The organism is Bradyrhizobium commune, from assembly GCF_015624505.1.
Lineage (GTDB): Bacteria > Pseudomonadota > Alphaproteobacteria > Rhizobiales > Xanthobacteraceae > Bradyrhizobium > Bradyrhizobium commune.
In genome coordinates, this window is the sequence record NZ_CP061379.1 from 5,398,058 (window position 1) to 5,455,569 (window position 57,512).

Annotated in this window: 51 protein-coding genes and 2 pseudogenes (2 of these 53 running past the window's edge); 23 read left to right on the plus strand and 30 right to left on the minus strand. The window is 64.6% G+C overall.

All coding sequences use genetic code 11. The features are described from left to right. On the minus strand, positions 1–284 hold the 5' portion of the coding sequence (locus IC761_RS25390; protein WP_195799422.1) for a CaiB/BaiF CoA transferase family protein. It extends 889 nt beyond the left edge of the window; only the first 284 of its 1,173 coding nucleotides appear in the window; its start codon is at positions 282–284; its stop codon lies off the left edge, out of view. 224 nt (positions 285–508) lie between these two features. On the opposite strand from IC761_RS25390, the gene glgA reads away from it, so the two are divergent. Then, entirely contained in the window at positions 509–1,897 is a 1,389-nt protein-coding gene (gene glgA / locus IC761_RS25395) for a glycogen synthase GlgA (protein ID WP_246791313.1), read from the plus strand. A 196-nt stretch (positions 1,898–2,093) separates the two neighbouring features. Here the strand turns inward: glgA and IC761_RS25400 are convergent, their stop codons facing one another. Next, positions 2,094–3,044 carry an oxygenase MpaB family protein gene (locus tag IC761_RS25400; RefSeq protein WP_195799424.1) on the minus strand — a complete coding sequence of 317 codons (951 nt, stop codon included), beginning with the start codon at positions 3,042–3,044 and terminating at the stop codon, positions 2,094–2,096. Positions 3,045–3,193: 149 nt separating this feature from the next. Between IC761_RS25400 and IC761_RS25405 the strand changes: the two genes are divergently transcribed. Next, positions 3,194–4,117 (plus strand): LysR family transcriptional regulator, encoded by a 924-nt coding sequence (locus tag IC761_RS25405; RefSeq protein ID WP_195799425.1) that lies wholly within the window; start codon positions 3,194–3,196, stop codon positions 4,115–4,117. Positions 4,118–4,120: 3 nt separating this feature from the next. On the opposite strand, the gene IC761_RS25410 is transcribed toward IC761_RS25405, so the two are convergent. Continuing rightward, positions 4,121–5,263 (minus strand): patatin-like phospholipase family protein, encoded by a 1,143-nt coding sequence (locus IC761_RS25410; protein ID WP_195799426.1) that lies wholly within the window; start codon positions 5,261–5,263, stop codon positions 4,121–4,123. 70 nt (positions 5,264–5,333) lie between these two features. After that, positions 5,334–6,158, minus strand: coding sequence for a 3-hydroxybutyrate dehydrogenase (locus IC761_RS25415; RefSeq protein WP_195799427.1), 825 nt, complete (start codon positions 6,156–6,158; stop codon positions 5,334–5,336). A gap of 188 nt (positions 6,159–6,346) precedes the next feature. On the opposite strand from IC761_RS25415, the gene IC761_RS25420 reads away from it, so the two are divergent. Further along, positions 6,347–7,234, plus strand: coding sequence for a LysR family transcriptional regulator (locus tag IC761_RS25420; RefSeq protein WP_195799428.1), 888 nt, complete (start codon positions 6,347–6,349; stop codon positions 7,232–7,234). A gap of 16 nt (positions 7,235–7,250) precedes the next feature. On the opposite strand, the gene IC761_RS25425 is transcribed toward IC761_RS25420, so the two are convergent. Beyond that, complete coding sequence (locus IC761_RS25425) at positions 7,251–7,967, minus strand: peroxiredoxin-like family protein (protein ID WP_195799429.1); 717 nt, start codon at positions 7,965–7,967, stop codon at positions 7,251–7,253. A 256-nt stretch (positions 7,968–8,223) separates the two neighbouring features. Here IC761_RS25425 and IC761_RS25430 point away from each other — a divergent pair, with 256 nt between their 5' ends. Both IC761_RS25430 and IC761_RS25435 read left to right on the plus strand, forming a co-directional pair. Continuing rightward, entirely contained in the window at positions 8,224–8,706 is a 483-nt protein-coding gene (locus IC761_RS25430; protein ID WP_195799430.1) for a cupin domain-containing protein, read from the plus strand. Between the two features lie 104 nt (positions 8,707–8,810). After that, positions 8,811–10,013 carry an MFS transporter gene (locus IC761_RS25435; RefSeq protein WP_195799431.1) on the plus strand — a complete coding sequence of 401 codons (1,203 nt, stop codon included), beginning with the start codon at positions 8,811–8,813 and terminating at the stop codon, positions 10,011–10,013. Here the strand turns inward: IC761_RS25435 and ccoS are convergent. The 10 genes from ccoS to IC761_RS25485 form a co-directional block, all read right to left on the minus strand. Then, positions 10,010–10,180, minus strand: coding sequence for a cbb3-type cytochrome oxidase assembly protein CcoS (gene ccoS / locus IC761_RS25440; RefSeq protein ID WP_195799432.1), 171 nt, complete (start codon positions 10,178–10,180; stop codon positions 10,010–10,012). The genes IC761_RS25435 and ccoS overlap by 4 nt on opposite strands. Continuing rightward, positions 10,180–12,369, minus strand: a complete 2,190-nt coding sequence (locus IC761_RS25445) for a cation-translocating P-type ATPase (protein ID WP_195799433.1) — start codon at positions 12,367–12,369, stop codon at positions 10,180–10,182. The genes ccoS and IC761_RS25445 overlap by 1 nt, the downstream gene beginning before the upstream one ends. 11 nt (positions 12,370–12,380) lie before the next feature. Then, positions 12,381–12,866 carry a FixH family protein gene (locus IC761_RS25450; protein WP_195799434.1) on the minus strand — a complete coding sequence of 162 codons (486 nt, stop codon included), beginning with the start codon at positions 12,864–12,866 and terminating at the stop codon, positions 12,381–12,383. A gap of 15 nt (positions 12,867–12,881) precedes the next feature. After that, positions 12,882–14,348 carry a cytochrome c oxidase accessory protein CcoG gene (ccoG, locus tag IC761_RS25455; RefSeq protein ID WP_195799435.1) on the minus strand — a complete coding sequence of 489 codons (1,467 nt, stop codon included), beginning with the start codon at positions 14,346–14,348 and terminating at the stop codon, positions 12,882–12,884. Between the two features lie 113 nt (positions 14,349–14,461). After that, complete coding sequence (gene ccoP / locus IC761_RS25460) at positions 14,462–15,337, minus strand: cytochrome-c oxidase, cbb3-type subunit III (RefSeq protein WP_195799436.1); 876 nt, start codon at positions 15,335–15,337, stop codon at positions 14,462–14,464. A gap of 6 nt (positions 15,338–15,343) precedes the next feature. Continuing rightward, positions 15,344–15,508 (minus strand): cbb3-type cytochrome c oxidase subunit 3, encoded by a 165-nt coding sequence (locus IC761_RS25465; protein ID WP_195799437.1) that lies wholly within the window; start codon positions 15,506–15,508, stop codon positions 15,344–15,346. A 13-nt stretch (positions 15,509–15,521) separates the two neighbouring features. Beyond that, on the minus strand, positions 15,522–16,256 hold the full coding sequence (ccoO, locus tag IC761_RS25470; RefSeq protein ID WP_195799438.1) for a cytochrome-c oxidase, cbb3-type subunit II: 735 nt from the start codon (positions 16,254–16,256) through the stop codon (positions 15,522–15,524). Between the two features lie 10 nt (positions 16,257–16,266). Then, positions 16,267–17,916: a cytochrome-c oxidase, cbb3-type subunit I gene (ccoN, locus tag IC761_RS25475; protein ID WP_195799439.1), complete on the minus strand. Its 1,650-nt coding sequence runs from the start codon at positions 17,914–17,916 to the stop codon at positions 16,267–16,269. A gap of 179 nt (positions 17,917–18,095) precedes the next feature. Then, positions 18,096–18,521, minus strand: a complete 426-nt coding sequence (locus IC761_RS25480; protein WP_195799440.1) for a CBS domain-containing protein — start codon at positions 18,519–18,521, stop codon at positions 18,096–18,098. 34 nt (positions 18,522–18,555) lie between these two features. Beyond that, positions 18,556–19,389, minus strand: a complete 834-nt coding sequence (locus IC761_RS25485; RefSeq protein WP_195799441.1) for a universal stress protein — start codon at positions 19,387–19,389, stop codon at positions 18,556–18,558. Between the two features lie 206 nt (positions 19,390–19,595). Here IC761_RS25485 and fixL point away from each other — a divergent pair, with 206 nt between their 5' ends. From fixL to IC761_RS25505, 4 genes are all read left to right on the plus strand, one after another. Then, positions 19,596–21,113 (plus strand): sensor protein FixL, encoded by a 1,518-nt coding sequence (gene fixL, locus IC761_RS25490; RefSeq protein WP_195799442.1) that lies wholly within the window; start codon positions 19,596–19,598, stop codon positions 21,111–21,113. Between the two features lie 3 nt (positions 21,114–21,116). After that, complete coding sequence (gene fixJ, locus IC761_RS25495; RefSeq protein WP_195799443.1) at positions 21,117–21,734, plus strand: response regulator FixJ; 618 nt, start codon at positions 21,117–21,119, stop codon at positions 21,732–21,734. 58 nt (positions 21,735–21,792) lie between these two features. Next, entirely contained in the window at positions 21,793–22,215 is a 423-nt protein-coding gene (locus IC761_RS25500) for a response regulator transcription factor (protein ID WP_195799444.1), read from the plus strand. Between the two features lie 103 nt (positions 22,216–22,318). Continuing rightward, positions 22,319–23,017, plus strand: coding sequence for a helix-turn-helix domain-containing protein (locus IC761_RS25505; RefSeq protein WP_195799445.1), 699 nt, complete (start codon positions 22,319–22,321; stop codon positions 23,015–23,017). Here IC761_RS25505 and IC761_RS25510 read toward each other — a convergent pair whose 3' ends face one another. Genes IC761_RS25510 through IC761_RS25525 form a run of 4 tightly spaced genes read right to left on the minus strand, consistent with a single transcriptional unit; the run spans position 23,018 to position 28,909 of the window. Then, on the minus strand, positions 23,018–24,313 hold the full coding sequence (locus IC761_RS25510; protein WP_195799446.1) for an MFS transporter: 1,296 nt from the start codon (positions 24,311–24,313) through the stop codon (positions 23,018–23,020). It abuts the gene before it with no gap. Between the two features lie 23 nt (positions 24,314–24,336). Beyond that, entirely contained in the window at positions 24,337–24,858 is a 522-nt protein-coding gene (locus IC761_RS25515) for a PRC-barrel domain-containing protein (protein WP_195799447.1), read from the minus strand. Between the two features lie 23 nt (positions 24,859–24,881). Beyond that, positions 24,882–27,086: an amylo-alpha-1,6-glucosidase gene (locus IC761_RS25520; protein WP_195799448.1), complete on the minus strand. Its 2,205-nt coding sequence runs from the start codon at positions 27,084–27,086 to the stop codon at positions 24,882–24,884. Positions 27,087–27,145: 59 nt separating this feature from the next. Beyond that, positions 27,146–28,909 carry an ABC transporter ATP-binding protein gene (locus tag IC761_RS25525; protein ID WP_195799449.1) on the minus strand — a complete coding sequence of 588 codons (1,764 nt, stop codon included), beginning with the start codon at positions 28,907–28,909 and terminating at the stop codon, positions 27,146–27,148. A 279-nt stretch (positions 28,910–29,188) separates the two neighbouring features. On the opposite strand from IC761_RS25525, the gene IC761_RS25530 reads away from it, so the two are divergent. Next, positions 29,189–30,259 carry a glycosyltransferase family 4 protein gene (locus IC761_RS25530; RefSeq protein WP_195799450.1) on the plus strand — a complete coding sequence of 357 codons (1,071 nt, stop codon included), beginning with the start codon at positions 29,189–29,191 and terminating at the stop codon, positions 30,257–30,259. Between the two features lie 189 nt (positions 30,260–30,448). Here the strand turns inward: IC761_RS25530 and IC761_RS25535 are convergent, their stop codons facing one another. From IC761_RS25535 to IC761_RS25550, 5 genes and pseudogenes are all read right to left on the minus strand, one after another. Next, positions 30,449–32,380, minus strand: a complete 1,932-nt coding sequence (locus IC761_RS25535; RefSeq protein ID WP_195799451.1) for an alkyl/aryl-sulfatase — start codon at positions 32,378–32,380, stop codon at positions 30,449–30,451. A 252-nt stretch (positions 32,381–32,632) separates the two neighbouring features. Next, a complete protein-coding gene (locus IC761_RS36180) occupies positions 32,633–33,877 on the minus strand; it encodes a TRAP transporter large permease (protein WP_368367114.1) in 1,245 nt (414 codons plus the stop codon). Positions 33,878–34,207: 330 nt separating this feature from the next. Next, positions 34,208–34,501: pseudogene (locus IC761_RS36185) on the minus strand (TRAP transporter small permease); the annotation flags it as partial. Positions 34,502–34,763: 262 nt separating this feature from the next. Further along, a complete protein-coding gene (locus tag IC761_RS25545; protein ID WP_195799453.1) occupies positions 34,764–35,765 on the minus strand; it encodes a DctP family TRAP transporter solute-binding subunit in 1,002 nt (333 codons plus the stop codon). Between the two features lie 198 nt (positions 35,766–35,963). Continuing rightward, entirely contained in the window at positions 35,964–36,734 is a 771-nt protein-coding gene (locus tag IC761_RS25550; protein WP_195799454.1) for a methyltransferase domain-containing protein, read from the minus strand. A gap of 141 nt (positions 36,735–36,875) precedes the next feature. Here IC761_RS25550 and IC761_RS25555 point away from each other — a divergent pair, with 141 nt between their 5' ends. Further along, positions 36,876–37,619, plus strand: a complete 744-nt coding sequence (locus IC761_RS25555) for an SDR family NAD(P)-dependent oxidoreductase (protein WP_195804768.1) — start codon at positions 36,876–36,878, stop codon at positions 37,617–37,619. A gap of 285 nt (positions 37,620–37,904) precedes the next feature. On the opposite strand, the gene IC761_RS36105 is transcribed toward IC761_RS25555, so the two are convergent. The 3 genes and pseudogenes from IC761_RS36105 to IC761_RS25570 all read right to left on the minus strand — a co-directional run bounded on the left by IC761_RS36105 (position 37,905) and on the right by IC761_RS25570 (position 40,331). Next, positions 37,905–38,261, minus strand: a complete 357-nt coding sequence (locus IC761_RS36105) for an ABC transporter substrate binding protein (RefSeq protein WP_195799455.1) — start codon at positions 38,259–38,261, stop codon at positions 37,905–37,907. A gap of 100 nt (positions 38,262–38,361) precedes the next feature. Then, positions 38,362–38,889: pseudogene (locus tag IC761_RS36190) on the minus strand (ABC transporter substrate binding protein); the annotation flags it as partial. 380 nt (positions 38,890–39,269) lie between these two features. Beyond that, complete coding sequence (locus IC761_RS25570; protein WP_195799456.1) at positions 39,270–40,331, minus strand: isocitrate/isopropylmalate dehydrogenase family protein; 1,062 nt, start codon at positions 40,329–40,331, stop codon at positions 39,270–39,272. Positions 40,332–40,501: 170 nt separating this feature from the next. On the opposite strand from IC761_RS25570, the gene IC761_RS25575 reads away from it, so the two are divergent. After that, a complete protein-coding gene (locus tag IC761_RS25575; protein WP_195799457.1) occupies positions 40,502–41,878 on the plus strand; it encodes an MFS transporter in 1,377 nt (458 codons plus the stop codon). 5 nt (positions 41,879–41,883) lie between these two features. Here IC761_RS25575 and IC761_RS25580 read toward each other — a convergent pair whose 3' ends face one another. After that, positions 41,884–43,503, minus strand: coding sequence for a B12-binding domain-containing radical SAM protein (locus IC761_RS25580; protein ID WP_195799458.1), 1,620 nt, complete (start codon positions 43,501–43,503; stop codon positions 41,884–41,886). A 306-nt stretch (positions 43,504–43,809) separates the two neighbouring features. Here IC761_RS25580 and IC761_RS25585 point away from each other — a divergent pair, with 306 nt between their 5' ends. The 10 genes from IC761_RS25585 to IC761_RS25630 all read left to right on the plus strand — a co-directional run bounded on the left by IC761_RS25585 (position 43,810) and on the right by IC761_RS25630 (position 52,980). Continuing rightward, positions 43,810–44,259: a (2Fe-2S)-binding protein gene (locus IC761_RS25585; RefSeq protein ID WP_195799459.1), complete on the plus strand. Its 450-nt coding sequence runs from the start codon at positions 43,810–43,812 to the stop codon at positions 44,257–44,259. Between the two features lie 12 nt (positions 44,260–44,271). Then, positions 44,272–46,455, plus strand: a complete 2,184-nt coding sequence (locus tag IC761_RS25590) for a xanthine dehydrogenase family protein molybdopterin-binding subunit (protein WP_195799460.1) — start codon at positions 44,272–44,274, stop codon at positions 46,453–46,455. Between the two features lie 45 nt (positions 46,456–46,500). Next, positions 46,501–47,784 carry an NAD(P)/FAD-dependent oxidoreductase gene (locus IC761_RS25595; RefSeq protein ID WP_195799461.1) on the plus strand — a complete coding sequence of 428 codons (1,284 nt, stop codon included), beginning with the start codon at positions 46,501–46,503 and terminating at the stop codon, positions 47,782–47,784. Then, positions 47,777–48,229: a sulfur oxidation c-type cytochrome SoxX gene (soxX, locus tag IC761_RS25600; RefSeq protein ID WP_195799462.1), complete on the plus strand. Its 453-nt coding sequence runs from the start codon at positions 47,777–47,779 to the stop codon at positions 48,227–48,229. The genes IC761_RS25595 and soxX overlap by 8 nt, the downstream gene beginning before the upstream one ends. A gap of 8 nt (positions 48,230–48,237) precedes the next feature. After that, positions 48,238–48,705 (plus strand): SoxY-related AACIE arm protein, encoded by a 468-nt coding sequence (locus IC761_RS25605; protein WP_195799463.1) that lies wholly within the window; start codon positions 48,238–48,240, stop codon positions 48,703–48,705. Further along, positions 48,705–49,022: a thiosulfate oxidation carrier complex protein SoxZ gene (soxZ, locus tag IC761_RS25610; protein WP_195799464.1), complete on the plus strand. Its 318-nt coding sequence runs from the start codon at positions 48,705–48,707 to the stop codon at positions 49,020–49,022. The genes IC761_RS25605 and soxZ overlap by 1 nt, the downstream gene beginning before the upstream one ends. Then, complete coding sequence (gene soxA / locus IC761_RS25615) at positions 49,019–49,798, plus strand: sulfur oxidation c-type cytochrome SoxA (protein WP_195799465.1); 780 nt, start codon at positions 49,019–49,021, stop codon at positions 49,796–49,798. Before soxZ ends, soxA begins: the two co-directional genes overlap by 4 nt. An 85-nt stretch (positions 49,799–49,883) precedes the next feature. Then, entirely contained in the window at positions 49,884–51,209 is a 1,326-nt protein-coding gene (locus IC761_RS25620; RefSeq protein WP_195799466.1) for an ABC transporter substrate-binding protein, read from the plus strand. Beyond that, entirely contained in the window at positions 51,206–52,144 is a 939-nt protein-coding gene (locus tag IC761_RS25625) for a carbohydrate ABC transporter permease (protein ID WP_195799467.1), read from the plus strand. The genes IC761_RS25620 and IC761_RS25625 overlap by 4 nt, the downstream gene beginning before the upstream one ends. Then, positions 52,141–52,980, plus strand: a complete 840-nt coding sequence (locus tag IC761_RS25630; RefSeq protein ID WP_438265053.1) for a carbohydrate ABC transporter permease — start codon at positions 52,141–52,143, stop codon at positions 52,978–52,980. Before IC761_RS25625 ends, IC761_RS25630 begins: the two co-directional genes overlap by 4 nt. Positions 52,981–53,033: 53 nt before the next feature. Here IC761_RS25630 and IC761_RS25635 read toward each other — a convergent pair whose 3' ends face one another. Both IC761_RS25635 and IC761_RS25640 read right to left on the minus strand, forming a co-directional pair. Next, positions 53,034–54,686 (minus strand): regulator, encoded by a 1,653-nt coding sequence (locus IC761_RS25635; protein ID WP_195799468.1) that lies wholly within the window; start codon positions 54,684–54,686, stop codon positions 53,034–53,036. Positions 54,687–54,696: 10 nt separating this feature from the next. Then, a complete protein-coding gene (locus IC761_RS25640) occupies positions 54,697–55,395 on the minus strand; it encodes a cysteine hydrolase family protein (RefSeq protein WP_195799469.1) in 699 nt (232 codons plus the stop codon). Between the two features lie 409 nt (positions 55,396–55,804). On the opposite strand from IC761_RS25640, the gene IC761_RS25645 reads away from it, so the two are divergent. After that, positions 55,805–57,512 carry the beginning of a beta strand repeat-containing protein gene (locus IC761_RS25645; protein WP_195799470.1) on the plus strand. 1,754 nt of this gene lie beyond the right edge of the window, so 1,708 of the gene's 3,462 nt are visible here — the first part of the coding sequence; it begins with the start codon at positions 55,805–55,807; the stop codon falls past the right edge of the window.

Consider the following 57,512-nt stretch of genomic DNA (forward strand, 5'->3'; position numbering starts at 1 on the left):
ACCAGCCGGCGCACCGCCTCCTTGCCGTCCTCGGATTTCAGGTCGAGCACGACGCTCTTCTTGCCGACATTGAGCTGGCCGAACACGGTGCTGCATCCCTTGCGCAGCGGTGGCCGGGTCCGCATCGTCTCGCCGCCGTCGGTCTCGATCTTGATGACCTCGGCGCCCATGTCGGCGAGCATCCGCGCGCAATGGGGACCGGCGATGGTCGTCGAAAAATCCAGGACCCTGAGGCCCGCGAAGGCCTTTGTCGTCGTCCCCTCATGCTTATCTGATAGCTGCATGCGTGTCCTTCCGAGTCCTTGAGTCACTTAGGAACAATCAATGTTCTCTGTTGTTGGTGCGTCGACCCTAGATGGCGGCGGCCGAGTAGGAAAGTCTTTACCGAACCGACGCATCTGTTGAGTGGCTTGAGAAATCTCGGGGCAACTGGACCCTTTCTTGCATAGCAGCAATCGGGATCGGCAGAGGGCGACTGTTCTTGAGGGTCTTATTTGTTACGACAGAGATGGACGACTTCGTCCGCGTCGGCGGACTTGGCGCCGTTTCCGCTGCCCTCCCCCGAGCCCTTCGCCCCTTCGCAGATATCCGGATCATGCTGCCCGGCTATCGCGACATCATCGAGCAACTCACGCATATTCAGATCGTTGGACGCTGCCCGGCATTCGCGGAGATGCCGGCCTGCTCGCTCGGCCGGGCCGCAACCAAGGATGGCCTGCCGGTCTATGTGCTGCTGTGCTCACAACTCTACGACCGTCCCGGCAATCCTTACGGCGATGAGTCAGGGCGCGACTGGCCCGACAACGACATCCGCTTCGCGCGCTTTGCTTCGGCAGCCGCTGAGCTTGCGATGGGCAAGCTGGACAAGAATTGGGCAGCAGACCTGATCCATGCCAATGACTGGCAGGCCTCGCTCGTGCCGGCGTACCTCGCCTGGCGCGGCAGCAAGCTGCCGTCGATCCTGACCATCCACAATCTCGCCTATCAGGGTCTCTTCCCGAAGGACTCGCTGCGGCGGATCGGCGCACCCGAGAGCGCCTTCCACATCGACGGCGTCGAGTTCTACGACCAGGTCTCCTTCCTCAAGGCAGGTATCGTCTACGCCTCGCACCTCACCACCGTCAGCGGCACCTATGCCCGCGAGATCACCACGACCGAGTTCGGCTGCGGCCTCGAGGGACTCTTGCGTCTGCGCTCGGATGCGTCCGAGCTCACCGGCATCCTGAATGGCATCGACGAGAGCTGGGACCCGCGCTCCTGCGCCCAGCTCGCCCAGCAATTCGGCGCCGGCGACTGGGTCGGCAAGAAGGCCAATGCGGACTATGTGCGCAAGCAGTTTGGCCTCGCGGTCTCGCGCGGGCCGATGTTCGGCATCGTCGCCCGCCTCGTGCACCAGAAGGGCATCGACCTCGTTCTTGCGGCGGCCGACGAGATCATCGATGCCGGCGGGCAGATCGTGGTCACCGGCTCCGGCGAGCCGGCGCTCGAGCTCGCCCTGATCGACGCGCATCGCCGCCGCCCCGACGCGATCGGGGTCGCGATCGGCTTTAACGACGCCCAGGCGCGGCGCATCTTCGCCGGCAGCGATTTCACATTGATGCCGTCGCGCTTCGAGCCGTGCGGCCTCAGCCAGATGTACGCCCAGCGTTTCGGCTCGCTGCCGATCGGCCACCAGACCGGCGGGCTTGCCGAAACCATCAGCGACGGCGAGACCGGCTTCCTGTTCTCAAAGCCCTCGCACGAATCCTTCCTCGGCGGCGTCCGCCGGGCCTTCGAGGCGTTCATGGCGCAGGACCAGCTCGACACCATGCGCCGCAGCGCGATGGGGCGGTCGTTCTCCTGGAGCATCTCGGCCGGAAGCTACAGTGCGCTGTACAGGAAGCTGGCGTCGGTGTGAGGCCAAGCCGCCTCTATGCGCCCCGTCATTGCGAGCGCACGTCTCTCACCACCGTCATTGCGAGGAGCTCGCGACAAAATTGCGAAGCGATTTTGCGCTGATGCGACGAAGCAATCCAGAATCCCTCCGCGGCAAGATTCTGGATTGCTTCGCTACGCTCGCAATGACGATGCGGACAAAGCGAGCCCCCTCACCGTCACCCCTTTCCGCGCTGATCCATTTGTGGCCGTCCGATCCAGAGCCGGTTGAGACCGCGCGTCATCCAGTCGGGCTGCAGCTCACCGCGCAGCCGCGCCTGCGCTTCCTGATAGGGACTGGCATAGCGCAGACGGTTGGGCAGTTTCGGATAGACGCGCCTGATCCATCTCAGCGCGTTGTCGGCTGCGCTCATGTCGCGCGTGTCAAGTTCAAGTCCGAAGCCGGCCCGTAATTGCTCCGGCAACAGGCTTGCTGTGAGCGCGCGATACCATCGCGGCGGCCGCAGCCAGGGGCGCGCGCCTGCGAAGATCTGCGTCGCGATCTCGCGCGCCGCGGGGCTTACGGTCAGCGTGTCCGATTGTGCCATCGCGGCAGTGTAGGCCGCAAAATCCGTCCAGTCCGCCGCCAGGTCATCGCCCGTCAACCCGAACAAGGCGCCGAACAGCCGGCTCTCGGTCCAGTAACGCTGGCGTTCGTCCGCCGCGAGCTGCGGCAGCACCAGATCATGCGCCACCAGGGCGGACTCGACCAGCGTGGCGTGAACCCAGCGCAGCGACGGGATGTCGTTGGCGCAGTAGCGCGAGCCTGCCGCGAACGGGCCGACGGTGTCGGGCATCGCACCGACGATCATGGTGTGACGCCGGTGCAGCTGCCGGGATGCGAGCAGCGCCCGGTCGAGCGAGCCGAACACCATGGCAAAGACGATGTCGAAGGTGCGGCGAAAGCGGCCGATCGGATCGGCGAAGGTCGTGGAGTGCTCGGCGATGGCGGCCGCGACCCAGGGATGCGCGAGCTGAAGCAACAGCGCGCGGCCGGCGCCGAGAAAGATGATGGCCTCCCGGTCGATCCGCCAGGTCAGCGAGTCCGGACCGAACACACCTGCAACCGGCCCTGCGGCCCCGGCCCGGACAAGATCGAGGGCAGACTCCAGATCGCTCTCTGACACCAATTTGCTACGCCTTTCGATCGCAACGGAGGGCCGACGATCCGCAAGGCCTGTGGCAATTCGATGAAGCGCGCGTAACAACGGCCGCTTCCCCGACGAATATCTTCGCAAGTCGTCAGGGCCGTTCCGGCCCACTGCGGTGAGCGGATTTCATGGAGCTGCATCAGGTTCGGTATTTCCTCGCCGTCTGCGAGGAGCGCAATTTTACGCGCGCGGCGAATAAGTGCCATGTCACGCAGCCCTCTCTCACCCGCGCCATCAAGCTGCTGGAAGCCGAGTTCGGCGGACTTCTGTTCCACCGGCTCCGGCCGAGCGCCGCTCTGACCGAGCTCGGCAAGGTCGTGCAGCCCTATCTTCAATCGATCTGGGACCAGGCAGCGGCCGCACGGACCGAGGCGAGGGCCTTCGTCGCCGCAAGGCCAAGGCAGCTGAAGCTCGCAATCATGTGCACGATCGCGCCAAAGCTGCTGATTCGCCTGTTCGAACGCTTCAGGGCAGCGCATCCCGACATCCGGCTCGAGCTGATCGACGGCACAGCCGTCTCGGTCGAGGAGCGCCTCATCATGTCCGAAACCGAAGCCGCGATCTATTGCCGCCCAGACCGCCCGCCGGATCCGCGCCTGCACCGCCTGCCGCTGTTTCGCGAGCAGATGATGATCGTGCTGCCGCAGAGCCACCGGCTCGCGGATCGCCGTGCCATTCGCGTCGACGATCTCCAGGGCGAACCCTACGTCGAACGCTCGGCCTGCGAGTTCAACGGCGTGGTCGACGACGTCTTCATCGCGCGCGGCGTCGATTGCGACACCGTCTATCGCAGCGATCGCGACGACTGGGTGCTCGCCATGATCGCGAGCGGATTCGGATTCGGCTTCTTTCCGCGCTACTCGATCGAGCACTCAGGCGTCGTCGCCGTGCCGATGGTCGATCCGGAGTTCTTCCGCGACGTCAGCCTGATGACGGTGAAGGGCCGCCCGCACTCGCCGGCGGTCGGCGCGTTCCTGCACGAAGCGATGCGCTCGGTCTGGCCGGACGGCACGCCGGCCGCGGTGCAGACCTACAGGCACTCGCGCGACTAACTCCTACTCTGCCGCGATCGGCATCTCGTCCATATGCTCGTGCAGCACCACGCCTGACAGCGGATCGAATTCGCCAACCCACGGCTTTCGCGCCAGCACCGACTTGGTGTGCAAATAGCCGGCGTCCCAGCGCCGCTTGATTCCGCGCGGGCTGAAATCGATGTCCTTGGTGTGGGTCTCGCGATCGAGCTGTGGCGCCAGCAGCCGCACCACATGCATGCGGGTCGAGCAGCCGTAGGCGATCAACTCCCTCACAGCAGGATCGCTGCGCTCGCTCTCCGACAATCGCGCCGCAAGCTGGTTGATGACATGGCGCAGGCGATGGGCCTGCTGCTGCCGCGCAATCTGGCTCGCGATGCGGCTGGAATATTGCACGTCCTTGTGACGGTTGAAGACCTCCGCCATCGTCATCGGCTCGGCACCGATGGGATTCCACAGATGCACGGAGAAGATCAGCGAATCCCTGCGCGGGTTGTCGTCGAACACGGCTTCGGTCGGCGTGTTCGACAGGATGCCGCCGTCCCAATAGAGATCGCCGTCGATACGCACCGCCGGAAAGGCCGGCGGCAGCGCGCCCGAAGCCATCACATGCTTCGCCGTCAGCGCGCCGTCGCGGCTGTCGAAATAGCGCATCTGACTGGTGCCGACATGCGCCGCGCCGACGGTGAGGCGCGGCGCGCAGCGATTGGCCAGATCGAAATCGACGAGCTCGAGCAGCGTCTTCTCCAGCGGCGCGGTCGAATAGAAGCCGGCGTTGTCGGCACCAAGCGGATAGGAATCGCCCGCATGCGCCAACGGATTTGGCCGGAAGAAGCCGGCAACGCCATGCGTGACGGTCGACCAATAGGCCAGCTTCTCGTTGAAGCCGGGAAACGCGGTCGGCACATTCCAGGCCGGCTTCTGCTCCATCCGCTTCCAGAATTCCCGCAGCCGCGCGACCCGATGCTCCGGCGCATTGCCGGCGATCAGGCTGGCGTTGATGGCGCCGATCGAGGTGCCGATGACCCAGTCCGGCTCGATGCCCGCCTCGTGCAGCGCCTGGTAGACGCCGGCCTGGTACGAGCCAAGCGCACCGCCGCCCTGGAGCACCAGCACGACCTGGCCCGGCAGGTTGCTGCTCTGTGTGTTGTTCTGGGTGCCGCTCATGGTTCGCTCCTGATCAGCCTGCACTGCCTGGATATTCGCTGCCGGCAGCGACTTGTTACGCCGGCTCATGTTAATGCGCGGTCCAGCCGCCGTCGACCGGCAGCGCGACGCCGGTGATCGACGCGGCCGCGTCGGTCGACAGGAACACCGCCAGCGCGCCGAGCTCCTCGACCGTGACAAAGCGCTTGTTCGGCTGCTGGGCAAGCAGCACGTCGCGGATCACCTGGTCGCGCGAGATACCGTGGGCCCTGGCTTGCCCGTCGATCTGCGCCTCGACCAGCGGGGTATGGACATAGCCGGGGCAGATCGCGTTGCATGTGATCCCGTCCTCGGCCGTCTCCAGCGCCGTCACCTTCGTGAGGCCGACGATGCCATGCTTGGCCGTGACATAGGCCGCCTTGAACGGCGAGCCGACCAGGCCGTGCGTGGAAGAAATGTTGATGATCCGGCCAAAGCCGTTCCGGCGCATCGCCGGCAGCGCGAGCCGCGTGGTGTGGAAGGCGGACGACAGATTGATCGCGAGGATCTGGTCCCATCTCTCGACCGGAAACTGGTCAAGCGGCGCGACATGCTGGATGCCGGCATTGTTGACGAGGATGTCGAGCCGGCCGGATTGCGCCACCGTCGCCGCGATCATCTCTGCGATCGACTTCGGCCGCGTCATGTCCGCCGGCGAGTAGCTCGCCTTGACGCCGAACTCGGCCTCGACGGCCTCTCGCGTCCTGCCGATCTCAGCGGCGACGCCGAGCCCGTTGAACACGATATCGGCACCAGAAGCGGCCAGCGCTCGCGCAATGCCGAGACCGATGCCGCTGGTCGAACCGGTGACCAGCGCCACTTTCCCGGCCAGGACACGTGACGAAACGGAGGTTTGCGTCTTGACGGGGATGTTCATGATCCAATCCTTCTCTCGCGATGGCCGGCCCGACGCCGCACCGTGTCTGCGGCGAAATGTGCGGGATCATCCGGTCTCGCGGAAATGCCGGTTGGCTTCCGAATCCATACGCCGGCGCTATCGCCTGCGGGATGTCATTCCCGGCCCCGATCGGCTAGATTTCGGTCGATCCTGCCGGGAGCCGATCCATGGAAATGCACCAGGTCCGCTATTTCCTCGCGGTGGCGCAGCTGTTGAATTTCACCCGCGCCGCCGAGGAGTGCAACGTGACGCAGCCCTCGCTGACGCGCGCGATCAAGCAGCTCGAGGCCGAGCTCGGCGGCGATCTGTTTCGCCGCGAGCGGCCGGCTGCGCAGCTGACCGAGCTCGGCCAGCGCATGCATCCACTCTTGAAGCAGTGCTACGACGCCGCTGTCGGCGCACGCTCGCTCGCCTCCTCGTTCAGGAGCGGCGAGATCGGCGCGCTGCGCATCGCGCTGACGCATTCGATCGATCTGGCGCTGCTGATTCCCCATCTCAACGAGATCCGGCGGCAGTTCAACCGGCTCGAATTCCGCTTCCTGCGCGGGACGAGCCGCGAGGTTGGCGAGTTCCTGAAGAAGGGCGAGGCCGAGCTCGGCATCGCCGCCGAGATCGATGAGGCCTGGGATCGGCTCGACACCTGGCCGCTGTTCACCGAGGCGTTCGATCTGGTCGTCAGCCGAGAGCATCGCCTGGCCGGCCACGGCACGATCGAGCCGGACGACCTGCGCGCGGAGCAATTGCTCGGCCGCAATTATTGCGAACATGCCAAGCGCATCTCCGCGAGCCTGCGCGAGCACGGCATCGACGTCGACCACGGCCACGAGATCTCGAGCGAGCGCGACCTGATCGAGCTGGTCGAGGCCGATATCGGCATCGCCATGATGCCGCGCACTTCGCCGGTGCCGGACAGCCTGAAGCGCGCCGCGGTCACAGGCCTCGACGCACGCCGCACCGTCAGCCTTTACGGCGTCGCCGGCCGGCAGCGCACGGCGGTGGCCAACGCCGTGATGCGGATGCTGCGCGGGGCGGACTGGCGGGAGATTGCGGGGTAGTTATCCCGCTCGGGATTCACTGGTCCCCACTCGCGCCTTCCAGCGCCGCGAGCAGATCGTCGATCTCCATGCGCTTGCGAAAGTCCGGATCGACGAAGCGCGCCTTCACGATCCCGTCGCGGCCGACCACGAAGACGGCGGGGATCGGCAGCATCCAGCCATCATTGCCGTGAAATTTTGCCATATCCTGATAGGACAGCAGCTGCTGGATCTCGTTGCCGAGCCAGATCGCAAGATTGAGCGACAGCGCATAGCCGTTGTCGAGGTCGGTCAGGATCGGAAAACGCGCGTCGGCGTCGTCCTTGAGGTGTTCGGTAAATTGCTGGGTCTCCGGCATGATCGCAACGATTTGCGCGCCCGTCTCCCTGATGCGCGCGCCGGCCTGGGCCACCGCCCGCATGTTGAGACGGCAATAGGGGCACCAGTGTCCGCGGAAGAACATCACCGCCACCGGGCCCTGCTCCAGCAGCGCGGACAGCGCGACCAGACGCCCGGCCTCGTCGGGCAACACGAACGGCGGCATCGCATCGCCCGGACGCGGCGCAGTCTCGCCGCCGCCGTTGCCGTTCAATCGCGTCACCAGCCGATCGACTGCCTCGCCATAGGCTGGGAACACCTCGCGACTGGCATCGGCGTAGGCGCGGAGCTGCTCGTTCAGCGTCCCTTCCATGTCGCGGCAGCGCTGGAAGGCGAGCCTGAGACGTTCGGCATCTTCTGGCGAAAGGTCTGTCATCTCCGGCTCCGGCAAGAGTTCGCATTATTTTGACGTTCCGTCCCTCATGCAAGGGGTGAGAACGATCCAACGCCCGATCCCGAGGCTGCGGAAATGCCGATGCCCAATCGGTTCGATAGCTCTCGCCTATCGCGCGGCCATAGCATGGCGCTATCGCACCGAAAGCGAAACGGCATTTCAGAACAGGCGCGGTCTCGCAGATGCTCCTGCCATAGCCCGCAACCGGCGAGGTTGCGGCCAACCCAGGAGACGTCCCATGCTCAAGCACTCACCATTGTCGCGCCTGATCTGGCCGGGCCTTGCCATCGCCGGCGCGCTGGCGCTGTCGGCGCAGCCGGTGCTCGCGGGCGAATGCCCGGCCGACAAGATCAAGCCGAATGCGCATCAGATGGTCGACTACAAGCCGGTCGGCGTCACCGACACAACGCTCGGCGCCATCGATCTCGGCAAGCAGCCGGCGCATATCGAAGGCCGCGAGCTGCGCTTCCGCAAGCTCACCATCGAGCCCGGCGGCATCGTGCCCTGGCACAGCCATGACGACCGCCCGGCCCTGATCTTCGTGCAGCAGGGCGAGATCGTCGAATACGCCTCCAACTGCGTCGATCCGATCGTGCACAAGGCAGGCGACATCCGCCCCGAGGTGTTCGGCACCTCGCACTGGTGGAAGAACCTCGGCAAGGAGACGGTCATCCTCTACGTCGGCGACGTTCGCAAGGATCCGAACGACCACAACATGTAACGCGTGCGCTCGATCCCAGCGCACGCGTTGCCGGGTGTGGCGCCCGGAGCCCCCATGCTGCCCGGCGTGCCGGGCGCCACATTCGTCACCGCAGAGGCGATGCCATGACCGATCTTTCCGCGCCGATCAAATCCGCGATGATGCCGATGGATGCGCATTCCCCCGGTCTCGCGTTTCGTTCGCTCGTCATCGGCCTGACCGCGTTCCTGACCGTCGTCGACCTCTTCGCGACGCAGGCGATCCTGCCCTCGCTGACGCGCCATTATGGCGTCACGCCTGCGGCGATGGGCTTTGCCGTCAATGCCTCCACCTTCGGCATGGCGACAGCCAGCCTCGTCGTCGGCTTCTTCAGCCCGCACATCAACCGGCGCACCGGCATCCTGATCAGCCTGTTGGCGCTGGCGATCCCCACCAGCCTGCTGGCATCGGCGCCAAACCTCACCGTCTTCACCGCCTTGCGGGTCGCGCAGGGCCTGTGCATGGCGTCCGCCTTCGCGCTGACGCTCGCTTATCTCGGCGAGCAATGCAGCGCCATGGATTCCGGCGGCGCCTTTGCCGCCTATATCACTGGCAATGTCGCGAGCAACCTCATTGGCCGGCTGATCTCGGCAGCGGTTGCCGACAGCCTCGGCCTCGCCTGGAATTTTTACATCTTCGCAGCCCTCAATCTCGTGGGCGCGGTGCTGGTCTATTTCACCATCCAGCGCGTGCAACCGATGCATGCGATGATGCCGGCGGGATCGCCGCTGGAAGCCACGATTGCGCATTGGCGCAATCCGCGGCTGCGCGCCGCTTTCGGCATCGGCTTCTGCATCCTGTTCGCCTTTATCGGCACTTTTACGTTCGTCAATTTCGTGCTGGTCCGGCCGCCGCTGTCGCTCGGCATGATGGACCTCGGCTTCGTTTATTTCGTGTTCCTGCCGTCGGTCGTCACGACATTGCTGGCAGGCAAGGTGGCCTCGCGCCTCGGGACGCGGCCGACGCTCTGGGGTTCGCTCGCCGTCGCCGGGCTCGGCTTGCCGCTGATGCTGGCGCCGCATCTTGGCGAAGTCCTCGCCGGCATGGTGCTGGTCGGTGTCGGCACCTTCTTCGCACAGGCCGCCGCCACCGGCTTCATCGGACAGGCGGCCACCGACAATCGCGGCATCGCCAGCGGCACCTATCTCGCCTGCTATTTCTGCGGCGGGCTGATCGGCACAGCCGTGCTCGGCCGCCTGTTCGATGCTTACGGCTGGCACGCCTGTGTCGCCGGGGTCGGCGCAGCCCTTGCCGCGGCGGCGCTGCTGACGTTCAGTCTGAAGCGCTAGCGCTTCGGTTGCGCTTCCTGCGGCGGCGAATCCTCATCGGCAATGGCCCGCCAGGCCGCGCCGTCGAGATCGTCATACTGGCCGCTGCGGAGCGACCAGAGGAAGGCGACGAGGCCGGCAAGCCCGAGCATCAGCGCCAGCGGAACCAGGATGAGCAGGATCTCCATCACGCAATCTCCCGCGTGCGGCTGCGCGCGCGCAGCGAATTCAGCATGACCAGGATCGACGATCCGCTCATGGCGGCCGCCGCAATCAGGGGCGTCGCGACGCCGCTGATCGCGACCGGCACCGCGAGCACATTGTAGCCGATCGCGAGCCAGAGGTTTTGCCGCATCAGGTGCAGCGCCTTGCGCGCGGAATCGATGGCGGCAACGACCGGGGCCAGAGGCCGACCGAGAAAGACGAGATCGGCGGTGGCCTGGCTGAGATGCGCGGCCGAGATCGGCGATATCGAGACATGGGCGGCCGCCAGCGACGGTGCGTCGTTCATGCCGTCGCCGACCATCAGCACCTTGGCGCCGCGCCGCTTCAATTCCTCGATGCGCGCGATCTTGTCGGCCGGCGTCACGCCGGCGCGCCATTCCGGGATGCCCAGCGCATGGGCCACGGCGATGACCGCCGGCTCGCGGTCGCCGGAGAGAATTTCGATGCCGATGTTGCGCGCCTTCAGCGCCGCGATCACGGCCTGCGCATCCGGACGCAGACCCTGGCGCACCGAGAGAATGACTTTTTCGTCGCCCCTGCTGAAGGCCACAACGGAGGCTTCGGGATCGAGACCTGTGCTGCCGACCAGTGCCTCGGCGCCGCAGAAGGACCGCCGGCCGAGACGGATCTCGACGCCGTCCACCGCCGCGCGCACGCCCTGCCCGGCTTCCTCGACCGCGCCGACGATCGGCGAGTTTGCGCTTGCGGCCTGCGCGACCGCTGCGGCGACCCGGTGATGGCTCGACAGGGCGAGGCGGCCAGCGAGCTCAAAGATATCAGCGGGAATATCGGCCGCATTCGTCACTTCGAGGTCAGGCAGCGTCAGCGTGCCGGTCTTGTCGAAAATAATGTGGTCGATTTCCGCCAACCGCTCGATCGCATCGCCCGAATTGAGCAGCACGCCCGCCCTGAACATCGCGCCCGAGGCCACCGTCTGTACAGTGGGGATCGCAAGCCCAAGCGCACAGGGACAGGTGATGATCAGCACGGCGACGCCGGTCACGATGGCATCGTGCCAGCTTGCGCCGAGCAGGACCCAGCCGATAGCGGTGATCAGCGCCGTCGCATGCACCAGCGGCGCGTAGAGCCGCGAGGCACGGTCGGCGAGCCGCATGTAGCGCGAGCGGGCCTGGAGCGCATTGTCGAGAAGCCGCGTGATCTCGGCGAGCAGCGTCGCCTCCGACGCGGCCGAGACGCGCACCCGCAGCGTGCCGGAGATGTTCATCGAGCCCGCATAGACTGGCGTGCCCTGCGCCGCCGTGACATAGAGCGTCTCGCCGGTGATCAGGCTCTGGTCGATCTCGGATCGCCCCTCGATCACGGTGCCGTCGACCGCGCAGCACTCGCCGGGCCGCAGCAGCACGATGTCGCCGGGACGGATCGCAGCCACCGGCACCTGCGAGATCTCGTCGGGCCCGACGAACTTCGCCGCCGTGTCCGCCTTCAGCGCCGCGAGATTGCCGGCAACCGCGCGCGTCCGCCGCCGCATGTTCTGGTCGAGGAAGCGGCCGACCAAGAGGAAGGTCAGCAGCATGATCGCCGCGTCGAAATAGGCGTGCTCGGCGTGCTTGATGGTCTCGACCACGGACATGCCGAGCGCAAGACATACGCCGATCGAGATCGGCACGTCCATGTTGGTGGTCTTGTTCGACAACGCGCGCCAGGCCGAGCGGAAGAACGGCCGGCCGGCATAGGCCGCCGCCGGCAGCGCGATCAGCGCCGACAGCCAGTGAAAGAAGTCGCGCTGCTCCGGCAGCATGTCCGAGACGTTGCCCGACCACACCGGGATCGACAGCATCATCACGTTCATGGTGGCAAAGGCCGCGACGCCGAGGCAGCGCAGCAGGAAGCGCGATTCCGCGACCTCGGTCGCCTCCGCACTTTCGGTCTCGTATGGATAGGCCTTGTAGCCGAGCTCTTCTAGCCGATCGATGAAGTTGCTGGGATCGAGCGTGCCCTGCTTCCATTCCAGTGCAACGCGCCGGTCGGTGAGGTTCACGCGCGCCAGCGTGACATCAGGAATGGCGGAGAGCCCGCGCTCGATCTTGGCCATGCAGCCGGCGCAGTGAACGCCCTCGACCGCGAGATCGATGTGCTGGAGGCCATCGCCTGCGGCCCGGACGTAGTGCGAGAAATCGCGCGTGAACTGCATGATATATTCTCTCAGTTCAGGATCACGCGGTTGCGCGAGAGAAACACGCGTTCGCCCTTCGCATCGCCCTCGATCACCAGATCCCACTGGCCCGGCGCGACGGACGCCGCGCTGCCGCGATAGATGCCGATGCCGGCCTCCGCGAGCTCGACCGCAAGGTCGGCGCGCTTATCGGTCGGCCGCTCCAGCCGGCCGCCAAATTTCAACCCGGTCACGGGCCGGCCCGCCGCGTCACGCGCCTCGACCTGGAGCACGGCATCGCCATCCGCGCGCCGCTCGATATGAGCGCTGACCTGCCATCTGCGTGCGGCCTGGTCCTGCGCCGCCGAGATCTCGCGGTCATAGGCGAGGCCTGCGGCATAGGGGCTGTCGACGTCGGTGCCCGGCAGCGTCGCGATCGCAAGCTTCATCATGGTGACATTGACGCCAATGACGACGCCGAAGAAGGCGACCAGCATCAGGAACACTTTCGTTCCGGTCAGCGGCTTGGTGGCCATGGCGGTCTCCTGGTGTTACGGCGCGACGAAATTGTCGGTGGCACTGGCGACTTCGCCGAGGCCGATATCGGTGACGTGGAAGCGTACCGGGATCGACTTCTCCGGATTGCCGTCCGCGGGCGCCGTGACGAGCAGCCGCAGCTCGCTGGTCGAATCGCGCGGGATCACGATCATCGGCCGGTCCGGCGTCACGGAATCGATGCCGACGACATGGACCGTCGCGTTGACCGGCCCATTCGCATCGATCGCGATGACGCGGTCGTAGCCGCTCTTGTTGAGAAGCCGGACGGTATAGGCGTTGCGGATCGAGCCGTCGCTGAGCCTGACCGCAACCGGGTTGCGGTCGTGCAGCACGTTGACGTCGAGCAGGCTGCGGGTCGCGAGCGTATAGAGCATGATGCCGCCGACGGCCGCGATGATCGCGCTGTAGACGATGGTGCGCGGACGGACGATGCGATAGATCGGCGCCCGTCCCTCCTGGCGGCGCTGGATGTTGATGTCGTTGTCGTAGCCGATCAGCCGCTTCGGCCGGCCGATCCTGGTCATGACGTTGTCGCAGGCATCGATGCAGAGCCCGCACTGGATGCATTCGAGCTGCGGTCCGTTGCGGATGTCGATGCCGGTCGGGCAGACCGCGACGCATTGATAGCAATCGATGCAGTCGCCGACCTGCTCGCCGTGAGCGCGCAGCTCGGCGGCCTTCTTCACCGAGGTGCGCTTCTCGCCGCGGTCGTAGCGGTAGGTGACGTTGAGCGCCCATTCGTCGGTGAGCGCGGCCTGGATCCGCGGCCAGGGGCACATATAGGTGCAGACCTGCTCGCGCAGGTAGCCGGCGAGCACGAAGGTGGTCGCAGTGAGGATGCCGATCCAGATATAGGCGACCATCGGCGCCTGGAAGGTCAGGAGCTGCTTCACCAGCGTCGGCGCGTCGCTGAAATAGAGCACCCAGGCGCCGCCGGCCCACCAGGCGATCAGAAGCCAGATGAAATTCTTGAGCACGATCTCGGAGACGCGCCTGAGCGTCAGCGCGCCGGCCGACTTGTCCTTCATCATGCGATCGCGGCGGTCGCCTTCGACAAAGCGCTCGACGGCGTAGAACAGATCGGTCCACACCGTCTGCGGGCAGAGATAGCCGCACCAGATGCGTCCGCCGACCGAGTTCATCAGGAACAGGACGACGGCAGCGACGATCAACAGGCCGGTGAAGTAATAGACCTCCTGCGGCCACAGCTCGATGAAGAAGAAATAGAAGCGGCTGTTGGGGAGATCGATCAGCACCGCCTGGCTGGGCGCGCCAAGGCCACGGTTCCAGCGCACGAAGGGCAGGAAATAGTAGACGCCAAGGCAAAAGGCCATCAGGCCCCATTTGATCCGGCGGAAGGTGCCGTGGACGCTCTGGGGATAGACCTTCTTGCGGGCGGCATAGAGCGGCCCGTAATCGTCGTCCGATGTGAGCTCGTTCGGGTTCACGGCCTTGTTCATCGCTCAAAGACGTCTCGAAAGGTGCGATCAAACCTAGACCCGGCGCCGCAGCGTCGATTGATCCAGCTCAAGCGGGGGCGCCTTTATGCGCCCCCACCGGTCGTCCGGATCGGCTATTTTCCGCCGCCCAGCGAGTGGACGTAGACCGCCATGGCCTTGATGGTGGCGGGATCGAGCCGCCCTTCCCAGGCCGGCATGACGCCGGCGCGGCCCTGGCTGATGGTCTCGATCAGGGTTGCCTCGTCGGAGCCATAGAGCCAGATCTTGTCGGTCAGGTTCGGGGCGCCGAGTTCCGGGTTGCCCTTGCCGCCGTCGCCATGGCAGGCGACGCAATTGTCCGCGAAGATCTTCTCGCCCTTGGCGGCGTCAAAACCCTTGCCGGTCGACAGCCCCGACAGCGACCGCACGTAGTTCGCGACCGTGACGATCTCGTCGGGCTTCAGCACACCGTCCTTGCCGAAGGCCAGCATCTGGCCCTCATGCGCCTTGGCGTGTCCGGAGCGCGCGCCGAACTGGATGGTCTGCATGATCTGGTCGAGCGTGCCGCCCCACAGCCAGTCGTCGTCGTTCAGGTTCGGGAAGCCCTTGGCGCCGGCGGCGCCGCTGCCGTGACACGGCGCGCAATTATCGCCGAACACGGTCCTGCCCCTGGCACGTGCGAACGCCAGCAACGCCGGGTCCTTCTCGATGTCGGCGAGCGAGGTCGCACCCAGCGCCACCATCTTCTCGCCGCGGGCCGTTTCGAGATTGGCGAGCTCCACCGCGAGGTTGGCGCGCGAGGAGTAGCCAAGCACGCCGCGGGTATTACTGGAGATCAACGGCCAGGCCGGATAGACGATCCAGTAGCCGATCGCCCAGACGATGGTGAGGTAGAAGGTGATAACCCACCAGCGCGGCAGCGGCGTGTTGAGCTCCTTGATGCCGTCCCACTCATGTCCGGTCGTGGACCTGCCGGAGACGGGGTCGAATTCGCCTTGATGATCGGTCATGATCTCTTACTCCTCCCGCAACGGCAGTTGTGCCGCTTCGTCGAACGCGGCCTTGTTGCGGGGCCAGAATGCATAGGCGATGATCGCGAGAAAGATCGCGACGAACACCGGCGTCCAGATCGTGGTGACGAGACTGGAGGCGAGATTGTCGAGTGTCAGGATGGCTTTCATCGGTGATGCCTTCTCAGCGAAGATTGGCTTTCTCGTTGTAGAGCTTGAAGTCGACCAGCGTGCCGAGCATCTGCAAGTAGGCGATCAGCGCGTCCATCTCGGTCGGCGTCCCGGTCTTGCCGTCGAAATTGCGCACGACGGCCTTGGCGTAGCGCTTGGCGAAAGCGTCGGCGCCGGCATTGTCCGGATCGGCCTGGGCCTTCAGATCGGCGCCGGCATTGGCGATCTGGTCGTCGGTGTAGGGCACGCCGACGGCGCGCAGCGTGCGCATGTGGTCGGCGATCGTGTCCGGATCGACCTCGGTCTGGCTGAGGAACGGATAGCCCGGCATCACCGATTGCGGCACGATTGCGCGCGGGTTGGTCAGATGCGTCACGTGCCAGTCGTCGGAATATTTGGCGCCGACGCGGGCCAGGTCCGGACCGGTGCGCTTCGAGCCCCATTGGAACGGGTGGTCGAACATGCTCTCGGCGGCGAGCGAGAAGTGGCCGTAGCGTTCGACCTCGTCGCGCAGGGGACGGATCATCTGCGAATGGCAGAGATAGCAGCCTTCGCGGACATAGACGTTGCGGCCGGCAAGCTCCAGTGGCGTGTACGGCCTGACGCCGTCGACCACTTCGATCGTGCTCTTGAGGTAGAACAGCGGGGTGATCTCGACGAGACCGCCGATCGCGATCACCAGCAGAATACCGACGACCAGGATGATCGAGTTCTTTTCGAAGACTTGATGGCGTGTCCAGAACGACATGGAAAGCTCCTCATTCCGCCGGCTGAAGCGCGACGGGCATCTGGACTTCCTGCTCGCCGGTGCGAACGGTCATCCAGAGATTGTAGGCCATGATCAGCGAGCCGATCAGGAACAGCCCGCCGCCGGCGGCGCGGATGATGTAGAAGGGATGCATCGCCTCGACGGTCTCGATGAAGGAATATTCGAGGAAGCCGAGCGAAGTGTAGGCGCGCCACATCAGGCCCTGGAGGATGCCGGACACCCACATCGCGGAGATGTAGAGAACGATGCCGAGCGTCGCGATCCAGAAGTGCCAGTTGACGAGCTTGAGGCTGTAGAGGCCTTTGCGATTCCAGGCCCACGGCACCAGGCAGTAGAGCGCGCCGAAGGAGACGAAGCCGACCCAGCCGAGCGCGCCGGAATGCACGTGGCCGATGGTCCAGTCCGTGTAATGGCTGAGCGAGTTGACCACCTTGATCGACATCATCGGCCCCTCGAAGGTCGACATGCCGTAGAAGGCAACCGAGACGACCAGCATGCGCAGCACGGGGTCGGTGCGCAGCTTGTCCCAGGCGCCCGACAGCGTCATCAAGCCGTTGATCATGCCGCCCCAGGACGGCATCCACAGCATGATCGAGAAGGTCATGCCGAGCGTCTGCGTCCAGTCCGGCAGCGCCGTGTAGTGCAGGTGATGCGGGCCGGCCCAGATGTAGAGGAAGATCAGCGCCCAGAAATGGATGATCGAGAGCCGGTAGGAATAGATCGGCCGCTCGGCGCGCTTGGGAATGAAATAGTACATGATGGCGAGGAAGCCGGCGGTCAGGAAGAAGCCGACCGCGTTATGGCCGTACCACCATTGGAACATCGCATCCTGGATGCCGCCCCAGGCGACATAGGACTTGGAGCCGAACACGGACACCGGAAGCGCGGGATTGTTGCCGAGATGCAGCACCGCGATCGTCACGATGAAGGCGAGATAGAACCAGTTCGCGACGAAGATGTGCGGCTCCTTGCGCTTGATCACGGTGGCAAGGAACACGAGCAGATAGGTGACCCAGACGATGGTGAGCCAGAGATCGGCATACCATTCCGGTTCGGCATATTCCTTCGACTGGGTGACGCCGAGCAGATAGCCGGTGCCGGCGACCAGGATGAAATAATTGTAGCCGAGCACGACGAACCAGGGCGCGAGATCGCCGGCGAGGCGCACGCGGCACGACTTCTGCACCACATAGAAGGACGACGCGATCAGCACGTTGCCGCCGAATGCAAAGATCACCGCGGAGGTGTGCAGTGGGCGCAGGCGGCCAAAGCTGGTCCAGGGCAAATCGAAGTTCAGCGCGGGCCACGCCAGCTGGGAGGCGATGATGAGCCCGACGAGGAAGCCCGCGATGCCCCAGAACATCGCCATGACCGAGGAGAACTTGATCGGACCCATGTTGTAGTTGGGACGGCCGTTGATCTCCGCCGGCGGCAGCGCCGCCGGACGTTCGAAGTAGCGATTGACGATGAAGAAAACCGCAGCAAGGCTCGCCGCTGCGCTGAGCGCAGCGTGGAAGGCGAAGGGTGCATCGAGCGCCTTGGCCGAGGCGATCACGCAGAGGAAGGCGGCGACCGCGAACGCAAGCGCCAGTCCGCTTTCACCTGATGTCATGGATTTGGAGATGGAGGGCTGGCTCATCGCGGATTCTCTCTCGAAAGAAACACGGAGCCAGAAACCACATTCACGCTCGCGGGGAATTGATTGAAATCAAGCAAGATGGATTTCTGTCAATCTGCGGCTACGGCCGATCGGCGAGCGATATCAATCGCTTGGGCACGACCCGGCGCCGGTTGAAGTCTCCCCTTGCGGGAGAGAAATCAGTCGCCCGCCGTCGCCTTCAGCGCCGCGATGACATCCTCGCGCGCGATGATGCCGACCAGATTCTCGACGCCGTCGAGCACGATGATGCTTCGGATGCGATGCTCGACCATGATCTGGAGCACGCGCGTCAGCCGCGTGTCGGGGCTGACATAGATGAACTCCGGCGTCATGACGTCGCCGACCTTGCGGCTCATCAGGTCGCGATAGCGCGGCAGCATCTGGCTCGGCGTGAACGCAAAGCATTTCAGGATGTCGAACTTGGTGACGATGCCGACGATCTGCCCGTCATCCTCGACCGGATAGGAGTTGAAGTCGTCCTGCTCGAACATCTCGCTGAGCGCGAGCAGGTCGAGGTCGCGCTTCGCCGTCCTGACGTCGCGCGTCATATAGCCGTCGACGGTCTGCTCAAGGAATTTGTACACGGCGCGTCCTCCTCGACTAGCCTCGAGCCGGCGGTCAGTGCGCCAGCAGCACGCAGCGGGCGGATTGTGTGACCAGGTACTGCGTGACGCCACCAAGGATCAGCTCGCGGAAGCGCGAGTGACCGTAGGCACCCGCGACGATCAGGCCGGCCCCGACGTCGCCTGCGACCCTCTCCAATTGCACGGCGGCGGTTTCGTCTCCCGCGGCGTCCGGGACGCGCGCGGTCGCAGTGACGCCGTGGCGGGCGAGCCAGGCGGCGACATCGCTCACGCGCGCCATCGCGGCCGGACGGTCGTCGCCCGCTTCCGGAATCTCGACGATGGCGACATCCTTTGCCTTGCGAAGCAGCGGCAGCGCGGTGGCAACTGCCCGTCGCGCCTCGGGCGTATGCTTCCAGGCCACGAGCACGCTGCGCAGGTCGAGCCATCTGACCTTGTCGGGCACGGCCAGCAGCGGCCGGCCCGCCTGCATCACCAGATCCTTGGGGCTTACAAGCGAAAACGCGTCGGAGAAGGCCGGGCTCTCTCCGCCGCTGACGACGATGTCGGCGCAGCGCGCCTGCGCGAGGACGAATCGTGCGGGAAAATCCGTGGCGCTGCGCCATTCCGCGCGCCCGCCGCGGGTCCTGGTCGCGGCACGGAATTCCGCCTCCAGATCGGCAAGGCACCTCTTGACGGACGCCTCCTCCTGATCGATCAGACGCTGGGCCGCGGCACCATCGGTGAAATAAAGCGGCGAGGCGAACTTCGCCGCGGCGACCCCGACGAGTGCAGCTTCGAATCGTTCGGCGAGCTCGCCTGCGACCTGAAGACGCGCATCGTTGGGCTGATCGAGCGCAAGGCTGACCATCACGGTCGCATATGTCATCAGGCTTCTCCGCTGCAATGAATTGCCGCGGAATCTAGCTCCACCGATGCGAAGCGGGATGAGCTAGATCAAATTGCCCGGCGCCAGGCTGCGGGAAATCCGCCAATGGAATCAGACATCCGAACTTGCCTCCGGGCCGCCCTTGGGCGAAATTGCCGGCACGTTCGGAAGCACCGCGCCCGCCGCAATCGAGAAGGACCAGCAGCTTGTCGCCGACCCGTGTGACGCATCCGCAAGACGACGGTCGCGGCGAGCATTTCCGGGTCCGGATCGAGGGGTTCGGCGTCGGCACCTGGGACCTCGACCTCAAGACGCGGGAGCTGGACTGGTCGGACACCGCAGGCACCCTGCTCGGGGTCGCGCGCGGCGAGCCCGCGAGCTACGATCTGTTCCTGTCGCGTCTCGAGCCCAAGGACCGCGAGCGGGTCGAGACCGCGATCAAGCGCGTCTCCGAACGCGGTGGCGGCTTCGACGTGTCGTTCAGGATCGCGGGCGCCTCGGACAAGGGGCGATGGATCCGCGCCCGTGCCGGCGTCATCCGCGACGAGGCCGGCGCCGCTCGTCATCTCAGCGGCATCTTTCTCGACATCGACGAGGAGAAGCAGGTCGAGGAAGCCCTGCGAACGCGCGAAACTCACCTGCGCTCGATCCTCCACACCATTCCGGATGCCATGATCGTCATCGACGGCCATGGCACAATCCAGCTGTTCAGCACCGCGGCCGAGCGCCTGTTCGGCTGGTCCGAGCACGAAGCGATCGGCCAGAACGTCGCGATCCTGATGCCGGAGCCGGACCGCTCGCGTCATGACAATTACATCGCCCGCTATCGCACCACCAACGACCCGCACATCATCGGCATCGGCCGCATCGTCACCGGCAGGCGCCGCGACGGCACCACCTTCCCGATGCATCTGTCGATCGGCGAGATGCAGTCCGGCGGCGAGCCCTATTTCACCGGCTTCGTCCGCGATCTCACCGAGCATCAGCAGACCCAGGCACGGCTCCAGGAATTGCAATCCGAGCTCGTCCACGTCTCGCGGCTGACCGCGATGGGCGAGATGGCCTCCGCGCTCGCCCACGAGATCAACCAGCCGCTGGCGGCGATCAGCAACTACATGAAGGGATCGCGGCGATTGCTCGCCGGCAGCACCGATCCGAACACGCCGAAGATCGAGAGCGCGCTGGATCGCGCGGCCGAGCAGGCGCTGCGCGCCGGCCAGATCATCCGGCGCCTGCGCGACTTCGTCGCCCGCGGCGAATCCGAGAAGCGCGTCGAGAGCCTGTCAAAACTGATCGAGGAAGCCGGCGCGCTCGGGCTGGCCGGTGCGCGCGAGCAGAACGTGCAGCTCCGCTTCAGTCTCGATCCCGGCGCCGACCTCGTCCTCGCCGACCGGGTGCAGATCCAGCAGGTGCTGGTCAACCTGTTTCGTAACGCGCTGGAAGCGATGGCGCAGACACCGCGGCGCGAGCTCGTCGTCGTCAACGAGCGCATCGGTGACGACATGATCGAGGTCGAAGTCTCCGACACCGGCTCCGGCTTCCAGGACGACGTGATTCCAAACCTGTTCCAGACCTTCTTCACCACCAAAGACACCGGCATGGGCGTGGGACTGTCCATCAGCCGCTCGATCATCGAGGCTCACGGCGGGCGCATGTGGGCCGAGAGCAACGCATCGGGCGGGGCGACATTCCGCTTCACCTTACCGGCAGCCGACGAGAACTGATCAATGACGACCAAGGGACATGTCTACGTCATCGACGACGACGCGGCGATGCGGGACTCGCTGAACTTCCTGCTGGATTCTTCGGGCTTCGGCGTCACGCTGTTCGACAGCGCGCAGGTCTTCCTCCACGCCCTGCCCGGCCTCGCCTTCGGCTGCGTCGTCTCCGACGTGCGCATGCCCGGTATCGACGGGATCGAGCTTCTGAAGCGCATGAAGGCGCAGCACTCACCGTTTCCGATCCTGATCATGACCGGCCATGGCGACGTCCCGCTCGCGGTCGAAGCGATGAAGCTAGGGGCCGTCGACTTCCTCGAAAAGCCGTTCGAGGACGACCGCCTCACCACCATGATCGAATCCGCCATCCGCCAGGCCGAGCCCGCGGCCAGAAGCGAGGCCGTCGCCCAGGACATCGCCGCGCGTGTCGCTTCGCTAAGCCCGCGCGAGCGCCAGGTCATGGAAGGGCTGATCGCGGGGCTCTCGAACAAGCTAATCGCCCGCGACTACGACATCAGCCCCCGCACCATCGAGGTCTACCGGGCCAATGTCATGACCAAGATGCAGGCCGCAAGCCTGTCGGAACTGGTGCGGCTTGCGATGCGGGCTGGCATGCTCAAGGATTGAGGCAAGTCGATTTGAGGCAAGTCAAGTTGCGCCACGCGGGCTGTGTTAGCCAAGTCGGATGATCGAGATCGGCTCGCGCCAAGAGCGGCTGCCAATGGCACCATCCGCACAGCCCATCGTCTATGTGGTCGACGACGATGCCGCCGTGCTCGGATCCCTGCGCTTCCTGCTGGAAACCGACGGCTTTGCCGTGCGGACGTTCCGGAACGCGACCGCGCTGCTCAATGCCGCCAACCCGCCCGGCGCGGATTGTTACGTGATCGACTACAAGATGCCCGATATCAACGGCATCGAACTCGCCGGCCGCCTGCGCCAGTCCGACAGCGACACCCCTGTGATCCTGATCACCGGTTACCCAGACGGGAACATCTCAGCCCGGGCGGCCGCAGCGGGCGTGAAAGACGTGATTTTAAAGCCGCTTCTGGACGAAAGCCTGGCGAAGTGCATCCGCCACGCCATCCGAAACCGTCGCGGCAACTGACCTACGGGATTCTACGTAAGGCAACCCCCTTAAGATATCACGCGAAATTTTCGAAGCGCCGGATACCGCGTAGGAATGCGTCATCACAACGGAGATGACGCAGATGCTGACCCAGACGCTCAACACCCAGGCGATCAACACGCAAGTTCGTGGCAAGATTGCCCCTACCCATCCCGTCTCCGACCAGTTTTGCGCGATCGCCGGCCATGTCGGCCTCGCCGCCACCGAGTTCGCCTACCGCAAGGACGAGGAGATCTACGGCGAGGACGAGGCGGCCGAATATGTCTACCAGGTCGTCTCCGGCGCGGTGCGCAGCTACAAGCTGCTCTCCGACGGCCGCCGCCAGATCGGCGCCTTCCACCTTCCCGGCGACGTGTTCGGCCTTGAATCCGGTACCACCCATCGCCTTGCGGCCGAAGCCATCATCGACACCAATGTGCGGCTGGTGAAGCGCGCCAGCCTCGATAAGGCCGCCGGCACCGATGTGCAGGTCGCTCGCAAGCTCTGGGCCATGACGGCGAACGAGCTGCGTCACGCCGAGGACCACATGCTGCTCTTGGGCCGCAAGACCGCGATGGAGCGCGTTGCGACCTTCCTGCTCGAAATGGACCGCCGCCTCGCGGTTGCCGGCATGATGGCGCTGCCGATGTGCCGCCGCGACATCGGCGACTATCTCGGCCTGACGCTCGAGACCGTGTCGCGCGCGCTGTCGCAGCTTCACGCCCAGGGCATTCTGGGATTTTCCGGCGCCCGCCAGATCGTGCTGCGCAACCGCCAGCGCCTGCACAATCTTGACGCCTGATCAGGCCCTGCGCCGGGTCTCCGGCATCACGAACAGAATGAGCAGAAGGCCTGTTGCGGCGACGCTGGCAAGGCCGACGAAGGCAGTGGCGTTGCCGAACTTGTCGCTGACATAGCCGCCGAGCGCGGTGCTCAAGGAGGCGCCGATGCCGGTCGCGGTGCCGACGATGCCCTGCGCCAGATTGAAGTGGCCGCTGCCGAAGGCGACGTCGGCCACGATCAGAGGGATCATCACCGCGAACACCGCCGCGGTGAGGCCGTCGAACACCTGCACCATGACCAGCAGATAGGGATCGCGGACGGTTGCGAACAGCAGACCGCGGATGGTCAGCGCGCCAAAGCCGATCAACAGCAGCGGCCGGCGGCCCCACATCTGCGCCTTGCGCCCGACGGTTGGCGACAACAGCGCCACGATCGCTTGCGGCACGACGATGCAAAAGGCCACGAGCACCGTGGCCCACTGGCTCGACCGTGCCGTCACCGCGCTTGCCATCAGCGGCATCATCGCGGCGTTGGCGAGCTGCAACAGCAGCACGCTGAGCGCAAACACGATCAGCGGGCGCTGCCGGATCAAATGCCAGATATTGGTATCGCCGCGATCCTCCGACTCGCGCGGCATCTCGCCGTGACAGCGCGCGATGTCGACCTCTTCCTCGCGAATCCGCGACAGCGCGATCAGGGTCGGGATCGCCAGCAGGAAGGTGACGAGGAAGACCGAACGGCTCGACAAGAGGTAGCCGGCCGTGCCCATCACGGCGGCAGCGACGCCATTGCCGAGCGAGGCGAAGCGCGCGTTGCGGCCGAGCCGCTCGCCAATCGCGAATGGACCGACGAGGCCGAGGCTGATGGCCGCAATCGCCGGGCCCAGTACGCAGCTCGCCGCCGCATGCAACGTCGCAGCGGCGACCACCACGGGGAAGATCGGCATCGCGGCATAAGCGAGCGCGCAGCAGCCGATGGTCGCGATCGCAAGCGCCGCGACCAGCCGCTCGGATTTTGCGGCGTCGATGATCGCCCCGCCCGGCATTTGCCCGATCAGGGCGACGATGCCGCCGATCGACAGCACGAGGCCGATCTCGACCTGCGTCCATTTTTGCGTCGTCAGGTAAACCGCGATGAAGGGACCGAACCCGGTCTGCACGTCGGCGAGGAAGAAGATGAACCAGTCGAGGCCGCGCAGGCTCTGGCGCGACGGCGCCGGAATACCCGCAGCCGGCCGCGCGCTGGCGACTTTGGCCGGTTCAACGCGGCGATCGCGATCCTCGCCTGACGGGTTCGGCTTCCTCGACAACAGCACTGGCGGCCATCCTTCCCCGCGCCTCACTGCACAGCTTGCAGCGGTTGCAGGCTGCCGGACGCGCCGAGCACCACGATCGGCGCATCTTCCTTGTATTCCGGCGCGGCCGCGACCTGCGCCTTGGTCAATTCCAGCGTAATGCTGTCGGACTTGTTGGCGATCTTGCCGAACCGCATCGCGTTCCAGTCCACCACGATCTTGCGGCTGCCGACGCCGAGGAAGCCGCCGAAATCGATCACGGCGGCGCGCACATGGCCGGTGCGGTCGACGATGATGTCGACGACGTGACCCATGTCCTCGTCGGCGGCGCTACGGACATCGCGGCCGAGCACGCCATGGGCGTCGCTCGCGCCGATGATGGTCACCGACGGCGGCGGCGCGGCATCCTTCGGCGTGACCGGCACCACGGAAGCCGGCGGCTGCGCCGTTGCCGGCGCATTCGCCTCGTTCTGGGCCGCGGGCGGCTCGTCTGCCGCACGCGACACCGCGACTGTCAGTCCCGCCACAACCATGACACTTAGAATCAGCGATCCGGTCGCACGCATGGCACCCTCCTCGCCGTACGCTGCTAGCGCGCCAGCACGATCGACACCTGGATCTGGCCGCGCGTCCGCAGCACCTCCAGCGCCACGTCGGAGCCGTGGCGGCTGACGCGCAGATCCACGCTGGACTCGCCCAAGCGCAGATCGCGCAAGATGATCTCGTTCAGGAACGCCGGCAGATGCGGATTGCGCAGCCGGATCTCGCCACGCGCGACGTCGAACTCGACGCCGAGCGCCGCCTCCAGCAGCGTGAACGGCGTCGCGCTGGCCCAGGCCTGCGGCGCGCAGGCGACCGGATAGAGCGTCGGACCACGCCGCTTCTCGCGGCGGAAGCCGCAGAACAGCTCCGGCAGCCGGCGCAAATCCATATAGGTCGCGGCGTCGAACAGCCCCTTGAAGACATGGGCGACCGCATGCTTGAGCCCGTAATGGGCAAGCCCGAGCGCGATCAGCGCGTTGTCGTGCGGCCAGATCGAGCCGTCATGATAGGACATCGGGTTATAGCGCACCTCGCCGCGCGCGACGGTGCGAATACCCCAGCCCGAGAAGAAATGCGGCTGCATCAGATCGGCAGCGACGAGCCGCGCACGATCCTCTCGGACCATGCCGCTGAACAGCACCTGCCCCGCATTCGAGGTCCGCACCTTGCAGGGGCGCTTCATGCCGTCGAGCGCGAGTGCGTAGGTACCGAGGTCCTCCAGCCAGAAGGCTTTCTCGAAACGCTCGGCCAGCGCCTTGGCGTCGGCCTCGAGCCGCCGCACCCGGTCCGGCTTGCCGAGCCGCAACGCGCAGCGCGCAGCGAGCAGCTTGGCCATGTAGACATAGCCCTGGACCTCGGCGAGCGCGATATTGCCCTCGGCGAGCCGGCCGTCGGCGTGGAAGATCGCATCGTAGGAATCCTTCCAGCCCTGGTTGGCGAGCCCTTTTTCGGTGGCGCGCTGGTATTCGACAAAGCCGTCCTGGTCGGGATCGCCGGGACCGTCGATCCACGCCAGTCCCGCCTCGATCGCCGGCCACAGCTCGATCAACGTCTTCTCATCGCCGGTGCGCTCGAAATAGCGTCCGGCGAGAAGCACGAACAATGCGGTCGAATCCACGCTGCCGTAATATTGCGAGAACGGCACTTCGCGCAGCGCCGCCATCTCGCCGCCGCGCATCTCGTGCAGGATTTTTCCGGGTGCAGCGTCAGCGAGCGGATCGACCGCCCTCGCCTGGAAATGCGCGAGCCGCCGCAGCACGCCCTTGGCGATGCGCGGGTCGACCCACAGCATCTGGAGCGCGGTGATCAACCCGTCGCGGCCGAAGGTCGTCGAGTACCAGGGAATGCCGGCATAGGGATAACGCCCCTGCGGCGTCTCCGTCATCAGCATGTTGAGGTCTGCCATGGCCTGGCACAGCACCTCGTTGAAGATGTTGTTGGAGGTCTCGACGCTGGCCGCGCCCGCGGTCGACCGTCGCATTTCGCGACGATGCGCGAGCAGCCCCCGAAAGAAACGTGCGGGCTTCTGCGTCAGCGGCCGGTTGCAGGATACGGCCACGAACAGCGATTTCGCCTCGTGCGGATCGAGCTCGAGCTGCCAGCTTGCGGCATTCACCGACAGCCGCGTCGGGCGCGGGTCGAAATGCAGGCCCGTAGTGCGCTCGGCATCGTCGAGGCCGCGATAGTCGAACAGCACGTCGGTCGGCCCGAGCAATTTGCTGGTCCCGGTCCCGCGGCGCGGGCGACGCTCGCCGCGAACCTCGAACAGATCTGCGAAATCATTGTCGAACAGCAGCGTCAGCTCGAAGCTGGCCGCCCGATCGCCGTGGTTCTGCACGCCGATGCGCTGATAGGCGGCGCCGCGCCACAGGAAGATCGTGCGCACGACGTGCAGCAGATCCTTTTGCAGGACGAGACTTCCCTGACGATAGATGTCGGGGTTGGTGAGATCGACTGTCAGCGCCGAATTGTCGTCCCGCAGATTCGAGCCGAGCAGGAGCGGCTGGAGATCGTCGAGCACGAGCTCCAGCCGCGCAAGGTAGCGCGTGTCGTGATGAAACAGGCCGTCCGGCCCGCCGGCCGAGGCACCAATGTCCCCATGACTATCGAGCACGATGAAGGTGTCGTCGTGCTTGAGCGATCGGCGCGGTCGCGCCGACGGCCCTGTCATCGGGATATAGAACGGCTGCTCCGCGACCTGTTCTGCGGTCCGCGCGACAGAGACGAACTGGGTTAGGGCTTCGGCTGCCATGCGCTGCTCCCCTGCGGCCTGTTTTTCGAACGCGACCAACGCAACCAGAACTGTTGGATTTACGCGGCGAATTTTGCGAGCCGGCTCATTTCCTGCGTCACCAGCTCCCGGTACGGCCCCTGGCCCTGCATCAGGCGATCGGGCGCACCGTCCTCGATGATCTTGCCGTTCTTCAGCACCACGACACGATCGAAATTGCGCAAGGTGGCGAGGCGGTGTGCAATCGCAATCACGGTGCGGCCGCGCATCAGCCGCGACAGCGCCTCGCGGATCGCCTCCTCGGATTCGCTATCGAGCGCCGCAGTGGCCTCGTCGAGCAGCACGATCGGCGCATCCTTGACGAAGGCGCGCGCAATCGCGATGCGCTGACGCTGGCCGCCGGACATTTTCACACCGCGGTCGCCGACCATGGTGTCGAGCCCTTCGGGCAGACTATCGATGAAGTCGCAGCGCGCCGCAATCGCCGCGCGCAGCACTTCGTCATCCGTCGCGTTCGGCCGGCCGTAGCGGATGTTCTCGCGGATCGAGCGGTGGAACAGCGAGATGTCCTGCGGCACGACGGAGATCGCCTCGCGCAGGCTCTGCTGCGTCACCATCGAGATATCCTGGCCATCGACGGTCACGCTGCCCTCGTCCGGATCGTAGAAGCGCTGAAGCAGCGTGAACAATGTCGACTTGCCGCCGCCGGACTGGCCGACCAGTCCGACGCGCTGTCCGGGCTGGAGGCGCAGGCTGAAGCGCTCGAAAATCTTGTCGCCGCCGGGGTAGCCAAAGGTGACGTTGTTATACGCGATGGCCGCGCCGCTCTTCACCAGCGGTTCCGCTTCGGGATGATCGCGCAATTCGTGCGGCACCAGCAATGTCGCGATCGCCTCGGTCAGCCGTGCGACATGCTGGGTGACGTCGACCAGCGCCACCGCCAGGTCGCGCGTCGCGCTCAGGATGGAGATGCCGAGCGTACAGACCAGCACGACATCGCCGGTGGTCGCCTCGCCCTGCTGCCAGAGCGTGACCGCCCAGGCCATCAGCGCGACCGTCAAGAGCACGGTCACGGCTGCATGCAACAGCCGCAGCTTTTCCAGATAGCGCAGGCTGCGGCTGCGCGCGGTAAGTTCCCGATTGACCGTGGCGTCGAACCGCTCGTGCTCGTGGCCGATGCCACAGAAGGCGCGGACCAGCGGCATGTTGCTGATGACGTCGATCATCTCGCCGTCGACCACGGCCGCCTTGTCGGCAAAATCGTCGTGCAGCGGCTTACCTGCCGCGGCCAGATGGAACATCGCGATCACCATGCCGCCGGCGATCACGATCAGGCCGAGTGCCATATAGGGACTGACGGTTCCAATCAGCGCGATCGCCGCAATTGTGGCGGCGCACGGCGGCAACACGTTCCAGACGAACATGTTCTCCACCGTGAACACCGCATTGGATGTGGCGGTAATGCGGCTGGTCAGCATGCCCGGCATCCGGTCCGAGAAATAGCTCGGCGCGTGACCGGTCAGATGACGAAATATGTCACGGCGCAAATCGCCCGTGACACGAACGAACGTAAAGCTCGCCGTCCAGCTCGCGATCCGCCACAGAAAATTGTCGGCGGCGATCAGCGACATGAGCAGAACGAATGCCAGCCATACGTTGCCACCATGCGATGGTCCGGCTGACAGGCTGTCAACCAGAGATTTGACGCCGTATTGCGTGCCTACGGAGCAGGCAACGGCTGCAACCACGGCGCTCAGGATCACCAGATGCGACGCCAGTCGCCGCCTCAGATAGCGCAAGACAAAGGCAAATGGCCTGCGCGCGTATCCAGAAAGATGATCCATGTGACTGCTGACCCCGTCGTGATGATTCCAATTGTTCTCTTAGCCGACTGAACATCGACCGCTTCGCCTCGGTTCCCGGGCAAGGTCATCACGACATGCGGATGCGGACGATCTGAGAAGAGGTGATGGCAGCATCGCGACCATGCTGATGTGTGTCGAAGAAGTAACGTTCGTTGAGAGGAACTTCGCAACTGCGGGAACGTTCCCTCCGCGGCATGCCGGTGCCGAAACACGGTAGGGGCTTTTCGACGTCCATGATCGCACAGAGGAGAAGGTGAGATGCGCATCGCGCAGGTAGCTCCGTTGACGGAGGCTGTTCCACCCAAGCTGTATGGCGGCACCGAGCGGGTGGTGCATTGGTTGACGGAAGAGCTGGTTGCCCTCGGACATGACGTGACGTTGTTCGCCAGCGGCGACTCGCAGACGTCGGCAAAGCTCGACGCATTATGGCCGCGGGCGCTTCGCCTCGACGGGTCCGTGCGCGATCCCAACGCGCTGCACATGGTGCTGCTGGAGCAGGTGCGGCAGAAATGTGACGACGAGGAGTTCGACTTCCTCCACTTCCATCTCGATTATTATCCGTGGTCGCTGTTCTACCGGCAGCCGACGCCGTTCCTCACCACGCTGCACGGCCGGCTCGATCTGCCGGAGCATCAGCCGGTGTTCAACACCTTCTCCAAGATGCCGGTGATCTCGATCTCGAACGCGCAGCGGCGCCCGGTGCCGCAGGCGAACTGGGTAAAGACAATCCACCATGGCCTGCCGGAGAATCTGCTGACGCCGAGATCCGCGAAGCAGGAATATCTCGCGGTGCTCGGCCGCATCGCGCCCGAGAAGGGCGTTGACCGCGCCATCAAGATCGCAACCCATTGCGGCATTCCGCTGAAGATCGCGGCCAAGGTGGATCGCGCCGATCGGGATTATTATGACGAGCTGATCAAGCCGATGATCGAGAACAATCCGCTGGTGGAATTCATCGGCGAGATCAGCGATCACGAGAAATCGGACTTCCTCAGCGGCGCGCTCGGACTGCTGCTGCCGATCGACTGGCCGGAGCCGTTTGGCCTGGTGATGATCGAAGCGATGGCCTGCGGCACGCCGGTCGTCGCCTTCAACCGCGGCTCGGTGCCGGAGATCATCGACGAGGGCCTGACCGGCTTCGTGGTCGAGGATATCCTCAGTGCCGCCGGCGTCGTCAACCGCCTGCCGGAACTGAGCCGCGCCGCGATCCGCAAGCAGTTCGAAACGCGCTTCACGGCACGGCGGATGGCGCTGGATTACCTCGCAGCCTATCGCAGCCTGACCGAAGCGCAGGCGCCGCGGATCAAGCTGGTCAGCAGCGCGGAGTAAAGATTCTGCACCGCCGCCAGTCGAAATGCCCTCTCCCCTTGTGGGAGAGGGCTGCGCGAACAAAGCGGCATAGTCGCTCGGGTGAGGGGTTGCTTCCGCGTCGCAGAGAGTCTCCGCGGAAGCAGACCCCTCATCCGGCGCTTCGCGCCACCTTCTCCCACAAGGGGAGAAGGAAGAAGTCAAGGTGCCCTACACCACCACCGCCGGCTTCGGCTCGACGATCTCGAACATCCGCGGGAATTCGTCCATCAGGCCCATCAGCTCGGCGAGCTTCATCGGATTGCCGGCGAGTTTGACCTTCCCAGCCGCGACCGCTTCCGGAAAGCTCGTCAGCTTCGCGATCACCTCGTCGAGCGTCGCGCGCGCCAGTGTGAAGCTGGCATCGGCGCTTTCCGCCTGCACGCCCTCGCTATAGGTGAGCGCGGAATTCTCCAGGTTCAGCACGAACGTCTCGCCGGTATCCGAAAAGCGCCAGTTCAGCACGATGTGCTTTCCTTCCGCCTTCGGTCCATGGAGGCGAATGCCGAGCACGTCCCAGAGCTGCTCGGTGCGCAATGCTGCCAGCGTCTCACGCGGCATCGGCGGGCGCGGCGGCGTCTTCGGCATGCCCTGGCGCAACTCCTGGGCGCCGAACAGATAGGCGTTGCGCCAGGTCGAGCTCTCGGCGGCATAGCCGAGCTGCTCCAGGGTATCGGCCAGCAGCGCGCGCGCCGCCGCATTGTCGGGCTCGGCAAAGACGAGATGGCTGAGCGCCTGCGCCACGAAGCGGAATTCGCCCTTGTCAAAATCCGCCCGCGCCCGCGCAAGGATCGCATCGGCGCCGCCCATGTACTCGACATATTTCCTGCCGGATGCCACCGGCGGCAGCGGATCGAGATTGACCGGATTGGCATCATACCAGCCGAGATATTTCTGGTAGATCGCCTTCACATTGTGCCGGATATGACCGTAATAGCCGCGGCCGTGCCAGGCGCCATCGAGGCTCTTCGGCAGTTGGATCGTCTCGGCGATCTCGGCCGCGGTCAGGCCGTGGTTCATCAGGCGGATGGTCTGGTCATGCGCGAACTTGTAGAGATCGCGTTGCTGGCGGATCATGGTGCCGATGCGCTCGCGGCCCCACACCGGCCAGTGATGCTGGCCGCACATGGCCTCCGCCTTGCCGTCCCACAGCCGCAGCGCCTCGCCCAGGTATTTTGACCAGGCCAGCGCATCGCGCACGTCGGCGCCGCGGAACGGCAGCAGATTATGGAAGTTGTGGGTGCAGTTCTCGGCGAGGTTCAGAAGCTTGTAGCGCGGCAGGAAGAAGTGCATCTCCGCCGGCGCTTCGCTGTTCGGCGCCATCTGGAATTCGAATTCGACACCGTCGATCACGCGCGTGTCGCCGGTCGCCATGATCAGGTCGGTCGGACGCAACAGCGCGACCGAGCCGGCCGCCATCGACTTGCCGAGCCCGCAATCGACCTGGCCGCGCACGCCTTTCGCGAGGAACGGGCCGAACTGGTATTGCGCCCGGCGCAACATCGCCGGTCCCGCAATGATGTTCTCGGAAACGGCATGCTCCATGAACAGGTTCGGCGCGATGATCGGCACGCGCCCGGTCGCCAACGCGTCCTCTTCCAGCACGCCGCGCGCACCGCCCCAATGATCTGTGTGGGTGTGGGTGAAGATGACGGCCGCGACCGGCCGCTGGCCGCGATGCCTGTAATAAAGGTCAAGCGCGGCCCGCGCGCCTTCGATCGAGGTGAGGGTGTCGACCACGATGACGCCGCTGTCGCCCTCGATCAGCGTCATGTTGGCAATGTCGAGCCCGCGCACCTGGTAGACACCGGGCACGACCTCGAACAGACCGTGCTGCATGTTGAGCCGCGACTGCCGCCACAGGCTCGGATTGACCGTCGGCGGCGCCTGCTCGGCGGAGAGGAAGCTGTAGGGCTCGAGGCTCCAGACCGTCCTGCCCTGCGGATGCAAAATCTTGGCGTGCTCGATGGTGCCGAGGAAGCCGCGCGCCGCGTCGTCGAAATCCCGCGTGTCGGAAAACGGCAGCGCGTTGAGCATCGCCGTTTGCTGCGCAATGACAGACGGCGTTGCGTCCTTGGGCTCGTTGCTGGTTGCGTCGGTCATTTGTGTGTCCTCCCGGCTCGTTGCGGGCATCTAACCGCATCTCGCGGTTGATTGCTATCGGAGGAGACGGGAGGAATAAAACGAGGGCCCTCTTCCCTTCTCCCCTTGTGGGAGAAGGTGGCGCGAAGCGCCGGATGAGGGGTTCTCTCCGCTCGCAAGATCGCTCGTGAGGATAGATACCCCTCACCCGGCTTCGCTATCGCGAAGCCACCCTCTCCCACAGGGGGAGAGGGTGCACTGCCCGTGCAGCAATCAGTGCATCCCGAGCAGCCGCGGCAGAAACAGCGTCAGATCGGGCCAATAGGTCACGATGACGAGGAAGCCGAGCATGGTAACGAGCCATGGCAGCACCGCCACCGCCAGATCGGTGATGCGCATTCGCGCGATCATCGAGGCGACATAGAGGTTCAAGCCGACAGGCGGATGGCAGAGGCCGACCTCCATGTTGACGTCCATGACGATGCCGAAATGCACGAGGTCGATGCCGAGCTTCTTGGCCGCCGGCGCCAGGATCGGCGCCATGATCAGGATGATCGAGTTCGGCTCCATGAAGTTGCCGGCGAGCAGCAACAGCACGTTGACGACCAGCAGGAAGCCGACCCAGCCGAGATTCTGCGCCGCGATCCAGTCGGCCAAGGTCGCCGGCAGATTCTCGTTGGACAGCACGAAGGAGAACAGCACCGCGTTGGTGACGATGTAGAGCAGCATCGCGCTGGTGTTGGCGGCGCGCAGCAGCACCCGCGGCACGTCGGCGAACTTGATCGCCTTGTAGACGAACACCGCGATGACGAAGGAGTAGACCGCGGCCATCGCCGCCGCCTCGGTCGCGGTGAACAGGCCGCTATAGATGCCGCCGATGATGATGACGACCAGCATCAGGCCCCAGATGCTCTCGCGGAAGGTGCGGACGGTCTCGCCCCAGCTCGCCTTCGGCAGCCGCGGATAGTCGCGGCTGCGCGCCAGCCACCAGGTGACGATGCAGAGCATCGTCGTCAGCATGATGCCGGGCAGAAGCCCCGCGACGAACAGCGCCCCGATCGAGGTATTGGTCGAGACCGCGTAGACGATCTTCGGGATCGACGGCAGCATCAGGATGCCGAGCGAGCCCGCGACCGTGATGATGCCGGCGCCGAAGCGCATCGGATAGCCGTGGCGGACCATCTCGGGCAGCACGATGGCGCCGATTGCAGCGACCGTCGCCACGCTCGAGCCGCACACCAGCGCGAACATCGCGCAGGCGACGATGCCGGCAAGGCCGAGGCCACCATGCCAGTGCCCGATCAGCGAGGTCGCGAAATTGATCATGCGCCGCGCGACGCCGCCATGGGTCAGGAAATTGCCGGCGAGGATGAAGAACGGGATCGCCATGATCTCGAAGCCTTCGATGCCGGTGAAGAGCTTCATCGACACGGCTTCGATCGGCACCGCGGTCAGCGTGAACAGGAACGTCATCACGGTGAGGCCGAGCGCGATCGAGACCGGAATGCCGGTCAGCATCAGCGCGATCAGCAGCGCAAACACGGTGAAGGCCCGCAACCAGTGCGGCAGCACGATAAAGCCGGTCTTCTCGCCGAGGCACAGCGCGAAGATCAGGATCGGCGCCATGATGAGGATCACGCCGAGCGGCGAGACCTTTCGCGAGGCCGCCTTGGTCGCCGCGCCGGCGGGCTGCGGATGCAGCGCCGGCGAGCCGTCGGCTTCGACACCCTCGACATGGGTCTCGTCGTGATGCGGCAGCTCGCCGGTCCAGTAATAGAACCAGGACACCTGGAGGAAGCGGAAGCACATCAGGCCCGAGCCGAGCGGGATCGCCAGATAGACGAACCACATCGGGGCTTCCAGGTCGTTGGACTGCTGCCCGGTCTTGAACATCTCGGAAACAAACGAGGCGCCGAAGGCGGCGATCATGCCGGTGAACAGCGCGCCGCACAGCAGCGAGAACAGGATCACGTGCTTGCGCGAATGTTCGGGCAGGCGGTTGACGAGCAGGTCGACGCCGACATGGATGCCGGTGCGCACGCCATAGGCCGCGCCGAACTTCGCCATCCAGATGAACATGTAGATGCAGAGCTCCTGCGCCCAGGACAGATCGAGCTCGGACAGGAAGGTGAATACGGCCATCGAGATCGCCGCGAGCCAGGTCAGCCCGTGCGCGGCGGCCCACCGCGAGAGATTGATCGATTCACCCGCGCCATAGCGGTGCACCACCGCGATGAAGATCAGGCCGGTTGCAGCCGCGATCAGCGTCGCGATCAGCCACTCTTCGAGATGGTTGAGCCCCTGGTTCAGCACGCGCAGCAAGTCAAAGTCCCCCCTATCGATGCGAAACGGTCGGGAGCGTTGACTCCCGACCGTTTGTTTTGTTGTTTTCACGGAGCGCGCGTCAGTTCATCTTGACGTCGAGTTCCTTGGCGACGAGATCGAGCACTTCCTGCCCGACCCGGCCCTTGGCCCAGGTATAAGTCGGCCGCATCGCGTCCTGCCATGCCTTGCGATCGGCGTCGCTCAGATAATGCAGCGTGGTCTTGCCCGCCTTCTTGATCTCGGCGAGCGCGTCCTCGTTCTCCTGATGCGCGATCTGGTTGGTGTAGTCGGTCGCCTCCGCCATCGCCTTGTCGAGCTGGGTGCGGATGTCGGGCGGCAGGCCGGACCAGAATTTCGAGTTGACGATGACGGCATATTGCAGATGCGCGTGATAGGACACGGTGATGTCCTTCTGCACCTCGTAGAACTTCTGCGTCAGATAGTTGGACGCGGTGTTCTCGCAGCCGTCGACCACGCCGGTCTGGAGCGCCTGATAGACTTCGGAGAACGCCATGATCTGCGGGATCGAGCCCATCAGGCGGAAATACTGGTCGGCGATCTTCGATCCGGAGATGCGGAATTTCAGGCCCTTGAAATCCTCCGGCTTCATCAGCGGACGGTTCGACGACACCATGTGGAAGCCGTTGTCCCAATAAGCGAGCCCGGTGATGCCCTTGGCTTCGAGTTTCTGGAACAGCCATTTGCCGATCGTGCCCTTCATCGCCCTCGCATAGGTCTCGTCGTCCTTGAACAGCCAGGGCAGGTCGAGCGCCTCGAATTCCTTGATGCCGAGCGGGGCGAATTTCGCGGTCGAGGGCGCGAGCATCTGCACCGAGCCGAGCTGGAGCGCCTCGATCTCCTCCTTGTCCTTGTAGAGCGAGGAGTTCGGATAGACTTCGATCTTGACCTTGCCGTCGGTGTATTTCTCGGCGAGCTCCTTGAACTTCAGCGCGCCCTTGCCCTTCGGCGTGTCGTTGGCGACGACGTGGCTGAACTTGATGACGATCGGGGCCTGAGCCTGGACGGCAGCCGGGACCACGAGAATAGAAGCGGCCGCGACTGCAAGAAGCAGCTTGCGCATGACGTAACCTCCCAACAACCTCTAAAACCGGGTTCTTTTTGTTTTCCGATTTCAGTAGTGGCAGCAATCCGCTACCCGAACAACTAGACCTAAGCCCAATTTGCCGCAGCCAAGCTATCTTGATGGCCGTTGCAGACGCAACCCGGGACCCGCGCCCGCCCAGGGAGCGAGCGCTTATGTCGCATCGCGGTCGTGCAATTAACCTTTGCGCTGGGCGATCATGAACAGCCGGCGGAACGGGAAAAGCGTCTGTCCCGCCGCGTTCTTCGGATAGGCTTTTGCCACCCGCTCACCATAGGCGGCTTCGAAAGCGACCTTCTCGTCGCCCTGCAAGACGTCGAGATAGCGCGTCAGCCAGGTGCCCTTGGTCCATTCCTTGACGGGGTTCTCGCCTTCGAGAACCTGGAGATATTCGGTTTCCCAGATGTCGATATTGGACGACATCGGCGCAAGCAGATCGTGATAGAAGGCCGGCCCCTCGACCGGCGGCGGCGTCACGAGATGCTCGACCTTGGACCGCCAGGGGCCATTCAGGGCGGTCTCGCCGATCAGCACATGCGACGGCGCCAGAAAGTTGAGCGGCATTTGCACCGCAAGCATGCCGCCGGGCGCGACCTTCTCCATCACCGACGGGAAGAGTGCCGTATGATTGGGCAGCCAGTGCAGTGCGGCATTGGAATAGATCAAATCGTAGGGCTTGGCCGGGCGCCACTGGCCGAGGTCTTCATGCGACCATTGCACCTCCGGCGCCGCCTTGCGCCCGGCTGCAACCATTTCGGCCGAACCCTCGACGCCGGTCACCACAGCCTCCGGCCAGCGCTCGCTGATCAGTTTTGTCACGTTGCCGGCGCCGGCGCCGAGATCGGCGATCTCGCGCGGGGCGAAATCCGGAATCCGCATCAACAGGTCGACCGCGGGTCGGAGCCGGTGGCCGGAGAATTTCAGATATTGCTGCGGATCCCAGACCATCGCTCAACGCCTTTTCTTTTTTCGTATTTCCTTCGCCGAGGCTCTTGGTTACCACTGCTTGTCCCCATCGGGCAAATCACGCCGAGGGGGACAGGGCAGGAAACGAACAGCAATAAGAACCAACCAAGAGAGCGTGTGACCATGGACCTCGGGCTGAAATCGAAAACCGCTGTCGTCACCGGAGCGAGCATCGGCATCGGCCGCGCCATCGCCAAGGGCCTCGCCGCCGAAGGCGTGCGTGTCGTCGGCGTGGCGCGGCGCACCGACCTGCTGGCCGAGCTGGTGAACGAGGTCGGCGGCGGGCTGATCACGCCGTTCGAGCAGGACGTGATGGCGAAAGACGCGGCCGAGCAGATCGCGGCCTTTGCGCTCAAAGAGCTCGGCCATGTCGACATCCTCATCAACAATGCCGGCGGCAGCCGCCCCCTTCCCGTCGATGCGCCCGACAGCAACTGGGACGAGGCGATCGCGCTGAATTTCACCAGCTATCGCCGTATCGCGCATGCGCTGCTGCCGCAGATGATCGAACGCAAATGGGGCCGCATCGTCAACATCACCGGCAAGTCCGAGCCGGAAGGCCTCAACGCCGCGTTCGCAGCGAAAGCCGCCGTGCACGCCTGGGCCAAAGGCCTGTCGCGCGAGATCGGCGAGCACGGCATCACCATCAACTGCATCCCACCCGGCCGCATCATGAGCGAACAGATCCGCCGCAACTACCCGCCGGACTATCGCGAGCGTTTTGCCGAGGAAGAAATCCCGGTCGGCTATTGGGGCGAGCCGGAAGACCTCGCCGCCCTCGCGGTGTTTCTGGCCTCACCGGTGGCGCGCTACATCACGGGGACGGTGATCCCGGTGGACGGGGGGTTGCGGCGGTATCAGTTCTGAGCGCCGAGAATAGATGTCGCCCGACGCCTGGTGCGCCCCCTCGCCCAGCTCTTGCGGGCAGGGCCATCGCATATGACGTCGGCCGGCTGCCGGACAAGCTTGGCCTGCATGGTTCGAGACACCCGCTTTGGCGGGCTCCTCACCATGAGGGTCCGATATATCGCCACAAAACGTGACTCATCCTGAGGGCCCGCTGCAGGCGGGCGTCTCGAAGGATGGGCCGCAGACGAGCTTCTGGCCACGTTTCTTCATATGCGATTGGCTGGCGATTGCAGGGAGAAGCCTCTACTCGATCACCTCGTCGGCCAGGGTCACAATGCGATCCGGCACGGTGACCCCGAGAGACCTCGCGGTCTTGAGATTGAGCACCATGACGAACTTGCTCGCCTGCTCGATCGGGAGGTCCGCCGGCTTCGCGCCGTTGAGAATCTTGGCGGCATAAATGCCGGCACGGCGGAAGTCGTCGATCAGGTCGGCCGAATAGGACATCAGCAAGCCGGCCCGTCCGCACTCGGGATAGGTGCCAACCGTAGGCTTGCCCGGAGCCGTCACCAACGGCAGGACACGAGCCATGTTGTTGTAAAGCAATGGCTCGCCCGAAACATAGAGCGCGCCGACGCCATCCCTTGCGCTCGCCGCCACCGCGCCTTCGATGTCGTCGAGGCGGGCCGAGCGGATGACGCACGATCTCGAAACCGAATTGGCCAGCGACGCTTTGCAGCGCGCTGAGTTCGGCTGTAGCCAAGATCGACGGCGTACCGATGAAACCGAGCCGCTTCAGGTCCGGCACGAGCTCCTTGAACAGGCTCATCCGCTTTTGAGTGAGGGCCTCCTCGCCGCCGATGGCGTTCATCACATTTCCGGTGGCATGGCCGCCCGGATGGACATAGCTCTCCGCAAAGCCCGCCTTGATCGGGTCCGCGGCATAGGATGTGAAGATCAGAGGCATCTCCGGCAACGCCTTGTGCGCGACCGGCGCCGCCGCCGCGGAAGCGATGATGATACGCGGATGCAATGCACCGAGCTCGAGGGCAAGCCCCGGCAGGCGATCGAGCACGCCGTCCGCGTAGCGCAATGCAAATGCGTAATGGACACCTTCCGTGAGACCCGCCTCGCGCATCCCTTTGCGGATAGCGACGATCCTGTCGTTTGCGAGCCGGACTGGCCCAGGCACCAGCACCGCAACAAGCGGCAATTCCTTTTGAGCGCGCGCCGCGAGAGGTGACGCCAGCGCGCCACCTAGAATTCCGAGAAGCTCGCGCCGCCGCATGTCCGCCCCCAGGCCCAATGAGCCGCATCCTACCGAATTACGCGAATTACGGTGACAGTGCACTTAATCAACCCGGACCAAAGAGCCACGAGCGCGAAACCAGTAAATAAGTGCACTGTCACCGTAACCCTGAAGCGGCACTCAGCGCCGAACCTGCTTCACCTCCAGACGCGGCTATCGCGCGTTCATGAGCAGACTTCCTGGCCTTGTGCCCCAATCACGGCCATGATCGCATCGTGCCGGTGTTTTGCCCGACGAGTCAACGTCGGGGCAGGGAATGTCGTCGGGGCGAGGCTCGAAAAGCCCTTGCCGATCAAGCACTCTCCTACTGTGCATGGGGTTGTTTCGACGTTTTGTCTTGGGACGAGCAGCGCAGCACCTCACTCCGCCTGCAAGATCTCCGCAATCGCCGCCCCCGCCGCGATGGTGCCGAGCCTGCCGCCGACGTCGCGCGTCGCCCTGCCCTCGCCGATCGCCCTCGCCACCGCGGCCTCGATCGCGCGCGCGGCCTCCTCGTAGCGGACCGCGCCGTTCTTCTCGCCGTGCCAGGCGAGCAGCAGGGCCGTCGACAGGATCAGCGACACCGGATTGGCGACGTCCTGTCCCGCGATGTCGGGCGCCGAGCCGTGCGCGGCCTGCGCCATGGCGTAGCGGTCGCCGACATTGAGCGAGCCGCCGAGGCCGAGGCTGCCGGAGAGTTCGGCGGTGAGATCGGACAGGATGTCGCCGAACATGTTGGTGGCGACGATGACGTCGAAGCGACCGGGGTTGCGCACCACATGCGCCATCATGGCATCGACCAGGATGTCGTCGACGCTGAGGCCGGGATAGGCCTTCGCCGCCGCGCGGCAGATGTCCAGAAACATGCCGTCGCCGATCTTGAGCACATTGGCCTTGTGCACGATGGTGAGATGCTTGCGCCGCTTCATTGCCAATCGACAGGCGGCGTGCGCGATGCGCTCGCAGCACAGCCGCGTGATCCGGCGCAGCGAGATCACGACATCCGGCGTGACCAGCATCTCGCCATTGCCCTGCTCCATGTTGCGATCGGCGTAGAAGCCTTCGGTGTTCTCGCGCACCACGACGAGGTCGAAATCGCCGAGCCGGCCGGGCCGCCCCGCGTAGGTCCGCGCGGGCCTGACATTGGCGTAGAGATCGAGGCTCTTGCGAAAGTGCCGCGACGGATTGATCTCGCCATGCGCCTCGTCCTTGAAGTCGAAGGTCGCGGTCGGGCCCAGGATCAGGCCATCGGCGGCGCGGACGATGTCGAGCAGTTCTGGACGCACCGTCGTGCCGAACTGCTTGAGGCTCGCATGGCCGACCGCATGCTCCTCCAGCCGCAGATTGAGCTGGAAGCGCTCGGACGCCGCCCGCAGCACGCCCGATGTCGCGGTCGTGATCTCCGGCCCGATGCCGTCCCCCGGCAGAACGACGATTTGCATGGTGATCCCCCAAGATTGCAGCCTCTGGCGCGATCATACGCCAGCGCGCAGGCTGATCGCCCGACCTCCGCGCATACAAAGCATGCATGCATGAGCCTGTGGAAGCAGCCTTCGGCGTAGTACATGCCAAAAGTCCCCCTCGAGCCACGCCGCCGGAGAAAGCGCAGGCAATGACAATCACGTTACCTGCCGCCGACCAGGGCGTTGCCGATGGCCTGCCGGACGAGCGCCGGCGCTGGGCGATTGCCGCGATCTTCACCGCGCTGGCGATGGCCTCGCTCGACACCGCGATCGCCAACATCGCCCTGCCCGCCATCGCCGCCGATCTGCATGTCAGCCCGGAGCAGTCGGTCTGGGTGGTGAACGTCTATCAGATCGCGCTGGTGGCGACGCTGTTGCCGCTCGGAGCCCTTGGTGAAATCGTCGGGCACCAGCGCATCTATCTCGGCGGCCTCGTGCTGTTCACCATCGCCTCGCTGCTCTGCGCGGTAGCCTGGTCGCTGGATAGCCTCTTGTTCGCGCGCACGCTGCAAGGCTTAGGGGCCAGCGGCATCATGAGCGTCAACACTGCGCTGGTGCGCTTCGTCTATCCCGGCCGGATGCAGGGCCGCGGTTTTGGTCACAACGCGATGGTGGTCGCAACTGCCTTCACCTTCGGCCCGTCGATTGCCTCGGCCATCCTCGCGATCGGCCCGTGGCCATGGCTGTTCGCCGTCAACATTCCCTTCGGCCTCGTTGCGATCGGCATCGGCTTTGCGATGCTGCCGAAGACGCCGAAGGCGGATCACGGCTTTGACTTCATCGGCGCCGCCCTCGCCTCGGCCTGTCTCGGCCTGTTCATCACGGGGATCGGCAGCGCCGCGCATAATCTGTCGCCGGTGCTCGTGGCGGTCGAGCTGGTCGCTGCTCTCGCGCTCGGCTTCATCCTGACCCGCCGCCATGCCGACCATCCTGCGCCGATGCTGCCGATCGACCTGTTCGCCCGGCCAATGTTCGCGCTGTCGGCGGCGACCGCAGTCTGCTCCTTCGTCGTGCAGGGCCTCGCCTTCGTCTCGCTGCCGTTCTATTTCGAGGACGTGCTCGGCCGCTCGCAGGTCGAGACCGGCTTCTTCATGACGCCGTGGCCGCTGGTGGTCGGCATCATGGCGCCGATCGCCGGGCGTCTGTCTGACCGCCACGCCGTCGGCCTGCTCGGCGGCATCGGGCTCGTGCTGCTTGGCATCGGCATGGCGCTGCTCGCTTTGCTCCCGGCCAATCCGGCCATCCCCGACATCATCTGGCGGATGGCGATCTGCGGCATGGGTTTTGGCTTCTTCCAGGCGCCCAACATGAAGGCGGTGATGGGAAGCGCCCCGCCGCATCGCAGCGGCAGCGCCTCGGGCATCGTGGCCACTGCGCGCCTGACGGGACAGACGACCGGCGCGGCCCTGGCCGCGGCCTGCTTCGCCATGGTCGGCCACAACGGCGCCACCGTCGCGCTGGCGCTCGGCGCGGGCTTTGCCGCACTCGGCAGCGTGATGAGCTTTTTGCGGCTGGCGGTGAAGTAGGATCGTCAGGCGAGGTGCCGGGCCGCCGTCACGTCAACGGACGCCGCCGGCATCACCGTCTCATCATCGAGCGCCGCAAGGCGCGCATCGATGGCGTCGATGACCTTGCGGGAGAACGGCCCAAGATGCGCATAGGCCGCGATCATCTGCACCGCGATGCGCGCCGATGAGGTGTCGCGCTTGGCGCAGTTCATGAAGGTCTGCCAGAGCGGCCCACGCGCCTCCGGAATGGCCGTGACCACCTTGTGCACGGTCTCCATCGCGCCGACCCTTGAGCGAATGTCGCCTTCGGCGAGCTCACGGCGTTGCCGCGAACGGTCGAGCAGCGCCATCAACTTGTCGACGCGGCTCGCATAGGCTTGCGGGCTGTAGACGCGCTCCAGCACCGTCTTGTAGTCCGTCAAGATATCGCGCAGCGGACGGACCGGATCGAAATTGATCCCGCCGGTGCACTGGTCGCCGCCCGTCGTCGATGCCAGATCGTGGTCAGCATGCAGCCGGCCCTCCTTGGCGAGGCGCCGCGTCAGCTGCGTGTTCGGCAACGCATAGAGCAAGCCGACCATGGCGACCGGGATGGCGGCCTCCTCGATGAAATCGATCATCGCCTCCGCCATCGAGACCTTCTCGCTGTCGAAGCCCACGATGAAGCCCGCAGTGACGAGCATGCCGGCGCCGTAGATCTTGTGGATGCTCTCGGCAATGTTGCGCCGCGTGTTCTGCTTCTTCCGCATCGCGACCAGGGTTGCGGGATCCGGACTTTCGATGCCGACGAAGATGCCAAAGAAATTGGCCGCACCCATCAGCTCCAGAAGCTCGGAATCGTCGGCGAGATTGACCGAGGCCTCGGTGGACAATTCGAAGGGATAGCCATGGGCACGCTGCCATTCGGCAAGCCGGGGCAGGAACTGCCGCAGCGATTTCTTGTTGCCGATGAAATTGTCGTCGACGAAGTCGAGATGACCGCGATAGCCCATCTCATAGAGCCGCTCGAGCTCGACCAACATCTGCTCATTCGTCTTGGTGCGCGGCACGCGTCCGTACAGCTCGATGATGTCGCAGAATTCGCAGGTGAACGGACAGCCGCGCGAATATTGCACACCGAGATAGAGATAGTCCTCGAACTTGAGCAGGTCGAACCGCGGCACCGGCGTCCTGGTGACGTCGGCCTGGAATTTCGGCGCGGTGAAGACGCCGGAGCGCGCACCGCTGTCCCAGGCCGCGATGAAGTCGTCGATGACACCCTCGGCCTCACCGAGCACCTGAAAGTCGGCCCGCTCATAGATGTGGGGACTGGACGTCGGGTCGGGACCGCCGACCACCACCGGCTTGCCCGCCGCGCGGCACTTTTCGATCAGGTGCAACGTATCGGTCTGTTGCGGCAGCATTCCGCCGGTGAAGACGACGTCGGCCCAGTCGAGATCGCCGTCACCGAAAGCTTGCGTATTGCGGTCGATCAGACGGATCGTCCAGCTCTCCGGCAACATCGCCGCGACGGTGATCAGGCCCAACGGCGCCGCGGGACGCCGCACACCCATCAGCTTGCAGGACTCGCCAAAGCTCCAGAACGATTCCGCCGTGAACAGCGGATAGAGCATCAGCACGTTGCAGGGGCTCGGCACCGTCATGGAACTCCTTCTGCCTTGCCACAGTGTATCAAAGTGTCGTCATCTTGCACCCCGGCAAAAGGGACAAACTGTCGCTCGCCCTTGGAGTCCAGACGTCGCCGCAGGCCGCGCCATTGGCGTTCAGGGAGATGGCCCGAGCCGCCACATTCCCAACGCGCGCACAACACCGCCCGATCGATAATCTTCCCGCGACCGCGGAAATCTTCGTGGCCACCCCGCAGACTCTTGATTTGAACAGTTTCAGTTTGCCGGACACATTGCGCCCCTGAGTCCATTCGGTGGATTGGGCCAATCAGGGGACTTGCGATGGCAAACCTAACAATCAACGGAAAAACCTTCACGCTCGATGTCGAGCCGGATACCCCGCTGCTCTGGGCGATCCGCGAGAATGCCGGCTTGACCGGAACCAAATATGGCTGCGGCATTGCACAATGCGGCGCCTGCACGGTTCACATGGACGGCGCCGCCACCCGCTCCTGCGGCATCTCGGTCGCCGAGGCCGCGGGCAAGAAGATCACCACGATCGAAGGGCTCGCCTCCGGCGCCACGCTGCACAAGGTGCAGGAAGCCTGGATTGCGCAAGATGTTCCGCAATGCGGCTATTGCCAGAGCGGAATGATCATGGCGGTCGCGGCGCTCCTCAACGACAACCCGAAACCGACCGACGCCGATATCGACGAGGCCATCACCAATATCTGCCGCTGCGGCACCTTCCAGCAGGTGCGCGAGGCGATCCACACGATCGCAAGCGCGTAAGGAGCGGCCAACATGAACAAGCACGTCTCTCCCAGGATGAATCGCCGCGCCTTCGTCATCGGCAGCGCCACGCTCGGCGCCGGCCTCGCCATCGGCCTCGACATCCCCTTCGGCGGCCCCGCCGTGGTACGCGCGGCCGACGGCTCGCCCGAAATCAATGCCTGGGTCGTGGTCAGGCCCGACGACACCGTGGTGATCCGCATCGCGCGTTCGGAGATGGGCCAGGGCACGCTGACGGGTCTTGCCCAGCTTGTCGCCGAGGAGCTTGAGTGCGACTGGACCAAGGTCACCACCGAGTTCCCCTCGCCCGGCCAGAACGTCGCCCGCAAGCGCGTCTGGGGCGAGTACTCGACTGGCGGCAGCCGCGGCATCCGCACCTCGCAGGACTATGTGCGCAAAGGCGGCGCCACCGCGCGCGCGATGCTGATCCAGGCCGCAGCCAACGAATGGAAAGTGCCGGCCTCCGAATGCACGGCCGCCAACAGCGTCATCACCCATACGGCGTCAAGCAAGACCACGACCTATGGCAAGGTCGCCGAAGCCGCGGCCAAGCTGACGCCGCCGGCCGACGTCAAGCTGAAGGATCCCAAGGACTGGAAGCTGATCGGCAAGGGCGTGAAGCGGCTGGACACGCCGGACAAGGTCACCGGCACCACCGTTTACGGCATCGACGTCAAGCTGCCCGGCATGCTCAACGCCGCGATCAAGGATTGCCCGGTCACCGGTGGCAAGCTGAAGAGCTACGACGAGGCCAAGATCGCCGGCGTGAAGGGCGTCAAGAAAGTGGTGAAGGTCGGCGACACCGCGGTCGCGGTCGTGGCCGATACCTTCTGGCACGCCAAGAGCGCGCTCGATGCGCTGCCGATCGTCTGGGACGAAGGCGAGAATGCAAAAGTCTCAAGCGCCTCGATTGCTAAATGGCTGTCGGAAGGCCTCGACGGCGGTCCGGCCTATGTCGGCAACTCGAATGGCGACGCCAAGGCTGCGCTCGCAGGCGCGGCGAAGACGATCGAGGCCGTCTACAGCTACCCGTACCAGAACCACGCCACCATGGAGCCGCTGAACGCCACTGCGCTCTACACCGCCGACATGTGCGAGGTCTGGTGCGGCACGCAGAATGGCGAAGCAGCCTTCGCTGCGGTCCTGGAAGCCTCGGAGTTGGCGGCCGACAAATGCGACGTGCACAAGCTGATGCTGGGCGGCGGCTTCGGCCGGCGCGGCCAGACCGACTATGTCCGTCAGGCGGTGCTGATCGCCAAGGAGATGCCGGGCACGCCGATCAAGCTGCTATGGACGCGCGAGGAGGACATGACGCACGGCCGCTATCATCCGGTCACCCAGTGCAAGATGACGGCGGGCTTCGATGCGAACGACAATCTGACCGCGTTGCACATGCGAATCTCCGGCCAGTCGATCCTGGCCAGCCTTCGACCGGATGCCATGGTCAACGGGATGGATCCGGCGACCTTCCAGGGTCTCGCGCCCAAGGGCGATGCTTCGTTCGGCTACTCGGTGCCAAATCTCCTGATCGATCATTCGATGCGCAACCCGCATATCAACCCGGGCTTCTGGCGCGGCGTGAACGTCAATCACAATGCGCTCTATGTCGAATGCTTCATGGATGAACTGGCTCATGCGGTGAAACAGGACCCGCTCGAGTTCCGGCGCAAGCTGATGAAGGACCATCCGAAGAATCTCGCGGTGCTCGACGCTGTCGCGGAGAAGGTCGGATGGGGCCAGCCGGCCCCGGAGGGCGTGTATCGTGGTCTCGCTCATTTCATGGGATTCGGCAGCTATGTTGCGGCGGCCGCCGAAATCTCGGTGACAGACGGCACCAAGATCAAGGTCCACCGCATCATCGCGGCCACCGACCCCGGTTATGCCGTCAACCCGGCGCAGATCGACCGCCAGATTGCTGGCTCCTTTGTCTACGGGCTGACGGGGCTGTTCCTTGGCGGCTGCACAGTGAAGGACGGTGCCATCGAGCAGACCAACTTCGACACCTACGATTCCATGCGTATAGCGGCGATGCCGAAAGTGGAGTCGATCGTGATGCCAAGCGGCGGCTTCTGGGGCGGTGTCGGCGAGCCGACCATCTGCGTCGCCGGACCTGCTGTGCTCAACGCCTACTTTGCGGCAACGGGCAAGCGCATCCGCGCGGTGCCGCTGCGCGACCAGAACATCACCTTCGCTTAGAATATGCGGCGGCGGCCATTACGGCCGCCGCGGCCTTTTGCCTGGATGATCCTGATGACCACGCGCCCGCTGACACGGCGGACTGCCGTGTTCGGCCTCACCGCGGCGGCCGCGACATTGGCGCGGCCACAGGTCTTGCGCGCGCAATCTTCAGGCCGTGTCGTCGTGGTCGGCGGCGGCTTCGGTGGCGCAGCGTGTGCCCGGGCGCTGAAGCGTGCACAGGACAGCTTGCAGGTCATCCTGATCGAACCCAATGCGGTTTTCACCTCCTGCCCCTTCAGCAACGAAGTGATCGCGGGCCTGCGCGACATCGAAGCGCAGCGGTTTGACTACGACAAGATCGCCGCCGAGGGCGTCACCGTGATCGGCCAGGCCGTGACCACAATCGCGCCGCAGCAGCGCAGCGTCATGACGGCCGATGGGGTTGCGCTGCCCTATGACCGCCTCGTGCTGTCACCCGGCATCGACTTCCACTTTGACGCTCTTCCCGGCTACGATGAGGCCACATCGGAAAAGATGCCGCACGCCTGGAAGGCCGGCGCGCAGACGCTGTTGCTCCGCCGGCAGCTGGAAGCGATGTCGGATGGCGGCACGGTCGCCATTGCGATCCCCGCCAATCCCTCACGTTGCCCGCCCGCGCCTTACGAGCGCGCCAGCCTGATCGCGCATTATCTGAAGACGAAGAAGCCGCGCTCGAAAGTCTTGATCCTCGATGCCAAGGACAATTTTTCGCAGCAGCGATTGTTCGAGAAGGCGTGGAAGGAACTCTACGGCGACATGATCGAGCGCGTGGCGCTGTCGCAAGGCGGCCGCGTCACCTCGGTCGATCCGTCGACGAGAACCATCATCACCGAGTTCGGCAACTATACTCCCGATGTCGCCAACGTCATTCCGCCGCAGCGGGCCGGGCATATCGCCGAGATTGCGGGTGCAACGGATGCGACGGGCTGGTGCCCGATCGATCCCGTCAGCTTCGAGTCCAAGCTCATTTCGAACCTCCATGTCATCGGCGACGCCTGCCTCGGCGGCGGCATTCCCAAATCGGCCTCGGCCGCGAGTGCGCAAGGCAAGGCTTGCGCGGCAGCGATCGTCAACCTGCTCGCGGGCCGTGCGCCGGAAACACCGCGCCTGACCGGCGTCTGCTACAACACGGTCGCACCCGGTTACGGCTTTTCGCTGGCCGGCAACTACCAGCCCAAGGGCGACATCTTCACTGAAGTGGAAGGCGGCGCGACGAGCCCGGTCGATGCGCCGCGCGAGCTGCGTGCCCGCGAGGCGGAAGAGGCGGAGCGCTGGTTTCAAACCATCACGGCGGACACCTTTGGCTAGATCATCCCTCCATACCGCAGCGCTGATCGCCGCCGGCCTTGGCTTGGCTTGCGGAGCAGGAGCTGAAGAGCTCGTGCCCTACAAAATCATCGGAGACACCATCCCCGAGCCACTCACAGGCACGCCGGGCGATCCCGCGCATGGACGCGAGTTGGTGCTGGCGCGCACGACGACCTGTATCCTCTGTCATTCCGGTCCGTTCCCGGAGGTGCGGTTCCAGGGTGACCTGGCGCCCGATCTCACCGGCACCGGGAACTGGTGGTCGGCGGGCCAGTTGCGGCTTCGGCTGGTCGATGCCTCGCGCTTCAATCCGGAGACCATCATGCCATCCTATTACCGTGATGACGGGTTCGTCCGCGTGGGACGCAATTATGTCGGCAAGCCGATCTTGTCGGCCGCAGAGATCGAGGACATCGTGGCCTATCTTGCAACGCTTCGGGACTAGGACTGTTCATGCCGACGACACGACGACAATTCTTGGGCATCGCCGGCGGCATCACCGTCGCGGGAACGATCCCCATTGTCACGCTGCGGCCGCTGGAGGCGACGCCTGCGATGCTCAACACCGCGATCCGCAACGTCGTCGGCGAAGCGCAGTTGCGCATCGGCAAGGTCAAGATCGACATTCCGCCGCTGGTCGAGAACGGCAATACGGTGCCGATGACGGTGAGCGTCGCGAGCCCGATGACCGCTGATGATTACGTCAAGAGCATCCACGTCTTCAACGAGAAGAACCCGCAACCGAACATCGGTAATTTCTATCTGAACCCCTCCTCCGGCCGGGCCCAGATCTCGACGCGGATCCGGCTCGCCGACACCCAGAAGGTGGTCGCGATCGCCCGGCTCTCCGACGACAGCTTCTGGCAGGTCGCGACGGAGGTCGTCGTGACGCTGGCCGCCTGCACCGAGGAGGTGAACTGATGGCCGCCCTCATCAACGTTCCAACCAAAGCCAAACGCGGCGACGTCATCGAGATCCGCACGCTGACCTCGCACATCATGGAGACCGGCTTCCGCCGCACCATGGGCGGCGCGCTGGTGCCGCGCGACATCATCACGACCTTTACCTGCCGCTACAACGGCACCGAGATCTTTCGCGCCGATCTGTTTCCGGCGATCGCGGCCAATCCTTATTTGTCCTTCTTCACGGTCGCGAAGGAGAGCGGCAAGTTCGAGTTCGAATGGATCGGCGACAACGGCTATTCGTCCACCGCATCGGCATCGATCACGGTCGAATGAATATTGGGCGCGCGATAGCCGCGGCGGCATTTCTTGCAACCGCCCCTGCCCTGTTTGCCGGCGAGATCCCGCCCGAGGCGCGCCGCTCCGGCTATTCCTTCATGGGCCTCGACACGCGCGCCATGCAGGATGACGACACGTCCAATCCTGGCATGCTGTTCGTGCTCGACGGCGAGGCGCTGTGGAGGAAGAAAACAGGCAGTGCTGACAAGGCCTGCGCGGACTGCCATGGCGATGCACGCAACAGCATGAAGGGTGTCGCGGCGCGCTATCCCGCTTTTGACAAGACGGAGGGGCGTCCCGTCACGCTCGACCAACGCATCAACCTCTGTCGCGCCAATCACCAGCAAGCCGAGCCGCTCTCCTATGAGAGCCGAGACCTGCTGGCACTGTCCGCCTTCGTCGCGCATCAATCGCGCGGCGTCGCGATCACCGCGGGAGACGATCCGCAAGCAAAGCCTTTCGTCGAGCAGGGCCGCGCGCTGTTCATGCAGCGCGAGGGCCAGCTCAATCTCGCCTGCACCAATTGTCATGACGACAATTTCGACAAGCGTCTCGCTGGATCGCCGATCACACAGGCACAACCGACCGGCTATCCGCTCTACCGCCTCGAGTGGCAGACGCTGGGGTCGCTCGAGCGTCGGCTGCGAAGTTGCATGACCGGTGTCCGCGCCCAGGCCTATGACTATGGCGCACCCGAGCTGGTCGCGCTCGAGCTCTATCTGATGTCGCGGGCGCGCGGCCTGCCAATGGAAACGCCGGCCGTGCGGCCATAATCCGCATCCCAAGATTGGGACTAGGCACGCGCCGCGCGGACGCTACTATCCCCTCCAAACAAAACGAGTCACAGGGAGGGATACAATGGCTGACCACACCATTTCGCGCCGCACGCTTCTGAAAGGGACCGCCGCAGCCGGCGCGCTCAGCCTCACCGGGGTGCCGGCGCGCGCCGAGGTCAACTGGAAGAAATATGCAGGGACCAAGCTGGAGGTAATCCTCGCCAAGGGCCCGCGCGGCGACAATCTGCAAAAATACGTCAAGGAGTTCACCGAGCTCACGGGCATCCAGGTCGAGTCCGAGCAGATCCCGGAGCAGCAGCAGCGCCAGAAGGTCGTGATCGAGCTGACGTCGGGACGGCCGAGCTTCGACGTCGTCCATCTCAGCTATCATGTGCAGAAGCGTCAGTTCGAGAAGGCCGGCTGGCTCGCCGACATGACGCCCTACATGAAGGACCCGACGCTGACCGCGCCCGATCTCGTCGAGAGCGACTTCTCGGCTGCCGGCCTGCAATACGCCAAGAACGACAAGGGCCAGATGCTGTCGCTGCCCTGGTCGGTCGACTATTTCATCCTCTACTACAACAAGGAGCTGTTCCAGAAGAAGGGCGTCGCGGTCCCGAAGACCCTCGATGAGATGGTCGCGGCTGCCGAGAAGCTGACCGATCCGAAGGACGGCACATTCGGCTTCGTCGGCCGCGGCCTGCGCAACGCCAACATGACGCTGTGGACCAACTTCTTCCTCAACTATGGTGGCGAATTCCTCGATGCCAAGGGCAACATCCTGACCGATGGACCGGAGGCCGTTGCTGCGACCAAGCTGTATCAGACCCTGCTGACGAAGGTCGCTCCACCGGGCGTCGCCGGCTTCAACTGGATGGAGTCGATGGCCTCGTTCACGCAGGGACGTTCGGCGATGTGGATCGACGGCGTCGGCTGGGCGCCGCCGCTCGAGGATCCCGCCGCCTCGCGCGTGGTCGGCAAGGTCGGCTACACCGTCGTGCCGGCCGGACCGAAGGGGCAGTATTCGGCCACCTATGGCGACGGCATCGGCATTGCCGCCGCGAGTAAGAACAAGGAGGCCGCCTACCTGCTCTGCCAATGGATCGTCTCGAAGCGGCAGGGCGCGCGGCTGTTGCAGGCCGGCGGCGGCGTGCCGTTCCGCAATTCGATCCTGAACGATCCGGAGGTGCAGAGCGGCGTGAAGATGCCCAAGGAGTGGCTGCAATCGGTGATCGATTCCGGCAAGATCAGCAAGCTCGGCCTGCCCGTGGTGATCCCGGTCGCCGAATTCCGCGACATCGTCGGTGCGGCGCTGACCGCAACCCTGTCCGGCGCCGATCCTGCTACCGAGTTGAAGAAGGCCAACGACCAGTACCGGCCGATCCTGGAGCGCAGCGAAAAAGCGTGAGTGCGTTGACACAATCTGCTCCGGCCGCGGCGCGCAGCGCGACCGCGCCGGAGAATGAGTTGCGGCCGCCGTCCTACTGGCCCTTCGTGGTGCCGGCGCTCGTCGTCGTGCTCGCAATCATCATCTTCCCCTGGGTCTTCACCATCTGGATGAGCCTGAATGAGTGGAAGGTCGGCTCGCCGACCACCTTCGTCGGCTTCTCGAACTATCTGCGGCTGACGAGCGACCCGCGCTTCATCGAGGCTGTCGGCCACACGATATTCTATACGTTGCTGTCGGTACTGCTGCCGCTGGTGCTCGGCACGCTGGCGGCCGTGGTCTTTCACCAGAAATTCGCCGGCCGCGGCTTCCTGCGCGGTATCTTCATCATGCCGATGATGGCAACGCCCGTGGCAATCGCGCTGGTCTGGACCATGATGTTCCACCCGCAGCTCGGCGTGCTGAACTATCTGCTGTCGCTGGTCGGCATTCCACCACAGCTCTGGGTGTTTCATCCCGCCACCGTCATTCCCTCGCTGGTGCTGGTCGAGACCTGGCAATGGACCCCGCTGGTCATGCTCATCGTGCTCGGCGGACTCGCCGCGATCCCGACCGAGCCCTATGAGAGCGCGCAAATCGACGGTGCCAGCTTCTGGCAGGTATTTCGTTTCATCACCCTGCCGCTGATCATGCCGTTCCTGTTCATCGCCGGCATGATCCGCATGATCGATGCGGTGAAAAGTTTTGACATCATCTTCGCGATCACGCAGGGCGGACCGGGTTCGGCGTCGGAGACGATCAACATCTACCTCTACAGCGTCGCCTTCACCTACTACGACATCGGCTACGGCTCGGCGATCGCGGTCGTGTTCTTTCTCCTCATCGTCGCACTCGCTGCCGTGATGCTCTACATGCGCCAGCGCATGGTGTGGACCGAAATCGCGAAGGGCGCATGAACCCAAGCCCAATCAACCCACGTCAGATCATCGGCAGGATCGGCCTCTGGCTCGCGGTGTTCGCCATCGTGTCGCCGGCGATCCTGTTCTTCCTCTGGATGGCCTCGCTCTCGCTCAAATTCGAGGTCGACAATGCCGCCTATCCGCCGGTGTTCATCCCCGAGCACATCGCATGGAAGAATTATGCCGACGTGCTCGCCTCCAACCGCTTCCTGACCTATTTCATCAACAGCCTGATCGTGACCGGCAGCGCAACCGCGCTGGCGCTGCTGGTCGGCGTACCCGCCGGCTACGGCATCGCGCGCATGGCCGCGCACAAATCTGCGATCGTGATCCTGATCGCCCGCATCACGCCGGGACTGTCTTACCTGATCCCGCTGTTCCTGCTGTTCCAGTGGCTCGGACTGCTCGGCACGCTGGTGCCGCAGATCATCATCCACCTCGTGGTGACGGTGCCGATCGTGATCTGGATCATGATCGGCTATTTCGAGACGACGCCGATGGAGCTTGAGGAAGCCGCTCTGATCGACGGCGCGACGCGATGGCAGGTGTTCCGGCACGTTGCGCTACCGATCGCAAAGCCCGGCATTGCGGTCGCCTTCATCCTCGCGGTGATCTTCTCCTGGAACAATTTTGTCTTCGGCATTGTGCTGGCAGGACGTGAGACGCGCACATTGCCGGTCGCCGTCTACAACATGATCTCGTTCGACCAGCTGAGCTGGGGCCCGCTGGCGGCCGCCGCGCTGATCGTGACGTTCCCGGTATTGCTGCTGACGGTGCTCGCCCAGCGGCAGATCGTCGCCGGGCTCACGGCGGGGGCCGTCAAGGGTGGATAAAAAGAAGAGGCCGGGCGACATGACATCGCCCGGCCGTTTTTGCTTTGTGGAGCCTACTCCGCGGGTGCCGCATGCATCTCCGGATGCGCGGCATAGTGCTCGCTGGCGCCGAGCTTGCTGGCCGCGAACAGGCCAGCCGCCATCACGGCATAGGCGAAGGCGACCGCCGGCGTCACGCCAAAGCCGCCGCCGATGCCGACGGCTTCACCGTGCATGAAGCCGAAATAGGTCAGGACCGCACCGACCAGTGCGAAGGCTGATGCCTTTTCGAAGTCCCGCTCGATGATGAAGACGCCGATCGCGCCCAGGATCAGGCCGCCCAGGATGGAACCACCGCCCATGACTTCGAGGCCGTGATAGAACACACCCTGCTGCGGCAGTGCGGCGATCGCTGCGGTCTTGACCGCATCGGCCTTGTCGGCGGCCATGCCGCCGACCGTTGCCGCCGCATTCATCGTCGAGCCCAGCATCGTGTCGATCTGGAGCTTGGCCCAGGCGGCAAGATGCGGTGTGAAGGCCAGCGCCACCGCGGGCGCGTGCTTCGCCGGCGTGGTCTGGAAGGCCTGCGCGGTCATCAGCATGCCGATATAGAGCAGGATCGGCGATATCGCGACGACAGGCACCAGCGCCAGCAGCACCGAGATGACGCCGAACCAGGACAGAACCACCACCATGATGCCGGTCGCTGCCGAATAGCCAATCCGGCCGCCCATCGCTTTCCAGCCGGGATGACCGATATAGACCGCGTTGATGAAGGGATTGCCCATCAGGCAACCGATCAGGCTGACGACGCCATCGGCGGTCAGCACCCGGGTGGTCGGATATTCGTCGCCGGCAGCTTCCGCGCTCTCGACGTTGTCCATGGCCTCGACGAGGTCATAGATGCCGAAGGGAATCGCAGTCACCAGGATGACGCCAAGATATTCGAAGCCGGAGAAGACATAGTTCGCCGCGGGGATCGGCACCGAGAAGCCGAAATTGGCGAAGGCATCACCGACGCCCTTGATGCTCAATCCGCCAAGGCCGAGACCGAACAGGTTCGAGCCCCAGGCGATGATCATGCCGACCACGATCGCGACCAGACCGGCCGGAATGCTCTTCGGATATTTCACCCCACCGAACCAACTCACTAGGATGACGGCGAAGCAGACCAGACCGATCTGCGGTGTCATATACATCTCGAGCGCCGGACGCATCGCGATGAAGGTCAGCGAGACGCCTGCGAGCGTGCCGAGCAGCGCGGCGCGCGGGGTGATTTTCCGGATAAAGGGCGCGATGAAGCCGCCGATCATCAGGATGAAGCTCTGGAAAAACACCCAGACCAGGCCGGCCGACCAGCCCTTCAAGGGATCGCCGGTCTTGAGCGTGACCGGAAGCATGATCACGAAGGTGACGATGAACATGTGCGGCACGCTGACGCCCGAAGGCAGCGCGCAGACATCGCTGCGGCCGGTCTTCTGCGCGAGGCGATAGGCAAGGAACGCATAGTAGAAGGTCGAGAGGCACATCATCAGCCCCAGCGCGGGCAGGATGCGGCCGAACACCAGTGAGTCCGGCATCTTCAAAACGAAGCGCAACAGGCCCGTGAGCACCAGCATGTTGACGAGGATGTTGGTGCCGAAGCCGAAAAACGCGTTCCAGTCGCCCGATGTCCATAGTGCCGGCTTGAACTCGGACTTGCCGGCCGTCCCCGTCAATGTGCTCATGGTAGCTCCCCTATGTGGTCGAAGTCTTCATTGCCTCCAAGACTGCGGCTGAGTCCGCGACCCAGCCGAAGATGCCGCCCTGGGCCTTGATCATCTTCAGGCCCATCTCGTGAAACTCGGGGAAGTAGGACGCGCAGCCATCGGAGATGACGACGCAGCGATAGCCGCGGTCATTGGCCTCGCGCACGGTGGTGTTGACGCACACTTCGGTGGTGACGCCGCACACCAGAAGGTTTTCGATACCGTATTTCTCCAGCACGTCGGTGAGCTCGGTGGCGTAGAACGCGCCCTTGCCGGGCTTGTCGATCACGACTTCACTGTCGAGCGGATAGAGCTCGGGAATGATGTCGTGTCCGGCTTCGCCGCGGATCAGAATGCGGCCCATCGGGCCGGGATCGCCGATGCGAAGGCTCGGCGCGCCGCGCTCGATCTTCGCAGGCGGCGCGTCGGACAGATCAGGCAGATGTCCCTCGCGGGTGTGGACCACCAGCATGCCGGTCTCGCGCGCGGCTTGCAGCACCGCGCCGATCGGCTTCACCGCGCGCGCAAGCTGGCTGACGTCGTTGCCGAGCGTCTCGCCGAAGCCGCCCGGCTCCATGAAATCGCGCTGCATGTCGATGATGACAAGCGCCGTGCTCGACAAGTCGAGCTCGATCGGCTCTGGCTCGGCGCTGATGACGCCCTGTGTCGGCTTGGTTGAGTTCAACATGACGCAGGCCCCCGCGAGAACTCTCTTTGCCAGGAGTTCTGCAAGCGCCGTGCCATTGTGTACAATAGCGACCGGTCGCGCGGTGCGGAGAAATTTGCTGCGCTGTCAGGGCGTTATCGAAGGCAAACTCGGTTGCTCATTCGCTGTGCGACGACTTTACGACGTGCATTTGCTCAAGAGATGAGCGGCAAAAGCAGGACCGATTACGCTGCTTGGCTCTTTCACGTCAACGTTGCGAAAACATAACATAACGACGTTAACGATAACGTATGTAGCGGACGTGCCGGGCTCGCAGGTTCAAGGGGCAATCACCGTCAGCGTTCAACCATGTCGGAAGCTGCAGCGGAGCTGATCCGCCGCGGCGCCGAAGCAACATGCCCAGCGCAATTCGCTGGGGAGGAGAAAGACCATGACTGCCACGCTGACGATTCTGGTGAATTTCAACGGCATCAACGGCCGCTCTCCGCTGTACGGGGCACTGATCTTTGATAGCAACGGCAATTTGTTCGGCACGACATCCCGCGGCGGGGCAAATGATGACGGCACGGTGTTCGAGATCGCCAAGACCGAAGGCGGCTACGCGAGCGCCCCCACCACGTTGGTGACCTTCAACCTCAACAACGGCGCTTACCCGCAGAGCGGTCTGATCGCCGACGCCAACGGCAACCTGTTCGGCGCGCAGATATACAATTATGGCTCGGTATTCGAGATCGTCCACAACGGCAGCGGCTACACGAGCGCACCCACCACGCTAACCAATTTCGGCAGCTACAGTGGCTCCCCGAACAGCGAGCTGGTTGCCGATGCCAACGGCAACCTGTTTGGGACGACGTCCAACGGCGGGCCGACTGGTTATGGGTATGGGACAGTGTTCGAGATCGTCAAGACGGGGAGCGGCTATGCCAGCGCCCCCACCACGCTGGTCACCTTCAACTTCAGCAATGGCTACAAGCCGCTCGGCGGCCTGATCGTCGATGCCAATGGTAACCTGTTCGGCACGACGACTGACGGTGGGGCGAACTACGGCGGCGGCACGGTGTTCGAGATCGCCAAGTCGGGGAGTGGCTATGCCAGCGCCCCCACCACGCTGGTCAGCTTCCAAAATGACGGTAGCGGCTACCCGCACGGCGGCCTGATCATGGATGCCAACGGCAACCTGTTCGGCACGACAACCGGGGACGGGACGCATGGTTATGGGACAGTGTTCGAGATCGCCAAGACCGGCAGCGGCTATGCCAGTACCCCCACCACGCTGGTTAGCTTCGGCTCCAGCAATGGCGCCCAGCCGTTCGGAAGCCTGATCATCGATGCCAACGGCAACCTGTTCGGCACGACATCCGCCGGCGGGGCGAATGGTTATGGGACCGTGTTCAAGATCGCCAAGACCGACAGCGGCTATGCCAGCACCCCCACCACGTTGGTCGACTTCACCTCCAGCAACGGTGCCCAGCCGTTCGGAAGCTTGATTGCCGATGGCAACGGCAACCTGTTCGGCACGACCGAGTACGGCGGGGCGAACAACAACGGCACGGTGTTCGAGATTACCGGGAGCGGTTTTGTTGTTCCGCCTCTCGTCCTGACGATCACGGGTATTTCCCCTGACACCGGAGCGACCGCGAGTGATGGTCTGACCAACGCGCCGACTGTGACGGTCAACGGCACGATTGACGTCGCGGACGCAGCGCGGACGATATCGGTCTACAACGGGACGACGCTGGTCGGCACGACCACGGCGACGGCCGATGGCCATTGGAGCCTCGCCGGCCTGACCCTGGCGCAGGGCACCAACAACCTGACCGCGCAGGCGGGAACGGGAACATCACCCGTATTCGCTGCGACGCTCGACACGACGCCTCCGGTCGTGTCAGTCGGCACGTCGCCGAGCAACGGAGCGGAACATCTCGGCCAGACGATTACGCTCATCCTTTCGTCCAGCGAGGCCATGCGGGTTTCGGGCGGCACGCCGACCCTGACCCTCAACGACGGAGGAACTGCGACCTATAACGCGGCCGCGACCGCGGCGCTGGGGGATCCGAGCAAACTCGCGTTCACCTACACAGTCGGCGCGTCGGACGCTCCCGTCGACGCCCTCGCTGTCGTGGACCACAACCTGAACG

What these genes read in the sequence shown, in the direction of transcription:
- IC761_RS25525 (WP_195799449.1), bottom strand. Translation starts at nt 28,909, where the DNA reads ATGGATCATCTTTCTGGATACGCGCGCAGGCCATTTGCCTTTGTCTTG.
- IC761_RS25590 (WP_195799460.1), top strand. Translation starts at nt 44,272, where the DNA reads ATGAACAAGCACGTCTCTCCCAGGATGAATCGCCGCGCCTTCGTCATC.
- ccoN (WP_195799439.1), bottom strand. Translation starts at nt 17,916, where the DNA reads ATGAGCCAGCCCTCCATCTCCAAATCCATGACATCAGGTGAAAGCGGA.
- IC761_RS25410 (WP_195799426.1), bottom strand. Translation starts at nt 5,263, where the DNA reads ATGAGCGGCACCCAGAACAACACACAGAGCAGCAACCTGCCGGGCCAG.
- IC761_RS25520 (WP_195799448.1), bottom strand. Translation starts at nt 27,086, where the DNA reads ATGGCAGCCGAAGCCCTAACCCAGTTCGTCTCTGTCGCGCGGACCGCA.
- IC761_RS25415 (WP_195799427.1), bottom strand. Translation starts at nt 6,158, where the DNA reads ATGAACATCCCCGTCAAGACGCAAACCTCCGTTTCGTCACGTGTCCTG.
- IC761_RS25640 (WP_195799469.1), bottom strand. Translation starts at nt 55,395, where the DNA reads ATGTTGAACTCAACCAAGCCGACACAGGGCGTCATCAGCGCCGAGCCA.
- IC761_RS25570 (WP_195799456.1), bottom strand. Translation starts at nt 40,331, where the DNA reads ATGCAAATCGTCGTTCTGCCGGGGGACGGCATCGGGCCGGAGATCACG.
- IC761_RS25445 (WP_195799433.1), bottom strand. Translation starts at nt 12,369, where the DNA reads ATGCAGTTCACGCGCGATTTCTCGCACTACGTCCGGGCCGCAGGCGAT.
- IC761_RS25515 (WP_195799447.1), bottom strand. Translation starts at nt 24,858, where the DNA reads ATGCGTGCGACCGGATCGCTGATTCTAAGTGTCATGGTTGTGGCGGGA.
- IC761_RS25500 (WP_195799444.1), top strand. Translation starts at nt 21,793, where the DNA reads ATGATCGAGATCGGCTCGCGCCAAGAGCGGCTGCCAATGGCACCATCC.
- soxA (WP_195799465.1), top strand. Translation starts at nt 49,019, where the DNA reads ATGAATATTGGGCGCGCGATAGCCGCGGCGGCATTTCTTGCAACCGCC.
- IC761_RS25595 (WP_195799461.1), top strand. Translation starts at nt 46,501, where the DNA reads ATGATCCTGATGACCACGCGCCCGCTGACACGGCGGACTGCCGTGTTC.
- ccoP (WP_195799436.1), bottom strand. Translation starts at nt 15,337, where the DNA reads ATGACCGATCATCAAGGCGAATTCGACCCCGTCTCCGGCAGGTCCACG.
- fixJ (WP_195799443.1), top strand. Translation starts at nt 21,117, where the DNA reads ATGACGACCAAGGGACATGTCTACGTCATCGACGACGACGCGGCGATG.
- IC761_RS25435 (WP_195799431.1), top strand. Translation starts at nt 8,811, where the DNA reads ATGACCGATCTTTCCGCGCCGATCAAATCCGCGATGATGCCGATGGAT.
- IC761_RS25530 (WP_195799450.1), top strand. Translation starts at nt 29,189, where the DNA reads ATGCGCATCGCGCAGGTAGCTCCGTTGACGGAGGCTGTTCCACCCAAG.
- soxZ (WP_195799464.1), top strand. Translation starts at nt 48,705, where the DNA reads ATGGCCGCCCTCATCAACGTTCCAACCAAAGCCAAACGCGGCGACGTC.
- IC761_RS36180 (WP_368367114.1), bottom strand. Translation starts at nt 33,877, where the DNA reads ATGCTGACCGGCATTCCGGTCTCGATCGCGCTCGGCCTCACCGTGATG.
- IC761_RS25605 (WP_195799463.1), top strand. Translation starts at nt 48,238, where the DNA reads ATGCCGACGACACGACGACAATTCTTGGGCATCGCCGGCGGCATCACC.
- IC761_RS25545 (WP_195799453.1), bottom strand. Translation starts at nt 35,765, where the DNA reads ATGCGCAAGCTGCTTCTTGCAGTCGCGGCCGCTTCTATTCTCGTGGTC.
- IC761_RS25580 (WP_195799458.1), bottom strand. Translation starts at nt 43,503, where the DNA reads ATGACGGTGCCGAGCCCCTGCAACGTGCTGATGCTCTATCCGCTGTTC.
- IC761_RS25630 (WP_438265053.1), top strand. Translation starts at nt 52,141, where the DNA reads ATGAACCCAAGCCCAATCAACCCACGTCAGATCATCGGCAGGATCGGC.
- IC761_RS25405 (WP_195799425.1), top strand. Translation starts at nt 3,194, where the DNA reads ATGGAGCTGCATCAGGTTCGGTATTTCCTCGCCGTCTGCGAGGAGCGC.
- ccoO (WP_195799438.1), bottom strand. Translation starts at nt 16,256, where the DNA reads ATGTCGTTCTGGACACGCCATCAAGTCTTCGAAAAGAACTCGATCATC.
- IC761_RS25585 (WP_195799459.1), top strand. Translation starts at nt 43,810, where the DNA reads ATGGCAAACCTAACAATCAACGGAAAAACCTTCACGCTCGATGTCGAG.
- IC761_RS25430 (WP_195799430.1), top strand. Translation starts at nt 8,224, where the DNA reads ATGCTCAAGCACTCACCATTGTCGCGCCTGATCTGGCCGGGCCTTGCC.
- IC761_RS25485 (WP_195799441.1), bottom strand. Translation starts at nt 19,389, where the DNA reads ATGACATATGCGACCGTGATGGTCAGCCTTGCGCTCGATCAGCCCAAC.
- ccoG (WP_195799435.1), bottom strand. Translation starts at nt 14,348, where the DNA reads ATGAACAAGGCCGTGAACCCGAACGAGCTCACATCGGACGACGATTAC.
- IC761_RS25635 (WP_195799468.1), bottom strand. Translation starts at nt 54,686, where the DNA reads ATGAGCACATTGACGGGGACGGCCGGCAAGTCCGAGTTCAAGCCGGCA.
- IC761_RS25550 (WP_195799454.1), bottom strand. Translation starts at nt 36,734, where the DNA reads ATGGTCTGGGATCCGCAGCAATATCTGAAATTCTCCGGCCACCGGCTC.
- IC761_RS25575 (WP_195799457.1), top strand. Translation starts at nt 40,502, where the DNA reads ATGACAATCACGTTACCTGCCGCCGACCAGGGCGTTGCCGATGGCCTG.
- IC761_RS25535 (WP_195799451.1), bottom strand. Translation starts at nt 32,380, where the DNA reads ATGACCGACGCAACCAGCAACGAGCCCAAGGACGCAACGCCGTCTGTC.
- IC761_RS25620 (WP_195799466.1), top strand. Translation starts at nt 49,884, where the DNA reads ATGGCTGACCACACCATTTCGCGCCGCACGCTTCTGAAAGGGACCGCC.
- glgA (WP_246791313.1), top strand. Translation starts at nt 509, where the DNA reads ATGGACGACTTCGTCCGCGTCGGCGGACTTGGCGCCGTTTCCGCTGCC.
- IC761_RS25465 (WP_195799437.1), bottom strand. Translation starts at nt 15,508, where the DNA reads ATGAAAGCCATCCTGACACTCGACAATCTCGCCTCCAGTCTCGTCACC.
- ccoS (WP_195799432.1), bottom strand. Translation starts at nt 10,180, where the DNA reads ATGGAGATCCTGCTCATCCTGGTTCCGCTGGCGCTGATGCTCGGGCTT.
- IC761_RS25450 (WP_195799434.1), bottom strand. Translation starts at nt 12,866, where the DNA reads ATGGCCACCAAGCCGCTGACCGGAACGAAAGTGTTCCTGATGCTGGTC.
- IC761_RS25420 (WP_195799428.1), top strand. Translation starts at nt 6,347, where the DNA reads ATGGAAATGCACCAGGTCCGCTATTTCCTCGCGGTGGCGCAGCTGTTG.
- IC761_RS25425 (WP_195799429.1), bottom strand. Translation starts at nt 7,967, where the DNA reads ATGACAGACCTTTCGCCAGAAGATGCCGAACGTCTCAGGCTCGCCTTC.
- IC761_RS25505 (WP_195799445.1), top strand. Translation starts at nt 22,319, where the DNA reads ATGCTGACCCAGACGCTCAACACCCAGGCGATCAACACGCAAGTTCGT.
- IC761_RS25555 (WP_195804768.1), top strand. Translation starts at nt 36,876, where the DNA reads ATGGACCTCGGGCTGAAATCGAAAACCGCTGTCGTCACCGGAGCGAGC.